The organism is Lederbergia wuyishanensis (genome assembly GCF_022900255.1).
GTDB classification, from domain to species: domain Bacteria; phylum Bacillota; class Bacilli; order Bacillales; family Bacillaceae_C; genus Lederbergia; species Lederbergia wuyishanensis.
On the sequence record NZ_JALIRM010000006.1, the window covers coordinates 115,344 to 173,014 of the forward strand.

Annotated in this window: 40 protein-coding genes (2 of these 40 cut by a window edge); 39 read left to right on the forward strand and 1 reads right to left on the reverse strand. The window is 32.9% G+C overall.

The features are described 5' to 3' along the window. The 38 genes from MT489_RS10830 to MT489_RS11010 form a co-directional block, all read left to right on the forward strand. Positions 1–652, forward strand: the 3' portion of a protein-coding gene (locus tag MT489_RS10830; RefSeq protein WP_244681568.1) for an IspD/TarI family cytidylyltransferase. 62 nt of this gene lie to the left of the window's left edge; 652 of the gene's 714 nt are visible here — the last part of the coding sequence; its start codon lies off the left edge, out of view; its stop codon occupies positions 650–652. After that, on the forward strand, positions 649–1,674 hold the full coding sequence (locus MT489_RS10835; protein ID WP_244681569.1) for a ribitol-5-phosphate dehydrogenase: 1,026 nt from the start codon (positions 649–651) through the stop codon (positions 1,672–1,674). Before MT489_RS10830 ends, MT489_RS10835 begins: the two co-directional genes overlap by 4 nt. Positions 1,675–1,712: 38 nt before the next feature. Next, complete coding sequence (locus MT489_RS10840; RefSeq protein WP_244681570.1) at positions 1,713–2,900, forward strand: CDP-glycerol glycerophosphotransferase family protein; 1,188 nt, start codon at positions 1,713–1,715, stop codon at positions 2,898–2,900. A 70-nt stretch (positions 2,901–2,970) separates the two neighbouring features. After that, entirely contained in the window at positions 2,971–4,815 is a 1,845-nt protein-coding gene (locus MT489_RS10845; protein ID WP_244681571.1) for a CDP-glycerol glycerophosphotransferase family protein, read from the forward strand. Between the two features lie 61 nt (positions 4,816–4,876). Further along, complete coding sequence (locus MT489_RS10850; RefSeq protein WP_244681572.1) at positions 4,877–6,445, forward strand: glycosyltransferase; 1,569 nt, start codon at positions 4,877–4,879, stop codon at positions 6,443–6,445. 38 nt (positions 6,446–6,483) lie between these two features. Then, positions 6,484–6,882 (forward strand): glycerol-3-phosphate cytidylyltransferase, encoded by a 399-nt coding sequence (tagD, locus tag MT489_RS10855; protein ID WP_244681573.1) that lies wholly within the window; start codon positions 6,484–6,486, stop codon positions 6,880–6,882. Further along, a complete protein-coding gene (locus tag MT489_RS10860; protein WP_244681574.1) occupies positions 6,875–8,053 on the forward strand; it encodes a CDP-glycerol glycerophosphotransferase family protein in 1,179 nt (392 codons plus the stop codon). Before tagD ends, MT489_RS10860 begins: the two co-directional genes overlap by 8 nt. Positions 8,054–8,180: 127 nt before the next feature. Continuing rightward, positions 8,181–8,999, forward strand: a complete 819-nt coding sequence (locus tag MT489_RS10865; RefSeq protein WP_244681575.1) for an ABC transporter permease — start codon at positions 8,181–8,183, stop codon at positions 8,997–8,999. A gap of 13 nt (positions 9,000–9,012) precedes the next feature. Then, the gene (gene tagH, locus MT489_RS10870) at positions 9,013–9,822 is read left to right on the forward strand and encodes a teichoic acids export ABC transporter ATP-binding subunit TagH (RefSeq protein WP_244681576.1); all 810 of its coding nucleotides are present in this window, start codon (positions 9,013–9,015) and stop codon (positions 9,820–9,822) included. Between the two features lie 96 nt (positions 9,823–9,918). Beyond that, positions 9,919–11,817: a glycosyltransferase family 2 protein gene (locus MT489_RS10875; RefSeq protein ID WP_244681577.1), complete on the forward strand. Its 1,899-nt coding sequence runs from the start codon at positions 9,919–9,921 to the stop codon at positions 11,815–11,817. Positions 11,818–11,969: 152 nt separating this feature from the next. Then, complete coding sequence (locus MT489_RS10880; protein WP_244681578.1) at positions 11,970–13,565, forward strand: glycosyltransferase; 1,596 nt, start codon at positions 11,970–11,972, stop codon at positions 13,563–13,565. Positions 13,566–13,580: 15 nt separating this feature from the next. Further along, positions 13,581–13,790 (forward strand): hypothetical protein, encoded by a 210-nt coding sequence (locus MT489_RS10885; RefSeq protein WP_244681579.1) that lies wholly within the window; start codon positions 13,581–13,583, stop codon positions 13,788–13,790. A 68-nt stretch (positions 13,791–13,858) separates the two neighbouring features. Then, complete coding sequence (gene rfbA / locus MT489_RS10890; protein ID WP_244681580.1) at positions 13,859–14,740, forward strand: glucose-1-phosphate thymidylyltransferase RfbA; 882 nt, start codon at positions 13,859–13,861, stop codon at positions 14,738–14,740. Further along, on the forward strand, positions 14,741–15,301 hold the full coding sequence (gene rfbC / locus MT489_RS10895; protein WP_244681581.1) for a dTDP-4-dehydrorhamnose 3,5-epimerase: 561 nt from the start codon (positions 14,741–14,743) through the stop codon (positions 15,299–15,301). Continuing rightward, positions 15,302–16,288 (forward strand): dTDP-glucose 4,6-dehydratase, encoded by a 987-nt coding sequence (rfbB, locus tag MT489_RS10900; RefSeq protein ID WP_244681582.1) that lies wholly within the window; start codon positions 15,302–15,304, stop codon positions 16,286–16,288. A 2-nt stretch (positions 16,289–16,290) separates the two neighbouring features. Then, a complete protein-coding gene (rfbD, locus tag MT489_RS10905; RefSeq protein ID WP_244681583.1) occupies positions 16,291–17,142 on the forward strand; it encodes a dTDP-4-dehydrorhamnose reductase in 852 nt (283 codons plus the stop codon). Between the two features lie 606 nt (positions 17,143–17,748). Beyond that, a complete protein-coding gene (locus tag MT489_RS10910; RefSeq protein WP_244681584.1) occupies positions 17,749–18,777 on the forward strand; it encodes an acyltransferase in 1,029 nt (342 codons plus the stop codon). A gap of 2,580 nt (positions 18,778–21,357) precedes the next feature. Continuing rightward, positions 21,358–23,199: a polysaccharide biosynthesis protein gene (locus MT489_RS10915; protein ID WP_280518578.1), complete on the forward strand. Its 1,842-nt coding sequence runs from the start codon at positions 21,358–21,360 to the stop codon at positions 23,197–23,199. Next, positions 23,186–24,061, forward strand: a complete 876-nt coding sequence (gene galU / locus MT489_RS10920; RefSeq protein WP_244681585.1) for a UTP--glucose-1-phosphate uridylyltransferase GalU — start codon at positions 23,186–23,188, stop codon at positions 24,059–24,061. The genes MT489_RS10915 and galU overlap by 14 nt, the downstream gene beginning before the upstream one ends. A gap of 352 nt (positions 24,062–24,413) precedes the next feature. Then, positions 24,414–25,043, forward strand: a complete 630-nt coding sequence (locus MT489_RS10925) for a sugar transferase (RefSeq protein ID WP_244681586.1) — start codon at positions 24,414–24,416, stop codon at positions 25,041–25,043. A gap of 23 nt (positions 25,044–25,066) precedes the next feature. Continuing rightward, the gene (locus tag MT489_RS10930; protein WP_244681587.1) at positions 25,067–25,963 is read left to right on the forward strand and encodes an SDR family oxidoreductase; all 897 of its coding nucleotides are present in this window, start codon (positions 25,067–25,069) and stop codon (positions 25,961–25,963) included. A 20-nt stretch (positions 25,964–25,983) separates the two neighbouring features. Next, entirely contained in the window at positions 25,984–27,090 is a 1,107-nt protein-coding gene (locus MT489_RS10935) for a glycosyltransferase family 4 protein (protein ID WP_244681588.1), read from the forward strand. Between the two features lie 18 nt (positions 27,091–27,108). Further along, on the forward strand, positions 27,109–28,491 hold the full coding sequence (locus MT489_RS10940) for a nucleotide sugar dehydrogenase (RefSeq protein WP_244681589.1): 1,383 nt from the start codon (positions 27,109–27,111) through the stop codon (positions 28,489–28,491). Between the two features lies 1 nt (position 28,492). Then, positions 28,493–29,467 (forward strand): SDR family oxidoreductase, encoded by a 975-nt coding sequence (locus tag MT489_RS10945; protein ID WP_244681590.1) that lies wholly within the window; start codon positions 28,493–28,495, stop codon positions 29,465–29,467. Between the two features lie 43 nt (positions 29,468–29,510). Further along, a complete protein-coding gene (locus tag MT489_RS10950; protein WP_244681591.1) occupies positions 29,511–30,671 on the forward strand; it encodes a glycosyltransferase family 4 protein in 1,161 nt (386 codons plus the stop codon). Then, positions 30,668–31,798: a glycosyltransferase family 1 protein gene (locus MT489_RS10955; RefSeq protein ID WP_244681592.1), complete on the forward strand. Its 1,131-nt coding sequence runs from the start codon at positions 30,668–30,670 to the stop codon at positions 31,796–31,798. Before MT489_RS10950 ends, MT489_RS10955 begins: the two co-directional genes overlap by 4 nt. 69 nt (positions 31,799–31,867) lie before the next feature. Beyond that, positions 31,868–33,007 carry a glycosyltransferase family 1 protein gene (locus MT489_RS10960; protein WP_244681593.1) on the forward strand — a complete coding sequence of 380 codons (1,140 nt, stop codon included), beginning with the start codon at positions 31,868–31,870 and terminating at the stop codon, positions 33,005–33,007. 31 nt (positions 33,008–33,038) lie between these two features. Further along, on the forward strand, positions 33,039–34,307 hold the full coding sequence (locus MT489_RS10965) for an oligosaccharide flippase family protein (protein WP_244681594.1): 1,269 nt from the start codon (positions 33,039–33,041) through the stop codon (positions 34,305–34,307). A gap of 105 nt (positions 34,308–34,412) precedes the next feature. After that, positions 34,413–35,531 carry an O-antigen ligase family protein gene (locus MT489_RS10970; RefSeq protein ID WP_244681595.1) on the forward strand — a complete coding sequence of 373 codons (1,119 nt, stop codon included), beginning with the start codon at positions 34,413–34,415 and terminating at the stop codon, positions 35,529–35,531. Between the two features lie 976 nt (positions 35,532–36,507). Next, positions 36,508–38,355, forward strand: coding sequence for a CDP-glycerol glycerophosphotransferase family protein (locus MT489_RS10975; RefSeq protein WP_244681596.1), 1,848 nt, complete (start codon positions 36,508–36,510; stop codon positions 38,353–38,355). A 339-nt stretch (positions 38,356–38,694) separates the two neighbouring features. Then, complete coding sequence (locus MT489_RS10980) at positions 38,695–42,291, forward strand: CDP-glycerol glycerophosphotransferase family protein (protein WP_244681597.1); 3,597 nt, start codon at positions 38,695–38,697, stop codon at positions 42,289–42,291. A 273-nt stretch (positions 42,292–42,564) separates the two neighbouring features. Next, a complete protein-coding gene (locus tag MT489_RS10985) occupies positions 42,565–45,153 on the forward strand; it encodes an SH3 domain-containing protein (protein ID WP_244681598.1) in 2,589 nt (862 codons plus the stop codon). 126 nt (positions 45,154–45,279) lie between these two features. Next, complete coding sequence (locus MT489_RS10990; RefSeq protein ID WP_244681599.1) at positions 45,280–48,795, forward strand: CDP-glycerol glycerophosphotransferase family protein; 3,516 nt, start codon at positions 45,280–45,282, stop codon at positions 48,793–48,795. A 201-nt stretch (positions 48,796–48,996) separates the two neighbouring features. Then, positions 48,997–50,094, forward strand: a complete 1,098-nt coding sequence (locus tag MT489_RS10995; RefSeq protein ID WP_244681600.1) for a hypothetical protein — start codon at positions 48,997–48,999, stop codon at positions 50,092–50,094. A 181-nt stretch (positions 50,095–50,275) separates the two neighbouring features. Continuing rightward, positions 50,276–51,970 (forward strand): methyl-accepting chemotaxis protein, encoded by a 1,695-nt coding sequence (locus MT489_RS11000; protein WP_244681601.1) that lies wholly within the window; start codon positions 50,276–50,278, stop codon positions 51,968–51,970. Between the two features lie 188 nt (positions 51,971–52,158). After that, on the forward strand, positions 52,159–52,326 hold the full coding sequence (locus MT489_RS22440) for an SH3 domain-containing protein (protein WP_370876381.1): 168 nt from the start codon (positions 52,159–52,161) through the stop codon (positions 52,324–52,326). A gap of 110 nt (positions 52,327–52,436) precedes the next feature. Further along, positions 52,437–52,616, forward strand: coding sequence for a hypothetical protein (locus MT489_RS11005; RefSeq protein WP_244681602.1), 180 nt, complete (start codon positions 52,437–52,439; stop codon positions 52,614–52,616). Between the two features lie 419 nt (positions 52,617–53,035). Beyond that, a complete protein-coding gene (locus MT489_RS11010) occupies positions 53,036–54,004 on the forward strand; it encodes a D-2-hydroxyacid dehydrogenase (RefSeq protein WP_244681603.1) in 969 nt (322 codons plus the stop codon). Positions 54,005–54,059: 55 nt separating this feature from the next. On the opposite strand, the gene MT489_RS11015 is transcribed toward MT489_RS11010, so the two are convergent. Further along, positions 54,060–54,923, reverse strand: a complete 864-nt coding sequence (locus MT489_RS11015; RefSeq protein ID WP_244681604.1) for an AraC family transcriptional regulator — start codon at positions 54,921–54,923, stop codon at positions 54,060–54,062. Positions 54,924–55,332: 409 nt separating this feature from the next. Between MT489_RS11015 and MT489_RS11020 the strand changes: the two genes are divergently transcribed. Beyond that, positions 55,333–57,671, forward strand: partial view of a type 2 periplasmic-binding domain-containing protein gene (locus tag MT489_RS11020; protein WP_244681605.1) — the 5' portion only. It continues 1,354 nt past the right edge of the window; the window shows 2,339 of its 3,693 coding nt (coding positions 1–2,339); it begins with the start codon at positions 55,333–55,335; the stop codon falls past the right edge of the window.

Below are 57,671 nucleotides of genomic sequence, written 5' to 3' on the forward strand. Positions count from 1 at the left end.
TAAACAATTCTTGTCCCTTAATAATCGACCAATTATTATTCACACAATTGAAAAATTCTTATTGAATAATCGTTTTGAAAAAATAATAGTAGTCTCTCCTAAAGATTGGATCAACCATACAAATAACATCATTAAAAAACATATTGGTAATAATGATCGTCTTGTCGTTGTAGAAGGCGGTAAAGATCGTAATGGCTCTATAATAAGTGGAATTAATTATATTAGAGACCATTTTGGGATTAATAAAGAAGATATTATTGTAACTCATGATTCTGTACGTCCATTTTTAACCCATCGGATTATAGAGGAAAATATTGATGCTGCACTTGAATGCGGTGCTGTTGATACCGTTATTGACGCAATTGATACGATTATTACATCTGAAGATGGAGTAGTAATTTCAGATATTCCTGTTCGTGATACGATGTTTCAAGGTCAAACTCCACAAAGCTTTAACATACAAAAATTAGTCGAATTATATAATTCGTTAGATAATGAACAAAAGACTATATTGACGGATGCTTGTAAAATTTTCACTCTTCATGGAGAGAAAGTTAAGCTTGTTAAAGGGGAAGTATTCAATATAAAAGTAACTACGCCATATGACTTAAAGGTTGCAAATGCCATAATTCAGGAGAGTATTACAAAATGATTAATCAAGTATATCGTTTAGTTTCCCCTCGTCAATTTGAGGTTACTTATAAAGATCGCTCTCTCCAGTCCGATTATGTAGTAATCCGCCCGACACATCTTTCTATTTGTGCAGCTGATCAACGCTACTATACAGGTAGACGTGATAAGGAAGCAATGGCGAAGAAACTTCCGATGGCTTTAATTCATGAAGGCATTGGTAATGTTGTTTATGATCCATTAAACGAGATACAAACTGGCACAAAAGTTGTAATGATTCCGAACACGCCTTGTGAAGAAGATGATTACTGTGCAGAGAATTATCTAAAGTCCAGTAAATTTAGGTCCAGTGGATTTGATGGATTTATGCAGGATTATGTATTTATGAATCGTGACAGAATTGTAGTACTTCCAGACGACCTAGATTCTAATGTATCGGCATTTATTGAATTAATTACGATTGCCATGCACTCCCTCGTTCGTTTTGAAGCAAGATCGCACAATAGACGTAACGTATTTGGGGTGTGGGGTGACGGAAACCTTGGATATATTACATCTTTGATTCTTAAAAGAAGATATCCAGAAAGTAAGGTAATTGTATTTGGAAAAAACCAATACAAATTAGATCACTTCTCTTTTGTTGATGAAACATTTCAAATTGATGAAATTCCTGGAAACCTATCTATTGATCATGCTTTTGAAGCTGTAGGAGGGACCGGAAGTCAATATGCTATCAATCAAATCATTGACTATATTTATCCTGAAGGATCCATTTCCATTATGGGGGTTTCAGAGTACCCTGTTGAAATCAATACTAGAATGATTTTGGAAAAAGGGATTACACTTATCGGAAGTAGTCGAAGTGGGCGTAGTGATTTTGTTAATACAGTGGAATTTATGAAAGCTCATCCTGAGTTTGTTGATTATTTAGGAACGCTCGTTGGAGAAGTTCACGAAGTTCGAAATATAAACGATATTATCGATGCATTTGAAAAAGATATTACCTCTTCCTGGGGTAAAACAGTCATTGAGTGGAAAATATAATTGCAATGTAAGGCATTAAAAAAGGACGGCTCTTAAATTTGGATACAAAGTTAATCCCTACACTCTTAGTAAAAGGTGTAATTAATTTAGCCTATAATATATGTAGATTTCTTTTCCCAATAAACGAGAAAAAAGTAACCTTTGCATCTTATCGTTCAACAGGATTAGAGGGAAATTTATTATTTCTTTACAAAGCAATGAAAAGTGAATACAAAGGATATCATTATAAGTTTCTAATTAAAAAGTTTAATGGTAGTACTTTAGGCAAGGCTAACTACTTTATTCACATGCTTAAAGCTAGTTATGCACTTGCCACATCTCGTTATTTTATAATTGATGATTATTACTTCCCAATCTACGTGGTAAAACCACGTAATGGAACAGAAGTTATTCAATTGTGGCATGCGGCTGGAGCTTTTAAAAAGTTTGGCTTAAGTACAATGAATAAATCATTTGGTCCAAAATCTGAGTACTTGAATCATGTGAAAATACACTCAAACTATTCAAGAGTTTATGTAAGTTCTAGTTCTGTTAAATCTTATTATGCTGAAGCATTCGGAATGCCTAAGGAAAGTATATATCCTTTAGGATTACCGAGGACTGACTTCTTTTTTAATCACTTGGAAAAAGAAAAAGCATTTAATAAATTTCATCAAGAATTTCCAGAACTTAAAAATAAGAAGGTTATCCTTTATGCTCCTACCTTTCGCGGGAGTAGTCATAGGCAAACTGAATTTAATTGTCCAATAGATCTTACATTGTTAAGGAAAATAATTGGAGATAATTTTGTTTTACTTATTAATCTTCATCCATATATGAAAAAAAACTCGAAATATGATGAAAAAGAAAAGCAATTCGCTTATTATATTGATAATGAATTAAATATAGAAGAATTACTAGCCATATCTGATATATTAATTACCGACTATTCTTCAGTTATATTTGACTATAGCTTATTATTGAAGCCAATAGCATTTTTTGCTACAGATTTAGATGAATACATCAAAGAAAGAGATTTTTATTTTGATTACAAATCGTTCATACCTGGTCCGTTGTTTACTGATACAGAATCTTTGAGCAATTGGATCATCCAAAGTAATTATGACTTAGGTTCAATCGAAAACTTTCGAAATCTTTTTTTTGATTATGTAGATGGAAATGCAAGTAAGCGAATAGCGGAACATCTGCTTGCAGAAAATGACCATAAAGTACAGATAGGGGATTAATATACAATTTAATCCCCTGTTCGTATTTCAACACAGGTGCAGACCTTCATTATAGATAGGAGTAGAAATAATGATTTCCAGGATAAAAAGGAAGTTAAAAAGATCAATACGAAAAGTATTCCCTAAAAAGAATCACTTTGATGTTGAATCTGCAATAGATAAACATTTTATTATTGATGATGATCGTATCATTATAGAAAACAGTTCAAGTGAAGATGAGCTACTAATTCCTAGAAGGAAGATTACTGCTCTACGTTGGAATGGCCCGATAATATCAATTCAGGGGTATTATTATTTAGAAAGCTTACCAATGGTAGATGAAGATTGGGTAAAGAAAAGATTGGTATTGATTGATAAATCAGGAAGGAAATTTTTTATTCCTTTAATTGATGTACCAGTAGATAGCATTAACTCCGGGGAAACAATTGACTCTTTATATACCTGGTCTGGATTTAAAGCAGAAATTAATTTTGCGACAATAATTCCTAATAACAGGCCATTACCTGAATCGGATTATAAAGTATATATTGAAGTAGAAGTTTATGTTATTGGTGATAGAAGATATAGGAAAGTATTTCCTCTAGGAAATATTGAATCATTCTTAGAAAAAGGATTCCACTCCGCAAAAATGGAATACTTTACAGCTAAAAGAGAAATGAAATTTAACTTAATGGTTACGTATGACCAAGCTGCAAAAACGATGAAAATCGTATCTACAAAATTAAAGGACTTTGATCCGAAAGAAATGGGCTTGGAAGCATATAAGTATAAGAAAAGTTTTATGAGCCGCTTTGCACATACTTATGGCTTTAGATTTCTCTATAAGTTATATTCACTTCGTCCGATTATTAAAAATAAAGTTCTATTTGCCTCAGACAGTAGAACTGAATTAGAAGGCAATTTCTTATACGTTTATGAAGAAATGCAAAAAAGGAATTTAGATTTAGACTATCATTTCATGTTAAAGAGTGAAACTGGTGAAAATAAAAGCTTTAAAGAAATTAGAAAACTTGCATATCACTTAGCAACGTCTAAATTTATACTTTTAGATGATTTTTACCCAATGGTGTATCCATTGAAAATTAGAAAAAATGCTGAATTAATACAGCTTTGGCATGCAGTAGGCGCATTTAAAACATTTGGATTTAGCCGAATTGGAAGACCCGGTGGTCCATCACCAAAATCATTGAACCATAGAAATTATACTAAAGCGATCGTTAGCTCAAAACATGTAGCAAAATATTATGCTGAAGGATTCGGGATTGATGAAGAAAAGGTTGTAGCTACTGGAATCCCACGTACTGATATATTTTTTGATGAAACTTATAAAGAGAATATCAAAAAAGAAATATATGCAGAGTTTCCTTTTTTGAAAGGAAAGAAAGTTATTACATTTGCTCCCACTTTCCGCGGAAATGGCCAGCAATCAGCATATTATCCAATGGAAGTATTAAATTTGGACAAACTATATCACGAATTAAAAGATGAATATATTTTCTTATTTAAAATTCATCCATTCGTTAAAAATGATTTTAATATTCCATATCAATACAAAGATTTCTTTTATAATTTTTCAACTTATCGGGAAATCAACGATTTATTATTTGTTACTGATATTCTTATTACAGATTACTCTTCGGTTTGCTTCGAATTTGCACTTCTAAATAAACCTATGCTTTTCTTCGCGTATGATGTGGAGGAGTATGTTCAGAAGAGAGACTTTTATTATGATTATAGTTCCTTTATACCGGGGCCACTTGTGCGTTCAACCAATGAGATAATTCAAACTATTAAAGAAGAAGATTTTAATATGAACAAGATACAGCCTTTTAAGGAATATTTCTTTGATCATCATGATGGAAAATCAAGCTCTCGGGTAGTAGAGGATTTAATACTTGCTAATTTAGAAAAATAAAGTTTACGTTGTTAGCAATGGATGCAAAGAGTTCCAGCCTAGTGAACAAGGAGTGTCTTATTTGAGTAGGAAAGTGTTTATGTTACTTTATGACATTGATGTCAATAAAGGTGGAATCACAAGCGTAATACTTAGTAGATCTGCTGAATTAACGAATCTTTACGGATTTAGTGTAGATTTAGTTAGCTTGGATTATAAAAAGAATTATAACGAAATACGCGAAAAATTCATTCGTGTTGGAAGATTATCCCCGAATGTAAATATATTAAATGTGCATGATTATTATAAAAGTAATAATTGTTCGGGGATTATACAGGATGAACAACTTAATTATTACAAGCAAGAGTCACAACTTGATGAATCTGGTTACCATGTACAAGTCAACGAATATAAAGATAAGCATTATGCAAGGTACTTTAGAAATGGACAATATATAAAATATAAAAAATGGTCCAAGGATGGTAACTTAATCTTTATTGATCATTTCAATGAAAATCGCAGTAGAGTTTCCCGTGAAGAATTTGACGATTCTGGATACATTACAAGGAAAATTTATTTTGATCTGTATTCAAACAAACCAAAACAGGAATTGCTTTATACAAAAGATGGATTTTGCTACTTAAACAAATGGTATAACCATAGTAATGGAAATATACAAAAAATATTTTTGTTTAATAAGAATACAAATAAGGTAATTGAATTCAATAGCAATAAGGAATTCCATGTGTTTTGGTTAAATGAACTTTGCGGCGCACAAAAAGAAAAACCATATTTAATATGTGATGGAGTAGGTTCTGCTTCAAAGGTATTAAGTATGGACCCAGATTCAGCCTACAGAATCTATACTATTCATACAAATCATTTTGATGAACCCTATGTTTATGGCAGTAATATTAAGGAAGATCATATTACATTATTGGATAATCTAAATAATGTTGAGGCATTAGTTGTATTAACTGAATCTCAGAAAAAGGATATCATTAAACAATTTGGAGATTATAATAACGTACACGTAATTCCGAACTTTATAACACCTATTAAAGATTATGAATATAATCGTGATCCTAATCTTGTGACAATGATATCTAGATACCATCCTGAAAAAAGAATAGATGAGACTATCCTAGCGTTTAAAAAGGTAATAAAAGAACTTCCTAATGCAGTTTTAGAAATATATGGACACGGTGAAGATGAGGATCGACTAAAAAATATAATAAAGAAATCACATTTAGAGAATAATGTATTTTTAAGGGGGTATACCACTAAAATTGGTGAAGTTTTAGGCAAATCCAATTTAAGTATTATTACCTCTAAATTTGAAGGGCTTAACGTAGCTAGTTTGGAATCTATGTCATGCAAAGTGCCCGTATTAAGTTATGATGTGAATTATGGAATGAGTGACATTATAAAAGATGGCGTGACTGGATTTCTAGTTCCAAATGGGGATAGAAATGCATTAGCAAATCGAATCATTGAAGTGCTTAGTAATCCAGGTAAAATGAACTTAATGGGTGCTGTAGCGCAAGAATTTGTTAATAGCCGTTATTCAAAAGAACGGGTTTGTCGATTATGGAACATTTTATTTGATAAATTGGATAGCGATAGGGGAAAAAAAGATAATCGAATTTAAATTACCTAGTTAATAACTCGGTAAGGGGTTGATTTAATGTGAAGAAGATTTTAACTTATGGAACTTTCGATTTAATTCATATTGGCCATATTAATCTTTTGAGAAGAGCGAAAGGCTTAGGTGACTATTTAGTCGTTGGACTATCCACAGATCATTTCAATAATGAAAAGAAAAAGGAATCCTACCATAGCTTCGAAAACAGAAAGATTATTCTCGAATCGATCCGTTTTGTAGATGAGGTAATACCTGAAAACAGTTGGGAACAAAAAATACAAGATGTTAAAGATCATAATATAGACATATTTGTCATGGGTGACGATTGGAAAGGTCATTTTGATTTTTTAAAGCCATATTGTGAGGTATTATATTTACCACGAACAATTGGAGTCTCAACTACGAAAATAAAATCAGATATTAGCAGTGTAAATAATGGTTAAAGATATTATAATATCGCTTTATTTACTCCTTTTTAAGATCTTTTTTAACTTATTTAAACTCTTCCCGCTAAAAAATAAATTAACCTTTGTTATTTCCTTCGGTGACAATAGTAAATATGTTTACGATGAAATTCAAAGACAAAAAATCCCTGTAGAAATTGTAGTTCTATATAAAGGGTCAGCTAACAAGTATTTTAAAGAAGAAAAAAAGGATATTACTATCATTCCTTTTGAATCAGTTAATATTATTTTTATTTTAAAATCTATATTTCATCTAGCTACATCAAAACATATATTAATTGATAACTATTTTGGGTTCCTAGCTGCAACCAACTTTAAATCAAGTGTTAAATGTATTCAATTATGGCATGCTTCAGGTGCGTTGAAAAAATTTGGTTTAGAAGATATGTCTGTTCAGAAACGCAGTACTATTGCCCAAAAACGATTTTTAAATGTATATAGCAAATTTCAAAAGGTTATAGTTGGATCAGATATAATGGCTGATATATTTATTAAATCCTTTAATCTTACAAATGAAAATATATTAAAAACGGGCATACCTCGTTCTGATTTTTTTTATAACGTAACACTTCAACAGGAGATCATTAAACGACTTTATAAGGAAAATGATTTGTTAAGATATAAAAAGAAAATCTTATATGCTCCAACTTATCGTGATGGTCAACTTAATCACTTTGAAATGCAATTAGATATAAAAAAAATGCAGGAAGAGTTGGGGAAGGATCATATTTTAATCTTACGAATACATCCCTCGATTAAAAATAGAGAGGATTATTCTTCGATTTATCCAGGGTTTGTATTTGAATATTCTTCTATAAAATATGATATAAATGAAATTTTGTTAATAGCAGATTACTTAATTACTGATTATTCCTCAATTCCTTATGAATTTTCGCTATTAAAAAGGCCAATGATTTTTTTTACTTATGATTTGGAAAAATATAAAGTAGAACGAGGACTTACGGAGAATTTTGAAAGTATGGTTCCGGGCCCAGTTGTTAAGCAAACCTCTGATGTTATCAATCTTATAAGAGAAAAACAGTTTAACCCCAAGCTCATTGATCAATATGCAACAGTATGGAATAAATACTCAACAGGTAATTCTAGTACAAAGCTAGTGAATTATTTATTTTACAATCAGAATATATAATTGGATGACTATGGTTAGAATAAGTGAGTCATCCTTTTGAGTTTATTGTTATTTCTGTTTGTTACTTGTATAATTTAATAATGCATTAAAAACTCAATTTTTTGTAAAGAATTGAAAGGAAATTTTTATGAAATCTGCAATTAGCGTAATCAAAGAGCAAATAGAAAATTTCTATCTTATAAGACGACTTTCGTTTTATGAGTTAAAAAGTACGAACCAAAGCAATTATTTAGGTATGGCGTGGGAAATTATTAATCCGGTCATTCAAATACTTATTTATTGGTTTGTTTTTGGAAGCATACGTCAACGGGGAGATATTCAAGTTGCTGATGGCGTTGAGGTACCATTTATATTATGGCTACTAGCAGGATTCATTATTTGGAATTTTTTTTACCAAGCAACTATTCAAGGTTCCAGATCAATTTATACTAGACTCCGAATGCTTTCGAAAATGAATTTTCCAATGAGTGTTATACCTAACATCGTAATCTTTTCACAATTTTATATCCATTTGATCATGTTATTGATAACTATTATCATCTTTCAGTTTGCTGGTTATTATATAAACATTTATTTTTTACAACTTTTATATTTCATTTTTGCCACTTTCTGCTTAACTTTTGCAATCTCACTTATCACCTCAACTTTTTCGACAATTATTAGAGATGTTCATATGTTTTTAAATGCTACTTTAAGGATGGTATTATACTTGTCTCCAATCCTATGGCAGGTAACAATCTTAAAGGAGCCATTACCAACCCTTATGAAACTAAATCCCTTATACTATTTGATTGAAGGGTATCGATCAGCATTGTTTGGATTAGACTGGTATTTTATAGACCATTGGAAATATACCTTATACTTTTGGGGAGTAGTAGCGTTGTTGTTATTATTCGGTTCTGTAGTACATGTGAAGTTTAGAAGACATTTTATCGATTACTTATAAACGGTGTGATTATGTGGAAAAAGCAATTATTACAAAAAATGTAACGAAAAAATATAAACTATATAACGGGACAAAAGAACGAATCTTAGATTTAATATCCCCTAAGAGTTATGGAGAAGATTTCTATGCCCTTGCAGATGTGAGTTTCGAAGCTGAAAAAGGGGATGTTATTGGGTTTATGGGGATTAACGGTTCAGGGAAATCAACTTTGTCCAATATTATTGCCGGGATCGTTCCAGAGACATCGGGAACAATAAAAGTAAATGGTCAAGCATCTTTAATTGCAGTTGCCTCCGGTTTAAAGGCAGATTTATCCGGTAGAGACAACATTGAGCTAAAGTTATTAATGTTGGGGTTTAACAAAGCTCAAATAAAAGAATTAGAGCCGGATATTATCGAGTTCTCTGAAATAGGTAAGTTTATTGACCAACCGGTAAAATCTTACTCAAGTGGAATGAAATCAAGATTAGGTTTTGCGATATCAGTAAATGTGGACCCTGATATTTTAATCATTGATGAGGCATTATCAGTCGGTGATAAGGCCTTTGCAGAAAAAAGCTTAAATAAGATGAAGGAATTTAAAGAAAGAGGAAAAACGATGATTTTTGTCAGCCATTCCATTGGTCAAATGAAGGAATTTTGCGATAAAATATTATGGCTGGAATATGGAATGGTCAAAGATTTTGGTACGGTAAAAGAAGTGATTCCAAAGTATGAGGAATTTTTGAAACAATATCAAAAAATGTCAAAGAGCGAAAAAGAGGCTTATAAACAGGCTGGTTTGGATCGCCAAAAAGAAGCATTGAAATTGGTACATTCTTAACACATCATATATAGAAAAAAGAAAGAGAGTGCCGACAAATAGTTGCCTCTCTTCTTTTTTTCTATGCATAATAACATTGCTAGGAGAACAATTAATATGGTAAATATTTTAATGAAATTGAAAAGGAAGATGTTAGCTTTATTTAAATCTACTACCAGCGAAAGCTTTACGAAAATAAGTGTCGTCATACCAACCTTCAATACAAAAGGGGAATCACTTAAAACGATTATAAATTCACTTGATCACCAAACAATGCGTCAAGAAGAGTTCGAGGTAATTTTTATAGATGATGGGTCAACAACGGACATTATACATAAGTTAAAAGAACTATCTTTAACTCGACCTAATGTAATTGTAAAGCAAATCCCGAATTCTGGTTGGCCAAGTAAACCAAGAAACGTCGGAACGAATATTGCTAAAGGGGTTTATATATTATATTTAGACCACGATGACTATCTTTTTCCAGAAACGTTTGAGCGTGTTTACCAATACGGGATAGAGAATAATGCGGATGTTGTAAATGGTAAAGAGGTTAGGACAAAAGGATGGTCATGGGGCTGGGATCAATTTAAAAAGAATAACCCTGAGGCCCATAAATTGGGGATTCAATCTTTATTACCTATGACACCACATAAATTTTATCGACGAGAATTTCTTTTAAATAATAATATTACGTTTTATGAAGGAGCAAGGGTTCTGTGGGAGGATGTGTATTTTAATACGAAAGTATATACGGCAGGTGCAACTGTTGCTATACTTTCCGATTATCCTACCTACTACTGGATCGAAACTGGTGAAAATAATTCAGGGACGTTTGAAGATGATCCTCATGAAAAATGGCAGCAAATAAGGAATTTATTTCAGTTTTTCAAAGATACGATTCCGGAAGGTAACGATTTAACCTTTATGCTAGCGCACTGGTATCAGACTCGTATCCTTGGAATGTTAGGGCCTTGGTTGATTGATAAGCCAATTGAAAGAATATCCTTGGAGTTTGAATACGCTCGTAAGGTAACTTCCGATTTGATTCCGGAATCTATAGATAATCATGTGACTCATATAAATAAAGCTAGGGCATATTTATTGAGAAAAGGAAAAGTCAAGGAATTTATTCAACTCGTTAAGCATGATAAAACAGTAACTGCCAGAAGTTATGCTACCGATATACAGTGGGTAAATAGTGGGTTGAAAATTGATGTAACAGCTGAGATGACTTGCAACAACATCGAACCTTATATCTTATATTCTACTACAGAAGGAAAAATTTTTAGAAGTGTTCCTAAACAATTAAAAAATGCCATACCTGATGAACTGCTAGAAATAACGGATGAAATTGATAAATGTAAGTATGAAATAAGTATTAAAGGAAGAAATTCACGTGTTACATGGGAAATTCCCGTGGAAAGTAGTGAAGTGAAAACAAGAAATATTAATTCTAAAGAGCTAGGACTTTTGGGTAAAGCACAAGTTTTGATTGATATACAAAAGACAGGGGAAATTCTCGAAAAACAACCATGGGATATCGCTTCTAGATTTACTGCAATAGGATATTCATTTCATAGAGGTATTGTAGGGCTTACAGGATTTGGAGCATCAGCACTGATAAATGGTTATACGGCTGTTGCATATCGTAATCAATCGGAGTTATTGACCATTGATACTGGTAGTAAGGTGCGCAGTGTTGTAGGAACTGCAAAACCAAAGCAATCCGATTTATCAGTTTTAAACAAAAGAGAATCGATTGAAATCAATTTATCTTTACCAAATACGTATGTTTACGGTAAAACGAAAATAGAAGGTTCTATAGAACTAACTTCAGAGAATGATGATAGTGTTCTGTTTTCAGCACCAGCTTACCTAATTGGTGATGAGCTTGGTGCTCGTGTTACTGCAAATGTAAAAATACCAAGTGGTAGATATCGTTTATCAACAATATTTGAAGGAAGAAAATCTAAGACGGGTCTGTTAATTACTATTAGTGATTCTGAAAAATAGATAAAAATATAATTATGTGTATTAGGTGATATTAAGGGGAAGACAGTGAATAGATGTCTCCCCTTTTTTGTTGACTTGAAGTTTAAAATACTGTATTTTTTACCATGTGCAAGAAAAGAAATTAAGCTCCAAGGATATGGAGGAATAAAATAATGAAAGTGACTGTAGCAATTCCTGTTTATAATGCTGAAAGGCACTTAAATGTGACGTTGGATTCCCTAGTAAATCAAACAATGGATCCTAATGATTTTGAAGTGATTTGTGTAAATGATAAGTCAAATGATAATAGTGTTGAAGTAATAAAAAGCTATATGAAAAACTATAGCAATATAAAATTAATCAATCGGGATACAAATGCAGGCGGACCTATGATTCCGCGAAATGATGCAATTGAAGCCGCAAGAGGAGAATATATATTATTCCTTGACAATGACGATTTTCTAGGCGAAGAAACATTGGAGCGCTTTTTTACTGCAGCATCAACTCATAAATCGGATGTGATATATGGGAAATACATAGGTGTTAACGGACGTGTTGTGCCCCAATCTATGTTTAAGTTTGGCAATTTACCAAATGCGGACATCATAGAACATAATCTAGTATTTTCTTTAGCCCCCCATAAAATGTTTAGATTATCTTTAATAAGGGAGCATCAAATTCGCTTTCATCCAGAAGCTGTTATCGGAGAAGATCAGTTATTTGTGATGGACTGTTATGTTAGGGCAAAGGTGATAACAGTACTAGCGGATTATAATTATTATTATGTTGTTAAAAGAGGAGAAGAAAATCTGAGCGTTAAATATTTTCCGGCTAAAAATTTCTATTACTCTTTTACTAACATAATGAAGAATATTGAGGAATCTAATCTACATCCACTTTATAAAAAACAACTAAAAGCAGCATTTTTAAATAGATTTTTTCAAGCAAGTCGTTTGAGAGGTTATATTTTAACAAGGTTGCCTTCAATTAGTCAAAAAGAAGAATGGTTAAATGAAACGAAAAAGTTTATTGATGAATACATAGATGACGAACTATTGTATATGCTTCCCTCAAAATATCATTATTTTATTTTAGCAGCCAGGGATAATGATTTACAAAAATTATTATTGCTGCATAAACAGATGGAATCAGTAAATGCCAACGACGTGACGAGGGTTGAAGATGGTTGGATTTATGCCAAATTTAGATTATTACAAAAGCAGCAAGCTTATGAAGAAGAACATACAGTAAATCATTTAAATGACTCCGATATTTTTGTAGATGAAATATTAATAACAGATAAACAATGTCAAATTAGAGGTCAATTTTATCAAAGTTTATTAATAAATATGGATGTTAAAAATGAATTGGTCCTTGTTCATAGAAATAGCGGACTCGAAAAAAGAATAAAGGAAAATCGAGCTGATAAAACTGGGGAATTCAATTTTTCAATTGATTTTCGCGAATTTGTCCTTAATGAAAAATTGGTTGGCCCATGGGATGTCTTTATAGAAGGGACGATAAATGGATATAAAAAGAGAAGGCGATTAGGTCAAGCAAGAAATGGTAACCTACTTCAAACTAAACCTACAGCAGAAAAGAAAACAATACTGAATATTCTAGACCGGAGGACTGAGCCAAAGGTTCAGACAGCATCCAAAAAAGAAATTACCGTTAAAGTCACTTCATTTGGGAAAAAATACAAAGTCAAAGTCTACTTCACCCAAAATTTTGATAACCTTTCATTTGATGTAAAATTGAATAACTAGATAGGAGGCTTAAAAATGAAGAAAAAGGCAACGATTGTTCGAGATAATGTTTCAACATTTGCAAGGCCTTCAGTTAATTCTATCGTTGTAAATAAATATGACAAAAAAGGAAAAGAATTAACATTATATCCAATTGAAGAAGGATGGTATGAACTTCGCCCAGTAGACCATGATGGTGTTATGAATACTGAATTTATTCAAGCTAAGCATATTAAGATTATTTAAATGCAATTAATTAAGTAAAATAAATCCTGAAACACGTTTTAGAGTAGGGAGATAAGGAGGAATATATTATGAAAGGTATTATATTATCAGGTGGGAGCGGTACACGCCTATATCCTTTAACAAAGGCTATTTCAAAACAAATGCTGCCAATTTATGATAAACCAATGATATATTACCCTTTATCAGTCTTAATGTTGGCAGGAATAAAAGATATTCTTATTATTTCTACACCAGAAGATACGCCGCGATTCGAGCAATTATTAGGTGATGGGAAGGAATTAGGAATTTCGTTAACATATGCTGTACAAGAAAAACCAGAAGGATTGGCACAAGCGTTTATTATTGGTGAAGACTTTATTGGTAAAGACTCTGTCTCACTAATCCTAGGAGATAATATATTTTATGGACAAGGATTATCCAAAATGCTCCAAAGAGCTGCAAAGAAAGAAAAAGGTGCAACTGTATTTGGTTACCATGTCCATGATCCAGAAAGATTTGGTGTAGTTGAGTTCGATAACAATATGAAAGCTATCTCTATCGAGGAAAAACCAACACACCCAAAAAGTAATTATGCCGTGACAGGTCTGTATTTTTACGATAATCGGGTAGTAGAGATTGCGAAAAATATACAACCATCCCAGAGGGGAGAATTGGAAATATCTGATGTAAATAGTCAGTATTTGCAATTAGGAGATTTAGATGTGGAAATTATGGGCCGTGGTTTTTCATGGTTAGATACAGGAACTCATGAATCCCTCTTAGAAGCGTCAATGTTTATTGAAACCATTGAGAAGCGTCAAAGACTTAAAATAGCGTGCTTGGAAGAAATCTCGTATAGAATGGGTTATATAGATGAAGAGCAAGTAAGAAAATTAGCAACGCCGCTAGAAAAAAACGAATACGGTCAATATTTATTACGTCTAATTGATCAAGAAGGGAAGGAAAATTAAGTGAAAGTAATTGAGAGTAGACTTTCGGGTGTCAAGTTAATTGAACCTAAGTCCTTTGGGGATCATCGTGGCTTTTTTATGGAAAGCTACAATGAAAAGCTATTTAATGAGTTCAATATTAATGAGGTTTTTATTCAAGATAACCATTCCTTATCTAAGGAAGCAGGTGTCCTCCGAGGGCTTCATTATCAGTTAGAATCTAAAGCGCAAACGAAGTTAATTCGTGTTGTGACTGGCGCAATTTATGATGTAATAGTTGATGTACGTAAAGGTTCCCCTACATATGGTGAATGGGAAGGGTATATCTTAAGTGAACATAATAAGCGCCAACTTCTTGTACCTAAAGGGTTTGCTCATGGATTTTGTACCATTACGGAAAATGTAAATGTTCTATATAAAGTTGATGAGCTGTATTCTCCTGAACACGATAGGGGAATAGCTTGGGACGATGATGACTTACGAATAGATTGGCCAATTCGTAATCCAATTCTTTCCGAGAAAGACATGAAACATCCGAAGTTGAAAGATGCTGATAATAACTTTATTTGGGAGAGGAAATAAATGAATATACTTGTAACAGGTGGAGCTGGATTTATTGGGAGTAACTTTGTAAGGTACATGTTACAAAAATATCCGAATTATAAAATTGTAAATTTAGATCTATTAACATATGCAGGAAATATACATAATCTAGACGATTTAAAAGATAATAAAAATCATGTATTTGTAAAGGGAAGTATAACAGATCGTGAATTAATTTTGGATTTGATTGAAACCCATGAAATTAATACTATTGTAAACTTTGCCGCGGAATCACATGTGGATCGAAGTATATTAAATCCTGGAGTATTTATAGAGACAAACGTTCAAGGTACACTCGCTCTATTGGATGCTGCACGAGCTAAAAAAATAGAGAAGTTTTTGCAAGTTTCTACAGATGAAGTTTACGGTTCCTTAGGTGAAACAGGTTACTTTACTGAAAATACACCGATTGCACCTAATAGTCCATATTCAGCTAGTAAAGCTTCTGCAGATATGTTGGTAAGAGCCTATCATGAAACGTATGGAATGAATGTAAATATTACGAGATGTTCGAATAACTATGGTCCATATCATTTCCCGGAAAAATTAATTCCTTTAATGATTACGAACGCCGTTGATGGAGAAGATCTTCCAATATATGGTGATGGGAAAAATGTTCGTGATTGGTTACACGTAACAGATCATTGTTCCGCAATTGATTTGGTTCTGCATAACGGGCAATCTGGTGAGGTGTATAACGTAGGAGGCCATAATGAACGTACGAACAATGAGATTGTAGATTTAATTGTTAACCAGCTGAAAGTTCCTCGTGAACGGATTACATATGTAGAAGATCGATTAGGACATGATCGTAGATACGCCATCGATCCAAAAAAACTAGAAACAGAGCTTGGTTGGAAACCAAAATATACGTTTGATACCGGTATTATTGAAACAATTAATTGGTATTTAGAAAACGAAGATTGGTGGCGTCCTTTAAAAGAGCGTGCAAAATTGGAGGCATAACAATGAAAATTCTAGTTACTGGCTCTAAAGGACAATTAGGACAAGCAGTGGTAGAGCAGTTAAAAACAAAGAAACAATATGAAATCTATAGTTTTGGAAAAGATGATTTTGATATTACAAACGAAACAATGGTGAATAATATTATCACCTCTGTAAAACCCGATTGGATTCTCCACTGTGCAGCCTATACAAACGTAGAAGCTGCCGAAGATGAAGGGAAGGAATTAAATTGGGAAATAAACGTTGTGGGATCAGCAAATATTGCAAAGTTGGCTAAAGCAAACGGGGCTAAATTAATTTATATTAGCACTGATTACGTTTTTGATGGAACAAATGATAAACATTACGAAGTGGAAGATTCCACAAACCCTATTAATGAATATGGTCGTGCAAAATTGGCAGGGGAAAAGGAAGTATTACAACACTGTCCTAATGCTTATATTATAAGAACATCGTGGGTATTTGGTGAAAATGGGCATAATTTCGTATATACAATGCTAAAACTATCCAAGAAAATGGATAAATTAAAAGTTGTTAATGATCAATACGGACGCCCTACTTATGCCCCTGATTTAGCTGCATTTATGATTTACTTAGTCGATAATAATAGTATTTCACCGGGAATATACCATTTCTCCAATGAAAATGAGTGCACATGGTATGAGTTTGCCACAGAAATATTAAAAGATAAAAATGTTGTAGTGGAGCCATGTACTTCAGACGAATTTCCTCAAAAGGCGGCTCGTCCAAAGCATTCTGTTCTGAGTCTTGAAAAAGTTAAATCTGTAGGATTTGAAATTCCGACATGGCAAAATGCTTTGTCTAGGTTTTTACAGAACGTAGAACAATACTAATAGTATAATAAAGTGGATAAAGGTCACCTTTAATTGAGGCTTCTTTATCCATTTTTTTATAATGAGCAAATTTTATATGATGAATTATGCAACAACGCAAGTTTCCCTCTATTAATGATTTTTAAAGGATGAACTGAGTAAGGAGCTTAAAAGATTGAATTAAATTCATTTGGATTTGATAAGAAATGAAAATTATTCTGTTATTTTGTATATAATTTAAAAAAGATGACAATGTCTATTAATTGTTGTACAAAAAATTCAAGTGGATAGAAAACAAATTGAAGAAGTAGAGATTTTTCCCCCGGATTTAATGAAGCACTACACGAAAGGGGAGAAAAATTCTTAATTGGGTAAAATTGACTTAGAATTATTATGTTCATAGTGAGATTGAGCACCATGGACAAAAAGTGGCGTGAGGTTTCTTTCCTAGATATAAGGTATGGAGTCCCATGTATCTGTAGTTCATAAAAATCTTCTTAAATTATTCGGTCAATCGAATATTATATTAACATTTCATAAATTTTAGATATTAAGTATATATAAAATGCTAAACTATTTTTGTTAGTTATTATATACTAGAATAAGTTGACAATAGAGAGGTAGAATATGGAACGTAATACAACACTAGATTTAATAAAATTCTTCGCTATAGTAGGGGTTGTCATAATCCACACAAAACCATTTTACGGAAATGAAATTGGTATTATCTTAAATAGTATTTCTCGTTCTGCTGTGCCTTTCTTTTTTATTGTATCTGGTTATTTATTTACAAAAAAGTTTAATAAAGATATATCCCGATATGGCAAACAAATAGTTAAATTAAGCAAACTTTACCTTAGTTGGTATATGGTGTATATGGTTTACGATATTTACATGCTAGTTACAAGAAATACCGACAAGACTATGTTTGAAAATATATATCAATATGCGCATGATAATTTAAACGTTATAAATATTATTTATTATGCATCTGGAACTAGTGGATATCAATTATGGTATTTACCTACACTTATTTTAAGCATAATAATTTTAACTGTATTCCTTTCTGTGAATAGACTTACGCATTTACTCATTGGCAGTTTGATTCTTCATTTATTTGGAATAATAGGGGAATCGTATACTTTCATTTTTGAGTTTTGGTTTCAAATACGAGAGGTTATGTTTTTTGGACTTTTTTATACAACACTAGGGGCGTTCATAGCAAAAAAAGAAAAGACTTTCTATACTTTCCTTAAAGCAAAACATTATTTGAAACTTTCATTAGTGTTTTTATTGATTCAAGTAGTTGAACGTTCTATCTTAATAAGTAAATTTGGAGAGTCTATTTCTGATGACTATGTGTTTTCAACTATATTTTCCAGCCTTTTTCTTTTTTTGTTTGCCTTGTTATCCCCAGGGATAGGGAAAAATTCAATACTTACTAAAGTAGGTGAAAACGCAGTAGGGATTTTTGTGATTCATATCCTTGTAATGAGAATTGGCGATAGTATCTTCAAAGACATTGAGGATATTGTTGGTTATATTACTTGGAATTTGTTATACACACCTATTATTGTAATTATTTCGTATTTATTATATCTACTTATTCAAAAATCTAAGAAACAAATATATGTCTTGAGGCAATATAGGAAATAAAAGATACACGCAATATAATTCGAACTACAATGTAATAGATGAATAGAAAGATTGTAAATGATACATTCTGTCATAAAAAGCTAAAGAAGTCAGACTTGTAATATATGCAGTAATGATCGTTACATTAAATATTTTGAAGCAAGGAAAGCATAAGTCATCGTCGAGAACTATTGGATGTAGAATTAGCATTAGAGCTTGTAGTGTTCTTTTTTAGGCTAAAATTTTTTAATGACTTATTCTAGTTGGGTAAAGGGATCTCAATGAGGTATCTACTCGATGGCCTAACCAGAGGTAAACTTTATCGAATCATCCATGAATTCTGCTTTTTTCTGTAAAAACATTTAAATTTAAAAAATAAGAGATGGGGATGAGTAGGAAACGTATTATGAACTGGATTCATTAAGAGACCTTGCAGCGTTAACTGTAGTATTAAATCATTATTTAAACATCTTCCCTGTAATTAAAGACCAAGGAGTTATTTCAAATAATTTTATAAATGAATTAAAATATAGTCCCTTGCATATAACCTGGGCGGGCCATGAAGCAGTTGTTTTATTTTTTTTTGTTAAGTGGTTTTGTTCTGGCACTCCCTTTTTATAATAAAGGGAAAGAATTTTATTATTTTCCTTATATAATAAAAAGAACGTTTAAATTTTCCCTACCTTTTTACTTTTTCAACTGCAGCGATTCTATCGTATTTTCTATCAAAAGGGGGAATAAGTTCACTTAGTCAGGTTTAATGGTGTGTGGGAAAAGCCTTTTAAAAAAGAATAATTTGTTTTTAGGAAAATATGAAAATGGCAAATTTGCTCCTGTTTTTTGGTCTTTAATACAAGAAATGCTAATTTCAATCATTTTTCCTTTTTTAATGTTTTTTGTATTACGCAAACACTGGTTTAATAATCTGTTATTTTTTGCAGTAATATCTTTTCTGTCTATGGATAATATATTAAGAAAATATCTTGCTATAGATCACTTGCTGCTAACGCTACACTATAGTTTTGTTTTTGTGATAGGAACAATTTTAGCTAAGAACAAAAATATACTTGTTAATCTTTTTCAAAAAAAACCAGTATGATTATATACTTAACCGTGGTAGTTTTTACTACAATATCAAGAATACACAAACCTTCTATTAAATATTTAATGACATCAATTGGGGGAAGCGTCTTTATTGTTGTGGCACTATCAGGTGTAATTTCCAAGTTTCTATTATTAAAACCACTTAAGTTTTTAGGGAAGATTTCTTACAGTATATATCTTTATCATACTGTTCCCGTGTTCTCGTTTATTTATTTATTTATTTTATGGGGAAATATTAATTCTAATAATACTATTAATAGCTTTTTTGCAACTTTAGTTTCAGCTATCTTATCATACTATTTTATTGAAAAACCCTTTACTGCTGTTATTTTGATTTTAGTAGATTTGAAGCTTTTTGTGTAAAAACTTCAGTAGTAAATTCTTTATTAGCAAAAAAATGTAGAAATTGTTATGTAATAATATTATTTTTTTCAAATTTATTAGTTAAGAACTAACCCTATAATTATTTGCTTTAGCAGAAGTTAGAATAATTCAATCGTTTTATGAGTAATTTCAACTTCTGTTACCACTAATATAACATATTGTTCTATCTATTTTAGGAAATGGAAGAAAGTAACTGGTCTTCTTTTTTCTTAGAAGAATATCAAAATGCAAAAAAGAGAAAGCTAAGAAATGTTGTACGAGCTATAATACATCTCTTCAATTACTAACACTTATATTACAACCGTTTATCATATTTTAAAAAATATGTAATATTATAGTTAAAAAGTAGTAAATAACAATTCAAATAAAAAAAATACTATGATATAATCTTCTAGAAATGTACCATGATATATAGATCATTTCTGTTTTAATATTCAAATCAAAGGTTAATACTTGTAAGTATACATTTGATAACAAACTCAAAGTTAATTTATCATCCTGCTAAATAAAAAAAACGGTACTCAACCCAAAATATAACTAATGGTTTATTGGTTATTTCTGATATGAGAGAAGACTCACTTTAGCAGTTGATGCAAATAGTACGGATGCACGAGACTTTAAAGTTTCTGAGGCTTTTATGTTACTAATGTATTACTTTACATAATGCAGTGCAAATTGCATCGGAAAAAGATTAATACAAGGAAATTCCAAAATAAATAAAGAGAGAAGATATTCGAATTATTTTAGAATAAAGATATTTCGATTATTTTTTTATCTATAATGTTATTTCGAAATGCTCTATTTAATTGCATGTGTTTCATGAAATAACAAGTATCGGTAATGTCTCCTATCCGATATCATTGGAGGCACTCGGTCATGCTGTGGGTGGAAAACTACCTTAGACACGATTTGTTGTCGATAGTATGGTGAGAGGGGGGGTTAGATGCCCTATCTGAAAAATTTTATATTAAACAAACAATCTATTATTCTAAACATAAAGGATAAAAGGATTTTGCAAATTACCTATATAAATGTCTAATGAAAGTATATATTCCTATATACTTTCATTAGACATTTATTGACATTTTATTAATTGAAAAGAAGGGAAAACATTTGACTTATCAAAAGCGCGTTCCGTTGTTGATGTTATTAGACTCAATCATTGTATTATTTTCCATCTATTTAGGATACTTCATCTTGCATCCTTATTCTGCCTTTTATACATCAAAATTGTTACTTATTAGCTCTATTATCTTGCTTATTAGTCACCATACTTTTGCTTTTATATATCGCCTTTATAATAAAGTATGGGAATATGCAAGTGTTGGAGAAGTAGTTACAATTGCAAAAGCCGTTACGCTATCGATTTTAACGGCTGCCTTCGCCCAAAAGATTGGAACTGGACATATATATGTAAGTGTATTATTCATCACTTGGATGCTTCATATTTTGTTAATCGGCGGATCTCGATTCTCATGGAGGATGTACAGAGATCGTTATATAAAGTCAAATCATGAAAAAAGAAGGACATTAATTGTCGGAGCAGGTTCAGCTGGTACAACCGTTGCAAGGCAGCTTCTTCATAATAATGATATTGATATAGAGCCAGTTGCATTTGTTGATGATGATATAACAAAGTATAAGCTAGAAATTTACGGTATTTCCGTATGCGGTGATATAGAGCATATTCCGGAAATTGTTAAAAATGAAAATATAAAAGACATTATTATCGCGATTCCTTCATTAACAAAAGCTGAAATAAGGAGAATTTATGAAATATGTGCAAAAACAGATGCAATGATTAAAATCATGCCGATGATTGAAGACATTATGACAGGAAAACTATCTGTGAATGCGATTCGTAACGTAGAGGTAGAAGACTTATTAGGACGTGATCCTGTTGAACTCGATATTAGTAGCATTTCTGAATCAATCATGGGTACGACTGTTCTTGTAACAGGTGCTGGAGGTTCCATTGGCTCAGAAATATGTAGGCAAATTTGTAAATTTAACCCCAAAAAACTCATCCTTCTTGGACATGGAGAGTTTAGTATATATAACATTGACATGGAATTGCGCAACATATATGGGAAACAAATAGAAATCATTCCTATCATAGCTGACGTACAAGACCGAGCTTGTATGTTTGAAGTGATGGAAAAATATCTACCAGATGTCGTATATCATGCTGCGGCCCATAAGCATGTTCCGTTGATGGAGTATAATCCGAGAGAAGCTGTGAAAAACAATATATATGGAACAAAAAATGTAGCGGAGGCGTCAGAAACGTTTGGGGTTCACACGTTTGTCCTTATTTCAACTGATAAAGCTGTTAACCCACCAAATGTCATGGGAGCAACAAAGCGAATAGCAGAAATGATCATTCAAAACTTAGCAAAAGAAAGCAATACAAAATTTGTTGCCGTGAGATTCGGAAATGTACTCGGAAGTCGAGGAAGTGTTATCCCTTTATTTAAAAAACAAATTGAAAAAGGTGGACCTGTTACAGTTACTCATCCAGATATGACAAGATACTTCATGACTATTCCAGAAGCATCAAAACTTGTTATCCAGGCAGGGACATTAGCCCGTGGTGGAGAAGTTTTCGTGCTTGATATGGGCGAACCTGTGAAAATATCAGACCTTGCTAAAAACTTAATCACCCTTTCTGGATATTCAATAGAAGAAATCGGAATTGAGTACAGTGGAATTCGACCAGGTGAGAAGATGTACGAGGAATTATTAAATGAAAATGAAATTCAGGAGAAGCAAATCTTCCCGAAAATTCACATTGGAAAAGCAGAACCGCTTGAAAAAAAGGAATTATTCAATCTGATTAGTAGTTTTAATGAAATGACTACTGACCAATTAAAAGAAACAGTTATTTCTGTAGCAAACAATAAAGAAGTAGTAAAAGGCAGTAAAACACGGAGGGTATTAATTGAACACAGTTAAAAAAGCTATCATACCTGCAGCGGGACTAGGAACTAGATTTTTACCCGCTACAAAGGCAATGCCGAAAGAAATGCTTCCGATTGTTGATAAACCAACAATCCAATATATCGTTGAAGAAGCTATTGATTCGGGTATTGAAGATATCATTATAGTTACCGGTAAAGGGAAACGTGCGATTGAGGATCATTTCGATAATAATTTTGAGCTTGAAGACAATCTTGTGAAAAAAGAAAAATATGACTTACTTAAAAAGGTAAGACAATCATCAAATGTAGATATTCATTATATTAGACAAAAAGAACCAAAGGGTTTAGGACATGCTGTTTGGTGTGCAAGGAAATTTATTGGGGATGAGCCGTTCGCAGTACTTTTGGGTGATGATATTGTACAAGCAGAAAAACCTAGTTTAAAGCAATTAATCCAGCAATTCGAAGGGAAACAGCGTTCGGTAGTTGGTGTACAGCAAGTCCCGGAGGAAGAAACACACCGATATGGTATAGTGAATCCCAGCTCGAATCAAGGAAGGCTCTATGAAGTAAATACATTTGTTGAAAAGCCAAAACAAGGCACTGCACCATCAAATCTTGCAATCATTGGTAGGTATGTATTCACTCCAGAAATATTTACTTTCTTAGATAAACAAGAAATTGGGGCAGGCGGTGAAATTCAGCTTACAGATGCAATTCAAAAATTGAATGAATCACAAAAAGTATACGCATATGAATTCGAAGGAAAACGATATGATGTTGGAGATAAATTAGGGTTTATTAAGACGTCGATTGAGATGGCGTTACAGGATAGTGAATTAAGGGAACAGTTACTTGTATATCTTGACGGATTGTTGGTGAAGATTGAACAATAGGGTAAAAAGCCCTGTCCATATTATTTACTGTGGTAATATATGGACAGGGCTTTTTTAGGTTGAATTTAACTTTCAAATTGAAAGTGGAATGCAGGTTGTAGTTGTAGAGTTATCACTAATTATATGTTCCATAAATATTATAGGGGAAAAAAATAAATATGTTTTATTTGTGGTATTTTTGTAAGAATAAAGTAAAAAAATATTCGGGGCAGAATTTATGTTATAGGAGCATCAAGCTTGAGAATTTTCAGTGAAACATAAATGAAATTTTAGTTGGTAGTAGTTAGTTGAAAATAATAGGATCTTATTTAAGTGTTATTTACTAAATAACTTTAGAAGGAGTGTTTATGATATGTATTTAATAGTTAAAAGACTAATAGATATTATAGTTTCATTAGTAGGGCTAGTATTGCTATCACCATTATTTTTAATACTAATAATTGCTATCAAACTAGATTCAAAAGGATCCTGTCTATTTAAACAAAAACGTGTAGGTAGATACAAAACTCATTTTAATATTTTAAAATTCCGTACAATGAAAATAGACGCACCAAAGGAGACTCCTACCCACTTATTAAAGGATCCAGATCAATATATTACCAAGGTTGGTAAGTTCCTTAGAAAAACCTCACTTGATGAATTACCTCAAATTTGGAATATTTTTGTTGGAGATATGAGTATGATAGGGCCAAGACCTGCCTTATGGAATCAGTATGATTTGATTGTTGAACGGGATAAATATGGTGCAAATGAAGTATTACCTGGACTAACCGGATGGGCGCAGATTAATGGAAGAGATGAACTGCCTATTGAGGTTAAAGCGAAACTAGATGGGGTGTATGTGAAAAATATTAGTTTTTGGATGGATATTAAGTGCTTCTTTCTGACCATAGTTAGCGTAATGAAAAACGATGGAGTCGTGGAAGGTGGCACTGGAGCTATAAAGAAAGTTTCAAATATTGAGAACAACAGCTCATCTTAAAAGTAAAAAAAGAGGTGCACAAATTGTTATTAGTAACGGGAATAACTGGACATACAGGAAGATACTTTTTACAGGAACTCATTAATAACAAATATGACGGTCCAATTCGCTGTATTGTTAGAGAAACATCCGACACTTCCTTATTGGAAAATAGTGAGCTATTTATAGAAAAAGTTGTTGGAGATTTAGATAATCCAAAATTTATTAATGCTGTGATGAGTGGTATTGAAGCAGTAATGCATATATATAATATTCATCATTCAATTAATATAGTAGAAGCTGCTATCAGGAATAAGGTCAAAAGAGTAATTCTAGTACACACTACAGGGATATACTCGAAATATAAAAATGCTTCAGATGGATATAAGACAATAGAACAAGAACTTGAGAAAATAAAAAATGACCCTGAATGTTCAACAAGTATTACAATTCTGAGACCTTCAATGATCTATGGAGATCTTTGTGATAGAAATATGAGTAAGTTTATTAAGATGGTAGATAAGCTTAGAATTATACCAGTTATAAACGGGGGAAATAGTTTGATCCAACCAGTAAATGCTAGAGATTTAGGTAAGGCATTTTATACTGTTTTAATGAGTCCAGATGAAACTGATGGGAATACTTACGATTTAACCGGTGAAAGACCAATTAAAATTATAGATGTGTTTAAACTAATAAGTAAAGAACTAAATAAAAATACAATTTTTATTAGTGTCCCATTAAGTTTAGGGGTATGGATGGCAAGAGTTCTTAAAACAATAACATCAGGTAAAATTGATTTTATTGAGAGAGTTCAAAGAATGGGGGAAGACAGAAGTTATTCCCATGATAAAGCCTCTAATAATTTTGGATATCATCCAATGAGTTTTGAAAAAGGCATTCGCATTGAGGTTCAGCAGCACTTAGGAAAAAGGGTTTAAATAATCATAGGAGCGTTTTTATGAAAATTGTAGTTCTTTCAAGTCATACATCGTCATTGTATTGGTTTCGAATGGATATGATGAAAGACTTTATAAAAAGAGGACATTCAGTTATTGCTTTAGGATCTGAACCTGAAGTGGATTGGAAAGAAAAGTTTAATAAGCACAATATAGATTATAGACAGTTATACGTTGAACGCAATGGTATAAATCCATTTAAAGATCTAAAAACTTTAAAATATCTGTATCAATTAATGAGAGAGGACAAGCCTGATAAAGTATTCGCCTATCAAGCCAAAACAGTTGTTTATGGGAGTATAGCTGCAAAGTTAAATGGCATATCTGATTTCTATCCTTTAATAGCTGGACTAGGCTCAATATTCAGGGGAAGGGGTTTTAAGAATACTATAATAAAAACAATAATGAAAACTGAATATTGGATTGCTTGTAAATTCAGCAAAAAAATTTTCTTTCAGAATAATGATGATAAAAATGAATTTATTCAAAACAGATTAATAAAAGAGGGAGAATCCATTATAATAAATGGTTCCGGAGTAAATATTGAGAAATTTAAACCAACTCCATTGCCACAGGAACCAACCTTTCTATTTATCGGCAGACTTATTAAAGATAAAGGGATAATCGAATACCTAGAGGCTTGTAAAAAAATTAAATGGAAATATCCGCAGATTCGTTGTTTACTAGTCGGTCCCTTCGATTCTAATCCTTCTGCATTAAAACCAGAAGAACTGAAACCTTATCTAGAAAATGAAGTTATCGAATATTTTGGAGAACAAACTGATGTCAGGCCATTTATAGCTCAATGTAGTACTTTTGTTTTGCCTTCTTATCATGAGGGAACACCTAAAACAGTACTAGAAGCAATGGCAATGGGTAGACCTATAATTACAAGTGATGCTCCAGGTTGTAGAGAAACTGTTATTGATGGTGTAAATGGCTATCTAGTAAAAGTTAAAGATGTCCAGAGCTTAATTAATAAGATGGAATTTTTAATAAATAATAAGAATACATGCAAAAGCATGGGACAAGAGAGCAGAAAAATTGCCAAGAATAAGTATGACGTCAAAATTATTAATCAATCAATTATGAAAATAATGGGATTATGATTTAAAGGAGAGTTCAACATGAGCTTATATGAGAGAATTGTTAATAGAGAAGAGAAAATTTCGTTGGTAGGACTTGGTTATGTTGGAATGCCAATTGCAGTTGCTTTTGCTAAAAAAGTAGATGTGATTGGATTTGACGTTAGTAAGAAAAAAATAGATTCTTACAAAAACGGTCTGGATCCTACTAAAGAAGTTGGAAATGAAGTAATAAAAAAAACAACAGTAGAATTTACATCAGATGAAGCAAGATTAAGAGAGGCTAAATTTCATATTGTTGCAGTACCAACACCCGTAAAAAACGATCATACACCTGATTTAACCCCGGTAGAGTCTGCCAGTAGGACACTTGGAAGGAATCTAACAAAAGGATCTATTGTAGTCTTTGAATCTACTGTTTATCCTGGAGTTACTGAGGAAATATGTGTACCTATTTTAGAGAAGGAATCAGGGTTGAAAAGTGGTGTTGATTTTAAAGTTGGTTATTCACCAGAGCGTATAAATCCGGGAGATAAAGTTCATCGTTTAGAAACTATCGTAAAAGTTGTATCTGGAATGGATGAAGAAACACTTGATACTGTAGCTAAAGTCTATGAATTGGTAGTTGAGGCTGGGGTTTATAAAGCCGAAAGTATTAAGGTTGCCGAAGCAGCCAAGGTTATTGAGAATTCACAGCGTGATATAAACATTGCTTTTATGAATGAACTGTCAATAATCTTTAATAAAATGGGAATTGATACAAAAGCAGTACTCGAAGCTGCAGGAACGAAATGGAACTTTCTCAAATTTACTCCTGGGTTAGTAGGAGGGCATTGTATAGGTGTTGACCCATACTATTTAACATACAGAGCTGAGCAAATGGGTTACCATTCACAGATCATTCTGTCAGGAAGAAAAATAAATGATGACATGGGTAAGTATGTAGCAGAAAGTACATTAAAGCAAATGATTAAAGCAAATAAACAGATAAATGGAGCGAAAGTTGCAATTTTTGGTGTTACATTTAAAGAAAACTGCCCGGATGTTAGGAATACAAAAGTTGTAGATGTTATTAGAGAATTAGAAGAGTATGGGATAGAAGTAAAGGTTGTTGATCCTGTTGCAGATAAAGAAGATTTGTGGCGTGAATATAGAATAAACCCTTATCGAGTAGAAGAAATTAAAGAAGTAGATGCAGTAATATTTGCAGTACCTCATGATGATTTTAAATCAATTTGTTTAGAAGATATTAAAAAAATGTTTAGAACAACGGGTTACTTCAATATAGAAGCTATGAAAGAGACTGCTGTTACATCTGAGTTTGTTGAAGAGGATGATAAAAATAATTATGTCCTAATTGACATAAGAGGTTTATTTGATCGACAAGATGCAGAAACTGCAGGTATTTCATATTGGAGGTTATAAAATGGGATATGAAAATATTAAATTTCCAGTGGGTACAAAATTTTTAGTAACTGGATCCGCTGGTTTCATTGGATCAAATCTAGTTGAAGCAATTCTTAGGTTAGGATTTCAAGTCAGGGGGCTTGATAATTTTTCGACTGGAAAAAGAGAAAACGTTGAAGAATTCATAGATAACCCCAATTATGAATTCATTAATGGAGATATTCGGGATTTGGAGACTTGCATGACTGCTTGTGAAGGGGTTGATTTTGTCTTGCATCAAGCAGCTTGGGGAAGCGTACCAAGAAGTATTGAGATGCCCTTATTGTACGAAGAAATTAATATAAAAGGCACTTTGAATATGTTAGAGGCTGCTAGACAAAAAGACATAAAGAAATTTGTCTATGCGTCTAGTTCATCAGTATATGGTGATGAACCCCATCTTCCCAAAAAAGAAGGAAGGGAAGGAAACTTACTGTCACCTTATGCCCTTACTAAAAGGGTAGATGAGGAATATGCGAAACTGTATACAAAACTGTATGGTGTTGATACTTATGGCCTACGTTATTTCAATGTATTTGGTAGAAGGCAAAATCCTGAGGGGGCATATGCAGCAGTTATTCCGAAATTTATCAAACAACTACTTCACGATGAAAGACCAACAATTAATGGTGATGGAAAACAAAGTAGGGACTTTACCTATATCGAAAATGTAATAGAAGCTAATTTGAGGGCTTGCACTGCATCACATGAAGCAGCAGGACAGGCTTATAACGTAGCTTATGGTGGCCAAGAGATTTTAATTGATATTTATATGCACTTATTGAATGCATTGGAGAAAGATATTCAGCCTATTTTTGGACCTGATCGAAAAGGAGATATAAAGCACAGTAACGCTGATATCAATAATGCTAAAGAAATGTTAGGTTATAATCCTGACTGGAGTTTTGAACGAGGAATTATTGAGGCAATCGAATGGTATAAAAAAAATCTATAAAGCAGAATCTTATAGATTATCATTTTTTTTGGAGTGGAATTTTATGGATTTATGCCTTGTTATGATAGGCAGATTTGAAGAAAGAAACGGCGATTATTATGGAGATAAAAAAAATATAAATGCAATTGAGCGGTACCTTAGATATTTTGATACCATTTATGTTGTTGCAAGACAAACTGATAGTAATTCTAGTATATATCCAAGACAAAAGATTGACTGTAAAAATGGAAGAATTTCATTTTCTCTTTACAAAGAAATGAAAGGATTAAAGGATTTTTCGCGATATCTTTCAGATTTTAAAAATAAATTATCGAGTAGTGTTATTAAATGTGATATGGTTTTATGTTGGGCGGAGACCAAAACAAAGTTAATTTTAAAATTAGCAAAAAAACACAAAAAGCCTGTTATGGTTTATGTTGGTGGTTGTAATAGAGATATATTATTTAGTAGTAAATCCTTAATTAGAAAAATGGCTGGAATATGGGTTTATTATGATAATAAATGCGCTATAAAAAATGCAGACTATGTTCATTATGTAACTAACAGTGTTTTGCAAAAAAGATATCCTACTAATGGAAAATATATTGGAGCTTCATATGTTAAGATTAATACTGCAATTAGCGAAAAATATTTAGAAAATAGGATAGGTAGATATGATAAACTCGAAAAATTCACTTTAGGAATTATCGGATATTTAAATGAAGTAAAAGGGATTGATACTGCAATCTATGCTCTTTCACATTTAGATTCTAGGTTTTGCTTAAGAATTCTTGGAGGAGGAGATCCCTCGTACTATAAAAGTATGGCAAGGAAGTTAGGGATAGAAGAAAGGGTTATTTTTGAAGGTACGATTTTACCAGGAGAGCCTGTATTAAACTGGTTAGATAAAATAGACTTGTATCTTCAACCAAGTAGAACAGAAGGATTACCGAGAGCGACTATTGAAGCGATGAGTACAGGTTGTCCAATTATTTCAACTAATGTTATGGGCTTAAAAGAATTAACAGAAAGAGAGTGGATTCATAGGCCAGGTGACTGGAAAGAATTAGCTAGATTAATTATAGATTTATCAAGTAATCCTGATGAACTAAAAAAACAGTCAAAGAGAAGTTTTCAAGTTGCAAAAAGATACAATCGTGATTTACTAGATGAACGAATTGACAGTTTCTTCAAGGGAATTATTCAAAAGGTGGAAAAAAAATGAGTAAAGAACCGTATCGTATTCTTCATGTTTTTGCAACTTTGAACTGTGGCGGAGCAGAAACTCGGATTATGGATATTTACAAACAAATTGATCGTAATAAAATCCAATTTGACTTTGTTGCTTTTACAGATGGGCCTTACTATTATGAAAAGGAAATAAAAGAGTTAGGTGGAAGAATATTTATAGTTAGAAATCCTAGAAAGTCATTAATTGGACATGTGTTAGACCTATACAAAATTATGAAAAAGGAAGGTCCTTTTCAAGCTGTTCATGCTCACACATCATATCATGGTGGAATAGTAATGATAGCTGCCCGATTTGCAGGTATAAGATTTCGGATTTGTCATGCTCGGACTACGTCTTCAATAAGTACGTCCAGCCCCATAAGAAAACTTATACTATCACTAGGTAGAAAACTCATTTCTACTAATGCAACGAGTTTTTTAGCTGTTAGTAAATCAGCAGGGATTTTTTTATTCGGTAAAAAAAATGTTGCAAACAACAGAGTTAAAATAGTACCGAATTCTATAAATATAGAAAAATATATGTGTATAAATGAGCTGGATAGTGAAAAATTGCGATCCCATTTAGGAATACCTAAAACTTCTATTGTTATTGGACACGTCGGTAGGTTTGAAAAAATGAAAAATCATAACTTTATTATAGATATTTTTAAAGAGATAATTAATACTGGAATTGAAGCCAAGCTAGTACTTGTAGGTGAAGGGTCTCTTGTGCACGATATTAAAGAAAAGGTTGCAAGACAAAATATCGAAGACCACGTAATCTTTACAGGTTTAAGAAATGATGTACCAAATATAATGAAAATGTTAGATATTCTTGTTATGCCATCTTTATATGAAGGACTACCTGGAACAGTATTAGAAGCCCAAGCAGCTGGAACCCCGTGTGTTTTATCAGAAAATATTACTAAAGAGGTAGATATGGGCCTTGGATTAGTTACTTTTCTAAATTTATCATTATCGTCAAAAGAATGGGGAAAAAGTATTCTAGATTTTTCTTCACATAAAAAATTAAAAAAACAAGAAATTTATTTGGCGTTTCAGCAAAAAAGATTTACTTTAGAATATACTGTAAATAGTTTTAAAAACGTGTATGGCTTATAGGGTGAATTTTCCTAAAAATGGTCTCATTCTGTTAGAAAAATTAAAGTTTAGCTAAAAGGAAGAGATAAAATGAATAGAATATTACAAATTGTGGGTGCTATGAATCGAGGTGGGATTGAGACCTTTATTATGAACGTATACAGAAATATTGATAGAAGCAAACTTCAATTTGATTTTTTAGTTCATACTAGTGAAGAGTGCGCCTATGATGAAGAAATTAAGGAACTCGGAGGAAATATTTTTTCCGTTATTCCTCGGAGACAGGGTATATACAAGAATAAACGGTCTTTAGAAGACTTTTTTAAAGTCCATAATGATTATAGCATTGCACATCAACATTTAAGTTCGTTGACATATGTACAACCATTAAGAATTGCAAAGAATTATGGTATCCCTAATAGAATTGTGCATGGACATAATATAAGACAAGGCGGTAGTTCTTTGCATAAATATATTCATGGAATAAACCAATTTTTAATCGAAACCTATGCAACCGACTATTTTGCTTGTTCAGAGCCATCTGCTAGATGGACCTTTCCCAAAAGAATTTTAGAAAGAAAGGAATATGGCGTAATTAATAATGCAATTGAAAGTGAAAGGTTTAAATTTAACGAACAGATTAGAAATAAAATTAGAAAAGAATTGGGTATTGAAGATAAGTTTGTAATAGGTCATATTGGGAGGTTCCATCCCCAAAAAAACCACACTTATTTGATAGATATATTTAAACAAATTCATATTAAAAGTGGCGAAAGTGTATTATTATTAGTTGGAGATGGTAATCTTAGACCAGATATAGAAAGAAGAATTCAAGAATTAGGACTAACAGATAGCGTTATTTTTACAGGTATACGCAAAGATGTTGCCGAGATACTACAAGCTATGGATATATTTTTGTTTCCTTCACTTTACGAAGGATTAGGAATTGTTTTAGTAGAGGCTCAAGCAACAGGTTTAAAGTGCTTTACTTCTAATAAGGTAGTACCAGAAAGTGTTAATGTTACTGGTTTAGTGGAATTTATAGACTTGGAAAAATCACCAGAACATTGGGCAGGAGAAATTTTCAGAAAGAAAGATTATCAACGAAAAAATACAATCAATGATATAAAAAAATCAGGATACGATATTACTCAAGTAGCTAATGAAATTCAAGTATGGTACGAATCAAAGATAAATAATACTATACTCCTTGATAATCGGAAATTATAGTAAACATATTGAAGAGTTAAGAAGGAAGAATATGACTAATAAGATAAAAATTGAAAATAAACAAAAATATAATGTAGAGTCATTATCCTTAAAAACGAATTTCTCTTGGACTCTTATAAGTAATATTATTTACGCTGGATGTCAATGGGGAATCCTAGTTGTTTTGGCTAAATTGGGGTCTCCGGAAATGATTGGGAGATTTACATTAGCCCTAGCAATAACTGCACCAATTTTATTGCTTACAAATTTGCAATTACGCTCAGTCCAAGCAACAGATACTCAAGATAACTACGTTTTTGGTGATTATTTAGGTCTTAGGTATATTGCATCCATAGCTACATTTACAATAACAATTTTTGTGATTTTTTTTGCTGGATATCCAGTTGAGACTGCCATTATTATAATAATAATGTGTTTGGCAAAAATTATTGAATCTATTAGTGATGTTGTTTTTGGTTTGTTGCAAAAAAAAGAACTGATGGACCAAATAGCTATCTCAAAGATCCTTAAAGGATTATTGTCTGTTATTGTGCTTGGATTAGTTGTTTGGATTACAGGTAGTTTAATTCTTGGAACTATGGGCTTGGCCATAAGTTGGATGATAACTCTTTTATTTTATGATATAAAAAGTATAAGGCCATTTATTAGGTTTAAACCTAGATTTAACCTTACAACCATTTTAGGTTTAGTAAAGCTTTCCTTACCTTTGGGATTAATAATGATGATGAGTTCACTCAATACCAATATTCCACGTTATTTTTTAGAATATTATATTGATGAAAAGACCTTAGGTTTTTTTGCTGCCATTGCTTATTTAATTGTTGCAGGGAATACTGTTATTAGTGCTCTAGGTCAATCTGCTACTCCTCGCTTAGCTAAGTACTATGCAAACGGAAAAAGGAAAGATTTCTTAATACTTATTTTAAAACTAGCAGGTATAGGAGCGTTCCTCGGATTATTAGGAGTAATAATTTCAATATTTTTTGGGGAAGAGTTATTAACAATAATATATAACAAGGATTATGCTAGTTATTCCGATGTTTTCTTAATTATTATGATCGCAGGTGCAATTAATTATACAGGATCATTTTTGGGATATGGTATGACTGCAGCACGATCTTTTAAAATTCAACCATATTTGGGTATTATTTGGGTTATATCTAGTTTGATAGGCTCATATTTTTTAATACCTAGTTATGGTATTACAGGAGCGGCTTATGTATTAATATTGGGAGCAAGTATTCAATTTGTAACCAAGACGTTAGTGTTATATTATATAATTAATTATAAGAAAACTTAATGCAAAAAACTAAATATATGGAGGTGAATTTTTATTAAAAATAGAAGGATAGACAGCACTAGTATATTTCTTTTCCTTAGTGTTATTACATTAGACAATAAATATTTGGCACTATATAGAAACATTAATTTAAGTGATTTATTTTTTATATTATTTGCATTTTCTTTTATAGTAATAAGTAAAAATAAGATAAATGTGTTAAAACCGTTAAAGTATTGGGGATTCTTGTTAATATTTATAACAATTATAATTGGTATAATCACAGCCACTGGTGAAAGAGCATTAATTAGGTCTATTCAATATTTATACATTTTTTACTTGTTTATACCAACGATTTTGAAATATTTGGAGGAGAATAAATTAAAGTTCATTTTGAATACTATTAAATTTACAGCTTTGGCTAAAGCTTTATTTTTTCTTGTAAATGAACTCTTTCATATAAATCTTGGATATCTAACTCTAATAGCTTCTGGTATACCTTCGTATATCTTTATATCAGGTTTTATTATTTTTGTTTGGGATTTTTTTGACAAAGATAGGTCTACAGCAGATAAATTACTTACCTTGTTAATAGTTTTATTATTGTTTTTTTACACCTATATTGGTGATGCTAGAAAGTTCCTAATTATTGAACTTGCAATGATGTTTGGAATATATGTGATAAATTTTAAGAATATGAAAAGATATCAAATTATTACTGCCCCTATATTATTATTGGTATCTTTAGCTTGGCTGTATATTAACTATTCGGAGGCATTTTTAAAGTATGTTCAATTATTCAAAGGACAAGCTGAAACGGTAGTTTTAAGGAAACAATTGTTTGAAGTTGCATTTCAGGAAATTTTGAAAAATCCTTGGATTGGCAAAGGAATTGATTCTGGTATTAATGTAGTTACATTTCATGGAAGAACTGTAGAACAAAGTGTGCACAATGTTTTTATTAATTATTGGTATACACAAGGATTTTTTGGGTTTCTTATAATAACTATTATCCTTTTAATACCTTTTTTTGTTAAGGTTAAACATACTAGTGACATGATCTTTTTTAAATATACATCAAATTTTGGAATTCTTTTGTGGTTAGGTTGTATTGGAGTGTTATTTAATACACCTGGTGCAATATACAGGTCTATTTATTTGATTTTTATTATTAGTTATTTTATTAAACAATATAGATACTCATCGAATTTATGTAGTACTGATAGTATTGTTAACAATACGTGAATAATTAAAGAAAAGTTGGAATGCTTATCAATTTAAGATTAATTAAAAAAATAACTACCAGCCAAGCTGTGTTATTTGGCCTCATTGGCGGGTACCCTTTTAGCGTTTTTTCTAGTTATATTAATTTAGTTATTTCAATCGTTTATAACATCTTAACATTAGTAGCACAGACCAGGGTAATGGTTGTGCTGCTATTTTTTAGTAGAAAGAAAAAAGTTGAACAGCTTTTAAAACCACCACAGAGTCTGTTTTATAAACCAATCAAATTCACACCCTTACGTGACTCCGTGTAGTATCTTATTAAAATGCAATTGATTTTTAGCCCTTCGAACTCGGAGGAAAATCTGTTTTTACCTTTTAATTTTAAACAATTCTCCTACAATCTTGATTGGATCACTATCATTTTGGAAAGGAACACGAGATCTATAGAGTAGCAAAACTATAAATCTTCCCTTATCTTGGTTGTAATCCCTCTTTTTCAACAAAGACCATTTGTAATAAATCTTTTATTCTAAGTTCTATCTGGAGTTCTGCTGCAGATGCTACTAAAAAAATAATAAGCTAAGATTGCGATGCAATTATTCAAAGTCTAACCTTGTAAACGTCCTAACTTCAAATACAACTCCAACTCTCAACCTACTTTTTATGTTAATCTCTTTTATCTTTAAATACTACAAATTAAGACAAACTTTAAAAATAAGGTATTTTTCTGTCGTACACATGCCAATTTTCGCGTATTTCCAAGTGATATAATAATATTATTCTTTAATCTCTTAATCTTCGATAAATAGAACTGTTCTAGAATAAATGAAATCACGATTAACTGTAGGATGTTCCTTTACCGTTTTACCAAGTTAGTTTATAAAAGAGAAATAGAGTGGTATCGTCTTGGAATATTTAACAACTGCATAATTAGCATAATTTGGCATCAGTTGTGACGAATTGAAATAACTCATATTTTAAGGAGAATAGTAAGATGGAAGAAACGATTAAACAAAGTATGTCCCATGATAATAATTCAGATAATTGTACCTCATTAATTCAATTACCTAAAGCTGAGCAGAAAAAATACTTCGAAGACATTGATTTTGAAATAACTTCATTAAACTGGAATGGATCAATACTAAAAATTAAAGGATACAGTTATATCCAAGGGATTTCTTTAACCAGCTATTCAAATATAAGAAAAAAACTCTTATTGATAAATGAAGATGGTGAATGTTTAAAGTTTGTACTTGAAGATATTCGAGTATCTGAAGTAGAAACAACTAAAAAAGTTGATGGTACTTATCAATGGGCAGGGTTTACTGGTATCATTAATTTTTCAAAAGCGCAAGAAAATAAGCCTTTGCTACCTGGTAAATATCAAACGTATATTGAATTAGAGTATTTAAAAAATAATCAGACTTTAATCACTAGAAGAACACCTCTTGGCGATATTCGCAAGTTTTTAAAAAATAATTTCCATAGTACTCAAATGGAGTTTTTCTCCTCAAAAAATCAAATTGTTGACAATTTAATGGTAACATACGATGTAAATTCCAAAAGTATGTTGTTGGAATCAATTAAAATAAGAGATATTAACCCCAGTTTGATTTATGGCGATATAAAAAACAAAACGAGAAAACCTGGGTTAATATACCGTATCTTTAGATCAATGGTATTTCAACTTTTGTATTACTTATTCCACGTATTTCCGGTTAAAACTAGGAGAATCTTATTTGCTTCTGACAGTCGTGAGGAAATTGGAGGAAACCTAAAATTTGTGTATGAGGAAATGGTTAATAGGGAAATTGATTTTGACTATAAATTTATGTTTAAAGAAAATAGCTTTGTCAAAAAAAGTTTAATTGAAATTGTAAAATTAGCATACTATTGTGCAACATCGAAAAATATTCTGTTAGAAGAGAACTATCCTATGATCTCTCCTTTGAAAATTAGAAAAAAGGCTGATTTAATTCAACTTTGGCACGGGGCTGGAGCTTTTAAAAAGTTTGGTTATTCTCGATTAGGACAACCAGGAGGTCCAAAAATAAATTCTAAAGACCATCGAAATTACACGAAAGCAGTTGTTAGTACAAAGAATGTGGCTACACACTATGCTGAGAGTTTTGACATTGAGAAGGATAGGATTTATCCATTGGGTGTTCCACGTACTGATATCTTTTTTGACGAAGAGTATAAAGAACAAAAAAAAATTGAGTTATATGAAAAATATCCTTTTTTAAAAGATAAAAAAGTGATTTTATTTGCCCCTACTTTTAGAGGAAGAGGTAGAAAAGAAGCACATTATCCAATGGAATACCTGAATTTTGAAAAGCTATATAACAATTTAAAAGATGAATATGTTTTTCTTTTTAAATTACATTTCATTATTTTAAATAAGATTACCATCCCTTACCAGTATTCCGATTTTTTTTATGATTTCTCGGAATATAGAGAGGTCAATGATTTATTATTAATAACGGATCTACTCATTACAGATTATTCATCGATTTGCTTTGAATTCTCTTTATTAGATAAACCGATGCTCTTCTTTGCCTATGATGTTGAAGAATATATTAGTAAAAGAGGATTTTATTACGAGTATCAATCATTTATACCTGGAAATCTTGTAAAAACTACTAATGAATTGGTCGAGAAAATAGTAAATAAAGACTTTGCTGAGGAAAAAATTAAGCCCTTTCGAGATTACTTTTTTGATCACAAAGACGGTAAAGCGAGCCAACGTGTAGTGGATGAATTAATCTTGTCGGAAAGCCAAAGTTTTATTCGAATATTAGATAAGGATGATTCGATTAAAGAAATCAGTGGAGGCTTATAAATCTCTCCCCAATGGAGTTTCAAATAATCAGAGAAATAATAGACGATTAGGGATCTACTCCGATTATTTGCAATGATGGTAGAAATTGAGATGTGATATCGGTATTATAGATTTACATAAAAATAGACATACACTCAGAGGATCCTGCTAATCCACCTCATGTTTATGTTAGATGAATAAAAATGAATGAAATAACAGCAGAGAGGATTGTTGATTTGGATCATAGCCCTAATAGGGGGCTTTTTCTTTTGCGCGAAAGTCATGCTGTACGCCTAATAATTTCAGTTTTTTAGGAAATACTTACTCTTAAAAATGATGAATTAAAAGGGGAAGCAAAAAGTGAAAAAGGAAGACTTATTTAAGAGAATGGGTATTTTGTTGAATCCTGTAATAAATTACTTGCTAAGAGAAAATAAACGGCGTGTATATCAGTATGCGAGATATTATGAAAAATCAAATGTAAGGAAATGTACAATTCTTTATGAAAGTAGAGAAGGGAAAAGTATTACTGATAACCCATATGCTATGTTTAAATACATGCTTAATAATCCAAAGTTTAAACAATATACACATATTTGGTCAGTTCAAGAGCTTGAACCACTTAAAACTGTCATTTCAAAATACAAAGACTATCCAAATGTAAAATTTGTTCAACGAAATTCAAAAGCATACATTAAATATTTGGCAACTTGCCAATATCTTATTAACAATTCGACATTCCCTTCTTATTTTATACCCAAAACAGAACAGACATATATCAATACTTGGCATGGCACCCCTTTGAAGAAAATGGGCTATGATATTCCTGGAAATCCAATACAAACACATAATGTAGTAAGAAATTTTTTAAGCTCTGATTTTATATTAAGCCCTAATATGCATACGACGGATATTTTTAGAAAAAGTTATAAATTAGATGGGGTTTATCATGGTACCATTATTGAAGAGGGATACCCTAGAATTGATTTAACATTTAATACAAATCGTGAAACTGTTATTGGATATCTAAAAGGTATAGGTGTAGAAATTAATAATCGTAAAAAAAATATACTATATGCACCGACATGGAAAGGTACAAGTACAACAAAAATAGACGATGATATTAACCAAATTAATGCAGTAATTCAAGATTTAGATGAAAAAGTGGGAGATACATATAATATTTTCATTAAAGTTCACCCTTTTCTTTATAAAGTTGCAGTTAATCATCCGGAATTGATTGGTCGACTCATACCGGATTATGTTGATACCAATGAGTTACTTGCCACTATAGACCTTTTGATTACGGATTATTCTAGCATCTTCTTTGATTTTCTTTTAACGAATAAGCCAATACTTTTTTATGCATGGGATATGGATGAATATCGAGTGAATAGAGGTCTATATTTGGAACTCGAAGAACTTCCCGGACCTATTCTTTTCAATATAGAGGAACTTTCCAGTGCAATAAATAATTTAGAAAATGTACAGAAACAATATAGAGAATCATATAATAAGATGAAAGAAAGATTTACCAACTATGACGATGGCAAAGTAACGGATAGAATCGTTAACTATATTTTTAAGAATTCTGGTGAGCGGTTGAATATCATTAGGGACATGGATAAATCCAAGAAAAAATTATTGTTTTTTCCTGGAGGAATGAAGAATAATGGGATTACTAATTCCTTTATTAATTTAATGAATAATATCGATTATAAGAAGTATGATGTTACTTGTTTCCTTCCCAATGTATTAGATGGAGAAATGACAAAAAACATCGACAAAATCAATAAAAATGTCAGATTATTATATAAAACACATTTGCCTGTTTATCAATTTTTTGAGGAGTATAAGGACAAATACACTCATTTTAAAGGAGAAAATGGTTACTTGGGAAAGAGAGTGTTCCCAGAACGTGCATTTATAAGAGAACATAAATGTATATTCGGTAGAACACAGTTCGACTATTGTATTGATTTTAGTGGCTATAGTTTATATTGGGCAAAATATATAATCTTTACAGAAGCCAAAAAGAAAATATGTTTCATGCATAGTGATATGTTATCCGAATATAAAAAAATAAAAGATGGAAGAAGGCTTCATTTACTTAATTTAAGAGGACTCTTTTCTATATATCATCGATTTGATAAGTTGGTTAGTGTTTCAGAAGGAACCATGAATTTAAATAGGGATAATTTATCCAAATATGTTGATTCTGATAAGTTTGATTTTGTGTTAAATTCCATTGACCCAAGTCGTGTTCTTCAAGCAGATACGCCACTACCAAAAGAAAAATTCCCGCAATTAAAAATTGAAAATGTTAAATCAATAGCAATACTTAAATATATTGATAAAGTATGGAGATTTCTTCCCATTAATAAAGATTCAAAACCATTCTCATTAGATGAATCTTTACAAGATACCGAAATCGATATTATAAGAAAGGCTGCCGAGGAGTATAACATTTACTATAAGATTAGTATTAATCATCATGTGATTGGTTGGATTCGTGCAGAGTCGATTGAGCTGCTTCCTGATAGTATCCTTGAAGAAAAAGATGTCAATAAGATTGGGAAAATCATTAATCCTAAAGGAAAACAAATTTGGTCAAAACCTTATAAAGCACCAGGGTGCAAGAAGATTTCTGGTAGTGTGGATTATCAAGATTTGTTTGTAGATATTGATAAAGAGGTCGAAACCAATTGTGGAATATATAACCGAATTCTCTTGAACGGAACATTGTTGGGATGGATTAATCAAAAAGCACTTCAAATTTATGAAAGTCTAACCATAAAGGAAAACCAAAGTAAACTTGAAAAGTCCAATATTCATATGAAAAAGCGCATTTTAAAATCTAATAATTATATTATGAAAAAGGAGGTTCTAAAAAAAATCAACTACAGGGCAATGGAAGAAGTAAAAATCCTAGTGCCTGTTTACGCTAAAATTAACAAACCAGGTAACTATATGATTTGGACTCATGCTTATCCACATTGGAATGCAAAGCAGATTGCGCCAGCAAAATGGATTCAAGGTGAGATAGTTTCCATCAAAGCAATGATAAAAACGATTCAGGGACATTACTTCTTATTTTATAAAGATAATTATAAAATTGGTTGGCTCGATTCTAGGGCATTTGAAATGGTTACGGAACCTACCTTAATCAAAGAAGTGGAGGTTTCCAAGATAGCATGGCTAGAATTAAATGGAAAATATTCAATTTGGACATCGCCATTTGGTTTAAAGAACATAAAGAAAATAGAAGATGGAAATCAATATGACGGAAGTACTGTATATATTGATCGTGAAGCAATTACCCAAAAGGGAACTTATTCACATATTTTAAAAGATAATATTCCTATTGGTTGGGTTAATAACAAAGCTTTAAAAATAAAAAAGGTACATGGCTTTGAAGTAGACGGACAGTATATCCCTGAGCCTAATAAACAGTTTATTAACTTTGTGACTATGGGGAGACTATCGCCAGAGAAAGGGCAGGATAACTTAATTAAGGCATTTGAAAGATTTCACAAAAAATATCCAAACAGTAAGCTCTATATTTTAGGCGATGGTTCTTTAAAAAAACAGTTAAAATCTTTAATTCATAATCTAAATTTAAATGACTCAGTTTACCTTTGTGGACAAGTAGAAAACCCATTTCCATTGTTGAAGAAATGCGATTGTTTTGTATTATCATCCCATTACGAAGGTCAACCAATGGTTTTGCTAGAAGCAATGACACTTGGAATGAAAATAATTGCGACAGATATCGTCGCCAACCGAAATGTTTTAGAAGATGGAAAATATGGTTTACTTGTGGAAAATAGTATTGAAGGCTTGGAAAATGGATTACTCCAAATAGTAAATGATAATAACGTATCCAACAGTGAACAGTTTAATTTTAAATATTATAATGAAATGGCGATGGAGTCTTTTTATAGACCATTATTTTAGAAGGGCGTATATATATTACGTCCTTTTTTTGTTTCCAAAAATTAATATAGAAAACTTCGAGGGAAATTTACTTGGTGATTTGTTTTTTATTTACGTTAATCAAAGCTCTTGTCTCTTATAAGAAGAATAAAAAAATTAGAGGTCTTTGTAAAAAAAGTGAATAATATGTTGTCAATTTGTACAAAAAAATGTATTTTTATGGTTCGAATGTCACTATTAATCTATTAAATTCTGATTGTATACTATAGGTATAACTATTGTGGAGAGTGAACTATGAAGCTGATTAATAGGCTTTTTATACTGACAGCAATTTTACTACTATTTTCCTATTTGACAATGTCTCCATTTAATAGCTTGGTTGTTGAAGCGGCAACTAGCATAAAAAAAGTCCCAAAGACTGCCTTTCAAACGACAGCTAACTTGAATTTACGGAGCGGCCCTGGCGCAAATGATCGGATTATCTTTACGATTCCTAAGGGGAAAAATGTTACTGCCACCTCAATTAAAGGTGATCGGTATAATGTTTCTTATACATATAAATTGAAAGGGAAAAATGTAACGAAATCGGGTTGGGTGCACAAAAATTATTTGAAAGAATATTATCAGTATACGAATACGAGCAAAACTTATTATGAAACTAGCAAGAATACAGATCTTCGTTCTACTCCTGATACAAAGAATATAGTAGTCAGCAAAATTGATAAAGGAAATATCCTCGACTCAACACAAAAAGTAGTAAATAGTATTGGGCAAACGTGGTATAGAGTCTCCGTTGCTGGAAAGAACTACTATGTTCCAAGTAGTGATGTAAAAAAAGTTACATTCAAGTCTTTTTCACAAACTAAGTACTTAGCAAATAATGAGACTTATGTGTATTCTGCTTACAACACTACTTCTACGAAACTTACAAAAATCCCTAAAGGCACTTTAGTTACATCGAACCAGCAAATTGGTAATTGGTTTAAAGTAACCTTTAATGGAAAAACAGGTTATGTAACTATCGGAAATTTCGTGAAGTTTGTAAATCCATCTGATGAAAAAATCAGTCAGGTAACCTACACTACTACATCCAAAGTAGACTTAAAGCAATATGCCAATAATTTATCTTTGACGCTTGCCTCTGTGCCGCAAGGAATTAATGTTATTCCAACTCACAAAACGTCTAATGGATATATGAAAGTTCAATACAGTGGAAAAACAGGGTATATTCTAAGTTCTAAAATAAAAATTGTGGTTGATACTAAGCCAACTCCAGATCAATCTGATAAGCCGAATGAATATATTAAAGAGGTAAAGATTGAAGGAATTAAGTTTAAAGTAACTGAAAATCTACGTTTAAGAGATAAAGCAAGTACCAACTCCACAACTCTGGATACTATTCAAAAAGGAGAAGTTGTTGCGCCTACTCATAAAACGAGCAATAACTGGTATAAGGTAGAATATAAAGGAAAAATAGGATATGTTTCTGGAGACTTTTTAGAACAAATCAAAACTAATGAACCACCAAGATTAGAACTACCAAAGGAAGAACCTGTAAAAGAAGAACCACCTAAAGTAGAGGCACCAAAGGACGAACCATCAAAAGAAAAGCCTCCTGCTGAAATAATTACAGAAATGGAAATACCTGAGAAAACATATTGGGTGAAAGCAGACTTAAACTTAAGAAAAAATGCTGATACTTCTTACGATTCTCTATTAATAATCCCGAAAAATATAATTGTAATCCCAACTAATAAGACATCAAATAATTGGTACAAAGTTAAATATAATGGGAAAATAGGATATATTTCAGGGGCCTATTTACAAGAAGTAAAGACAGGAGATCCTCTTACCAATAGGGATGGTTATCAATTCATTGATTTACGAACACAATCACCTGTGACAGCAGCGCAAATAAATAATTATATTGCCAATTATGAACAATCTACTAAAAAGAAAAGTGTTTTAAGTGGAAAAGGACAAGTATTCATCGATTCAGGTAAGAAATACGGAGTTAATTCCTTGTACCTGGCAGCCCACGCCATTCACGAAAGTGCTTTTGGAACATCTAGCCTTTCGTATGGCAAATATAATTTTTTCGGATTTGGTGCGTTTGATGCAACGCCATATGTAGGTGCATATCGTTTTCCAGATATCGATTCTAGTATTGACTTTATTGCGCGTGAAATGAAATCGACTTACCTTAATTCAAACAATTGGAAATTTGAAGGTGCGTATTTGGGATTTAGCACCAAAACTCTTAGTAATGCAAGAGTTGACGCACTTAGTGAAGGAATGAATTTTTGGTACGCTAGTGATCAGAACTGGGGACAAAAAATTGCTGGCCACATGCAGAAAATCTTGCCGTACGATAAAGCTTATTATGATAAAGCTTCGATTGATACTACGGTTCCATCTCGCCCAAGTACACCTTCAGGCAGTGACATATTTCCAGCTGATATTATAGCGAACGCAAATACCACCATGTATCTCCAAAGCAAAAAGGGTGTAACAGATAATATTAGTAGTATAGGAAAAGGTAAAGCATTTACTATTCTTGAAAAAACAAATGACTATTGGGTAAGAGTGAAATACGATAGCAAAGAATACTGGACAAATAGTATCAAATTTGATGTATATAAAAGCTATATTTCTGTCCAAAATTTAGGAAGAGTAAATGTGGATGGATTAAATATTCGTCCTGAGGCAAATACGAACAAGGATCCAATCGGCTCGTTAAAACTAAATGACTTTGTTTCGATCGTATTGAAAAAAGATGGAACACCGAATATGGATAGTGGAAATATGTGGTGCCAAATCAAATTAGCAAATGGAAAAACGGGCTGGGTAAGTAGCCAATATATTACAAGGGAACTTAAATAAAGAAGTTATTATACTTCTAAAGCTTGCTAAGTTGTAGCAGGCTTTTTTTCATTCATCTAACATATTTCCCCTTTTTTCGGAAATACTTCCTACTATATTCAAGCATCAAAAGGGGTTGCAACGAAGATGAATCGGAAGGTTTTGAAGCGGAGGATTAAATTCGTGATGGATCCGATCACGAATTATGTATTTCGAGAAAGTCAGCGACGGGTCCAACAGTATGCACGCTTCTATAAAAATTGCAGTGTAAAGAAGAAGACGATTCTTTATGAAACTCGGGATGGGAACAGCATGACGGACAGTCCATACGCGATGTTTAAATACATGGTCGGAAATCCGGATTTCAAGGACTACACGCATATTTGGTCTATAAAGGATTTTGCAGCTCTCTCTAATGTTATTTCTAAATATCGAAATTACTATAATGTAAAATTTGTTAAGCGAAATTCCACGGAATATCTTAAATATCTGGCTACATGCGAATATCTCATCAATAACTCAACATTTCAAAACTTCGTCATTCCAAAAAGTGACCAAATTTATATTAATACGTGGCACGGGACTCCATTAAAATTAATGGGATTTGATATCCCTGGAAACCCTGTCCAATCACAGAATGTTGTACGGAATTTTTTGAGCACAGATTATCTAATCAGTCCAAACTCACATACAACCAACATGTTTACAAATAGTTATAAACTAAATGGGATTTACTCAGGAACTATTATAGAAGAAGGATATCCGCGGATTGACTTAACGTTTAATACGAATTCGAATGAAATGAAGCAATCCTTACGTTCCTATGATTTGACTATAGAAGATGAGAAGCAAATAATATTGTACGCACCAACATGGAAAGGAACGAATGTAGCGAAGGTCAATAATGACGTCCATCACATCATTGCGGATATGAACGATTTGGAGCGGAAGATTGGGGAGAAATACAATATTTTAGTGAAGGTGCATCCTTATTTGTACAAGGAGGCGTCTAGGCACGCAGACTTACAGAAAAGACTTGTTCCAGATTTCGTTGATACCAACGAACTTCTCTCCATCGTTGACCTGCTTATCACCGACTACTCCAGTATCTTTTTTGATTTCCTCGTTACGAATAAACCGATTCTGTTTTATACGTGGGATCTGGATGTGTATAACGAGGAACGAGGACAATATTTAAAAAATGACGAGCTTCCAGGGCCTCTTCTTTTTAACGCTATTGAACTTGTTAAGGCAATTCGGGACATTGATAACGTGCAAGTGTCCTATCATGAAAAATACCAAACCATGAAAAAGCGATTCACAAACCATGATGATGGTCGCGTGACGGAAAGAATCGTAAACTATATTTTTAAAAACTCGGCTGAAAAACTCAAACCGATTACTAACCTTGATTCTTCTAAAGAAAAAATTCTGATTTATCCTGGTGGAATGAAGAATAATGGGATTACATCCTCGTTCATCAACTTAACGAATAATATTGATTATGATACATATGATGTTAGTTGTTTTCTGCCAGCTTCCAGTGACGATGAATTTTTAAGGAACATTGAGAAAATCAATAAGAATGTTCGCTTAATTTTTAAAGGAGGTTCTCCAGTCTACAATATTGTTGAGCATTACCGGGATAAATTTATTCATAATCGGGGCAGAAATGGGAGTTTGGCGAAAAAACTATATCCGGAGCATATTTTCGTGAGGGAGCATCAGAGACTATTCGGTAAGTCCAAGTTTGATTACTGCATTGATTTTAGCGGCTATAGTCTTTATTGGGCAAAATATCTACTGGTGGCTGATGCGCAAAAGAAGTTATGCTTTATGCATTCCGATATGCTTTCAGATAGTGAAAAGATAGTCAATGGGAAAAGACCTCATCTAATAAATCTTCGTGGACTTTTTTCTGTTTATGATCAATTTGATAAGCTTGTCAGTGTTTCAAAGGGAACGATGGAAGTGAATAAGACGAATTTGTCCCGTTATGCAACTGAAGACAAATTTGACTATGTGATGAATTCCATTAACCCTGAAAGGATTTTACATAATGAAGTGGAGGAAAAAATAGAGCGAAAGACAATTCAAGTCGAACATCTTCGCGCGAGAGCGGTAATAAAAGATGCAGAAACAGCTTGGAATCTTCCTCCTTTTTATAAAGGTGCTAAAGAGTTTAATTTGAGGCCAGACTTTAAAAACGCTGAAATTCTGATTTTAAGAAAAGCAGATTCTTATTATAAATTTAGCCATAACAACCAAGTGATTGGATGGATTAGTGCTGATTCCGTGGAATTGCTTCCGGATTGTATTTTACTAGAAAAAGACGTTAAAAAAATAGCAAAACTGGCGAATCCAAAAGGAAACCAAATATGGTCCAAACCTTATAAAATCCCAGGAGCAGAGAAAATTTCCGGAAGTGCGGACTATAAGAATGTAATCGTGGACATCGATAAAGAGGTTGAAACTCCGAGGGGGATGTACAGCCGAATTTCCATTAATGGCACTGTTCTTGGCTGGATTAGCAATTCTGCGCTGCAAGTATTAGATGCTGGTACAATAAAAAGAAAGTTATTGAAAACGAGGAATTATCGTTGGAAGAAGAATGTGATTCAAAATATTGAGAATCGAACGTTGAGCGAAGCAAAAGTAATCAAGCCCATTTATGCAAAAATTGCACATCCTAAAAACCACCTTATATACACTCACGCCCGTCCCAATTGGAATGCCAAGGAAATGGCGCCTGCAAAATGGTTGGATGGAGAGATTGTCACAATAAAAGCAGCAATCAAAACGAAATATGGCGATAGCTTTTTGTTTTATCATGATGGCAAAAAAATTGGTTGGCTAGATTCAAGTGCTTTTGAAATGTTAAATGAACAAACATTAATCAAAGAGGTTAAGGTATCAAGAAAGGCAGAGTTAAATTTAGGTGGAAAGTATTTCGTTTGGACAAAGCCTTATGGGCTTGAAGGTGCAGAGAAAGTTGAAAACGTGGAGCTAGATGGTCGTACAGTTCAAATCGATTGCGAAGCTACAACATTAAAAGGAACATATTCTCATATAGTGTCTCACGGCTGGGTGAACAACCAAGCATTGCAAGTTCTTTGCATTGAAGTGAACGGCATTTACATTCCAGAACCTAGTAAAGAAGATATTAACTTTGTCACGATGGGAAGACTGTCGCCAGAAAAAGGGCAGGATAACCTAATCAGAGCATTTGCTCGTTTTTATCAAAATCACCCTAATAGCAAGCTTTACCTATTAGGAGAAGGAGCGTTAAAAAAGCAGCTCCAAAGTTTAATCAACGAACTTAATTTAAATAATGCCGTTTTTCTTCTAGGGCAAGTCGAAAATCCTTTTTCGTTTTTAAAAAAATGCGATTGCTTTGTCCTATCGTCCCATTATGAAGGTCAGCCAATGGTCTTACTAGAAGCGATGACGCTTGGAATGAAAATAATCGCGACAGACATTATCGCCAACCGAACAGTTTTGGAAGATGGGAAATATGGCTTGCTGGTGGAAAACAGTATTGAGGGCCTTGAGAAAGGCATGGAATACATCGAAGCAGAAAGAGAAACGTACAAGCCTGCTCCATTCGATTACAAATACTATAACGAAATGGCGATGGAGTCTTTTTATAAGCCATTTAAGTAAGGTATCGAGCCTGAATGTTTATGTTCAGGCTCTTATTTGTTTAGAAATTTGGATTTTCACTTAAGGAAAAATTGATGACATTTGAATTGAAAGTGATGAATATATAACTACTTTTTTTTGTCTCAGTAGGATGTTGTATCTTATACTGCCACTAAAGTTTATGATAATTATAGACATATAGATTATAGGAGTGACAATGTGTTGGTAAAAGACTTTTTTGACTCTATTGGAAGAGAACTATTTACTGCAATAATAGGTGGGATAGTTGGTCTTCTCATTAGTGTGATTTTTGATGATAGTATCAGAAATATAAAGAGGAAGATCGTTCGAAAATACAAACGCCTTTTTAGTGAAAAAAATGATTTTAAGTCTCATCTTTTTACGATTGGTGATACATCTACTAGTTTTTTTGTCATAGATGGGGATGGTCAGTTTGATTTTAAACGGGAAAATATTGAATGTCGTTTAACTCATGAAAAGATTGCTTTACCAAAAGAACTTGAAGCAATAAGAAATGAAATCGCAACGACAGAAGCAGATAAAGAGTCAAAAGGGTTGGACCATAAATGGAACGGACCGTTATATGGACTAGCTAAGTATAGACATAGCCGAACAAGTGATAAAGAGGATATGACGGTATTATTTAATTTTTATGAGACGGATTATTTCACATTTCTTGCTAGTAACCTTCAATTAAATCGAAAATTAGATACTGGTAAAACAGTTGCGGAAACATACATACCATATGAACAATTGGAGAATGTTGTCCCGTTTTTGGCTAATGGGTTCGGAGTAGGACTTGTTATCATCACATCCGATGAAAATATCATATTCTCTCAACGCACGGGCAGCAGTGGTGCAAGAGGGAATCAAATGGATATAAGTGTAGTTGAAGGAGTTCATCCTATACTAGACAGACATAGTGTAAATGATGGCCCAGATCTTTTTAAAACAGCAGTTCGTGGAGCGAACGAAGAGTTAGGTCTAATTATTAATCCAGATATTATAAAATTCCTTGGTTATGGAATTGATGTAGACTATTATCAATGGAATATGCTTGGCTATGCCCATGTCCCTCATACAGCTATGGAAATTCAAAATATTAGAAGTCGTGGAACTTCAGGTAAGTGGGAAAACTCCTTACTACTATTTGAAAATTTCACACCAAAAAATGTAGCAGAATTAATCGTTACCAAAGATATGTGGTCCACTGCTAAAGTAGCATTATATTGGACGGCGGTTAGGGAACTTGGAAAAAATAATATTGATCGTGCCTTAAAAAGTGTTTCAAAAAGGTGAAATTCTTTAAAATTTATAATATTAATTAGTTGGTGCTAGCTTGATCTACGACCAACTTTTTTCTATTTCAACTTAAAAATATTAATTGTTTGTCGATAATACAAATATATAATCTTATATAATTCGGGACACGAAGGATTAGGTTAAATTTGCAACAATTTTTAAGGAAAGAGGTAGAGAAGTGGGGAAATTATTTAATTTTAAGAGCTTGAAAACGAAAATATTGTTAGGATTTTCGCTCGTTATTTTATTGTTTATGGCTTTTGGACTATATAATTTTATTACTGTTAAGAGTGTAAATAAAAATACAAATGAGATTATGGAAAAAGAACTCCAACTTTTAATTTTAGATCAGGAATTGGCTGCAAATATAGCAAATAGAGTTTCGCTTTTGCGAGGATTTTTATTATTTGAAGACAATGATTATCGTGATCAATTTTATGCCCTAACAGACAAGGCAATTTTAGATGAAAAAAGGGCGATAGATTTAGGAGCTTCGGAGGAATTTAAACAGCTTGTTGACCGTACAATTGCATGGCAAAACGATATAGAGGAAAATGTTTTTGCCATGTACGATAAAGGTCAAAAAATACTAGCGAACAGAAATCATGCGGTTACTACAAAAGAAGCTGAACAAATCATTGAAGATTACGAAAAAATTGCGATAAATCGAGAACATGTTATCAAGCAAAAAGGCCAGAACATTATATCTGATGGAGAAAAGGCATTATATATCTTATCTTTTTTTATTCTATTAGCAATCGTTGTGAGCATAGCAGCTGCTCTGATTACTTCAACTTTTATTACAAGACCAATCAAAAAGGTAATGGAGCGAATGAAGTTAATCGCGGGTGGTGATCTTAGCCAGGAATTATTAACTATGAAATCACGTGACGAATTTGCACAATTAGTTGTTGCAACAAATGAAATGAATGGAAGAATACGAGAATTAGTAAGTGAAATCAATACAGTTTCTGAAAGAATCACGGGTCAAAGTGAGGAATTGATGCAATCCGCAAATGAGGTTAATTCTGGTTCTCAACAAATTGCGGCGACGATGGAAGAACTTGCGACAGGGACAGAGCTCCAGGCTTCAAATGCAACTGAATTGGCTCAAATCATGGTGTCATTCTCAGAAACAGTTCAAGAAGCCAATGAAAATGGCGAAAAAATTCAACGTGCTTCAACGGATGTTTTAGGGATGACAAATGAGGGCAGCCGATTAATGGAAACGTCAAGCCAGCAAATGGAAAAGATTGATCAAATCGTGCAGGATGCGGTTGAAAAGGTAAAGGGCTTAGACACAAAATCACAGGAAATTTCTAAGTTGGTTTCCGTTATCCAGGAGATTGCAGATCAAACAAACTTACTAGCGTTAAATGCGGCAATTGAAGCTGCTAGAGCGGGTGAGCAAGGAAGAGGATTTGCAGTAGTTGCAGATGAAGTGCGTAAGTTGGCCGAACAGGTCTCCAAATCTGTAACAGATATAACAGGAATCGTAGAAGGAATCCAAAATGAATCTAGCGTCGTGACAAGTTCGTTAGAGGCTGGATACGAGGAGGTAGCCGAAGGTACAAACAAAATAGAATCAACGAAACAAACATTTGAAAAAATCAGCTCAGCCGTTTCCGATATGGCGAATAACATCAAAAGCGTATCTGATAATATCATGCATATTTCCTCCAGTAGCGAAAAAATGCAAAAATCTATCACGGAAATCGCTGCAATATCGGAAGAATCGGCTGCAGGAACTGAAGAAACGTCTGCTTCATCCGAGCAAATCAGTAGTTCGATGGAAGAAGTGGCGAATAATTCAGCTGATTTAGCGAAATTAGCCGAGCGTCTAAATGGGTTGATTAATAGGTTTAAGTTATAAGATGTTGGATCCATTCCTTTAGGGGAGTGGGTCTTTTTTGTGTATAACCATTTGTGTTTTTTGTCATTTTTGAATTATAGATAAACATCATTAAATTAGAAGAAAATGTTTATATTGACCTAATATAATAGTGCTGATCATAAGGGGAAGAGGATGAGTGTTTTACCTCTATCAGTGTATACGCCTAAATTCGCTTTAATGTAAGAGATTCTGGAAACGTTAAAGCTAAAAAAATCGGATCACTAAAGAAAAACTCTAAGGTTGAAATCCTAGAAAACAAAAAGGATTGGTTTAAAATCAAGTTCGAAAAAAGTTATGGATGGGTATTCGAAAAATATATAAAAATACAAAAATAATATATGCTTATCTAACCTATACCTTGGAGAGCGGACACTAAAAAAAGTGCCTTAATTGAAACCTTCTTCGGCCACTGATTATTCTAAGACCTAAAAAGCTGTACACTCTTGTGAAAAATGGGGCAGCAACACAAATGACAGCTGCAAGTTTTTCTAGAGACTTCGACGAAAATATTCAGAATTTTACGTTCGATTTGGCCGAATCTAATTTGACACATTTCATTGCATCGGATGCGTATAACACAACAACATGTAGATTTAAAATGTCCGAGGCATATGACCTGTTATAAAGTAAATTTGGGCTTGACACAGTGTATATTATTACATGGAAAATTCGGAAGTGATTGTACAAGGAAAAGACATTTACAGAGAAGCTCCTGAAGAAATAAAGAAAAAGAATATATTCGGATTGTTTTAGAAAGTAAGAAAAATTGTTAATTTTATTAAAAAGACATATTAATGCTATTTAGTGAAATAAATGATAAAGGTATATAGTTTTGTAGAATATTTGAAAGCTGCCAGAATGGTAAATACTATGGGCAGCTCATTTTTTTTTACTCTTTTTCTAACACACATCAATATTTCTTTCAATTTCCTTTTTCAAATAGGAAAATGGAATCCCTATCCATAAAAATACACAAGTTAGCCATCTAGCCATGTTGTATAATATAAAAAGAGAAATGGACTACATAATGCCGGAGGAGATAAAATGTTAAACATAGTTGTATTAGATGGTTATACATTAAATCCAGGGGATTTGGACTGGACAGGTTTAGAAAGATTGGGAAATGTAACCATCTATGATCGAACGAAAGCAGATGAGATTATTCCTAGAGCAGCCGATGCGCAGATCGTGCTGACGAATAAAACTCCAATGACGAGAGAGACCATATCTGCATTGCCAAATTTGCAATATATCGGTGTACTAGCGACGGGCTATAATATTATTGATACCGAGACTGCGAAAGAACGAGGAATCATCGTTACGAATGTGCCAACCTATAGTACGCAATCAGTGGCTCAATTAGTATTTGCTTTGCTTTTGGAGCTATGTCACCATGTTGGACGGCATAGCGATGCTGTCCATGAAGGAGAATGGACTCGTAGTATTGATTTTTCTTTTACAAAAGCCCCGCTGATCGAGCTAGCTGACAAAACGATTGGTTTGATTGGTTTAGGAAGGATTGGCAGGCAGACAGCACAGATAGCACAAGCCTTTGGAATGCGTGTATTAGCTGTTGGAAGCGGACGTCGTAATCCTCCTGAGGTGGCTGGGGTAGAGTGGGTAGAACTTGAGGAGTTAATGGAAAGGTCAGATGTTGTTAGCCTTCACTGTCCTTTGACGCCGGATACAGAAAAATTAATCAACGCCGAAAGAATTGCTTTAATGAAAAAATCCGCATTTTTGATCAACACATCTCGGGGACCTTTAATTGATGAACAAGCTTTGGCAAAGGCATTGAATGGAGGACGAATTGCTGGGGCGGCCGTAGATGTCTTGTCTACTGAACCACCCGCTGCTGACAATCCACTTTTATCAACAAGCAATTGTATAATTACTCCACATATTGCGTGGGCGACAAAGGAAGCACGTGAACGTTTGATGGAAATTGCAGTGAGTAATGTGCAGAATTTTATTAATGGAAAAGCTGTAAATATAGTTAATCTTAGGAAATAAACCTCCCTGCTATCTGGGAGGTTTTTGGTTTTAACTTGCCCAAGATTTTGACCCCCTACACCACACTTCTCTCTTTCATATATATAGTTGGTGCTTCTCCAAAGTATTTCTTAAACGCCCTGCTGAAGGAATAGGCATCGGAGTATCCGACAGATAAGGCGATTTCCGTAATACTATAGTTATTGTGTTGCATCATGTCGTAGGATTTTTCCATTTTTAGTTTTTGAATATAGTTTCTTGGTGTGCAATCCAAAATCTCTGTGAATATTTTAGAAAAATAGGAACGGTGTAGCCCGACGTGATGAGCGACTTCTTCTACTGTAATAGACTCGTCATAGTGAACACGGATAAAGTCCAAGCTTTTTTGTATTAAATATTCTGGTGTTTGATTGGATGGGAGACTTCTTTGATCAGCAAGTCCATAAAATATCTGATAGAGTAATTGATAGAGTCTGAAATATTCATTTGAGGCGATCTCTTGGTTTCTCAATAACTGTTGCATATTTTCCAAGGTCGCTTTCAGAACGTAACTCATCCTTTTCTTTAAAAAGGGCTTTTCCGGATGCATTCCTATTTTCTTTAATGCTGTTACGCATGTTGGACCATTAAACGCAAGCCAGTGCATCTCTAATAAAGAATTGGAATCAAAACTTAATGTTTGATATTGATGGGGCATATGTGGAAAGATGGCGAAAATATCTCCGGCTTCTAAAACAGTCTCTTGATTCTTATATGTATATAAAACTTTGCCTTTGACAACAAAATGAATACTAAAATGTTCAATCACGCGTGGTCCGATATGATAATTTGGTTTTGCGATATTATTTCCTACTTTTAATGGCCAAACCCCGCCCAAAAGGTCAAATTCTGACGGAAAATAAAACTGGCAATCTATTAGTTCATGCTTCGTTTCTCGCATGTTTTCCTCCTGATAGTGTTGTGACATATCTTTTATATTTCAAATTCTTTTTTTTACAAAAACCTCCAAATTCCCTTTAAAGCTGCCAACATAATTTCTCATCTTTTTCTAACAAGTTACAAATGGATATGAAAAAATGACATATTGTCATTTTGGGTAAAAACGCTTTCAAATACACTTAACGTTAGGAGAATTCTAGAAAAAAATAGGGAGGGACTTTCATTCTATAACGTACTATAAAAATCTGTTAGATGGCATCCTGCAAAAGGTAGATTCATAAGTGTGCAGATAGTCATTTATTTAAGGCTTTGCAGGATATTTTGGAGAGCATTGAAAAAGTCGGGTTCATTGAACTAGTCTTTTCGCATTACAACCAAACTGAATATTTTTACAAAAGGAGGATTTGCTAATGAGACAAACGATTGGAAGTAAAATGGTAATAATCACCTTTATTTTGCTTGTCTTTTCGCTATTCGGAAATTTAAATGGCGTGGGACAAACCGCCTCAGCCCAAAGCGAAGATATTGCTTATGTTTTAAACGAGGGATTTGATTCAGGGGACGATTCTATTACTACAAATTTAGAAGCAATAAACCAATTTGTAAGTGAGAAAGGGAATTATCAAGTGGAAAGCATAGTTGGTGACTCTGCCTTAAAGTTAGGAAAGTCATCTTCTTCTGGGGAAACAATTCATTATCATCATACGAAGTTGAAACCTTCAACCAAGTATCGGATTCAATATAGGGCAAAGGTTGGGGCTGCGAATCAAAATCTTGCCTATCAAATCTCGGGATATAAAAATAACGTCCCTAAAGATGTGAAACTAGCACTCAACTATATTGAGCATAATAGTATGAAAAATACAGATTGGTCTACTTTCTATTATGATTTTGAAACGAGTGAGGAAGGCACAAGTGCTTGGATTCAATTCCAAACACAGGCCGGAAGCACTGCGTGGATTGACGATATCACCATTGAGGAAAAAGGGCAGGCAGATCCTCTTTTAACCAAACCTACTCTTTCTCGTGCTAGTAAAAGATTTATCGAAAATGGTTTGCAAATTCAAACGTGGGTTACAACAGATGAAGATAACAAAATAAGAGCATGGAAAAAACCACCTACTCCTGAAGATATCGTGGACCTAGGCATAACAGCTGTTCAATATAACGATGCACCCAATTACAGTAAAGGGTTGCATGAACGTTATGCTAAGCTCCAAGAGACGACACCAGGCTTACCAGATTTAAAATGGGGAATGGCTTTTGCGCCAAACGCAAATCACCTTTCTTCCAATTATTTTGATAGTGACACCATTGCAAAGCATGAACCCAATAGAACCGGAGCACCAACGAAAGAGCAAAAAGAAAATGGGTTTTTAACAAAAAATCAGTTGGAGAATGTTGAAAACTTAATCAATATCGGATTTGGGGATGAAGAAAATTACTCAGATACACTGACACAGATTTTAAAAGATTGGTTCGATGTTACAAAGAAATTCTATCCGAATGTTTTAGTGCATCACAATGAGGTCGGCAATACACCTCCAGCCAATATCACATCAATTTCTACATTTAATGAAGAGATGTTGAGAAAATACGTCCGTACGGCAAAACCGGACTTTATCACGTATGATATGTATTACTTTAGAGAGAACAGGCAAAGCCAAGAAGTCGGCGGAACGGTTATTCCGTTCTATGATGATATAAATCGTTACCGAAAAATTGCCGCTGAAGGGTATGATGGTACAGGTCTATCACCTATTCCTTTCGGTAATTATATGCAAGGCTGGAGAACTGGACCGGGTGCCGCCACTCATGAAAAAAGAGGCGACGGTTGGTATGAAATGACGGAATCTCAAACATATTTAAGTGGATTTGCTAACTGGACATTCGGAGGAAAATGGTTGAGCATTTTCCGCTGGATTAAAGACAGCCCAATTTATTTGTTCACTGATTCTAGAGTTGATGAAAATGGAAATCCGATTCCGTACCATATATACGATCAGACGAAAGAATTGATTAGACAAAGTCGAAACATCGGAGATCATCTGACTCGACTCAATAGCACAGAAGTATCTATTCTTCCAGGACAACATATGGAAGGTGAAAAGGCAGTCAAAAATAGTCGTCCAAAAGATAACCCGGAATGGAATAAATCGCTAGATCAAGCTTTTATCGACAACATCGATGTGAAAAATCTTGGACCAACGAATGACGGATTAGATGGTGATGTATTCATCGGATACTTCGACCCACTTCCGGGTTTCGATACAACAGAATTTTTCACATCCACTTCTCCTAAATACTTTATGATTCTTAACGGATTGACACATGGGAATGGATTGCCAGCTGAAGAACAAATGGGATCCAGCTATGAAACTCGCCAAGAAATCCATGTAACATTTGATCTAAGCGAAGGCATCAATCCAACCAAATTAAGAAAGGTAAGCCGCCTGACAGGAGAAATAGAAGCTGTTCCTTTAAAAGTCAAAGAAAACGGAAAATATGAAATGACGTTGACCATTGGCGGCGGTATGGCAGATTTATATTTCTGGGAACTCGGTTCAATCAATAAAGATAATGTAAAACAAATCAAAGAAGAAACAACTGAAGACATTCGATTAACAGGCGATCCAAAGTATGCCAAGGATCGAGAAATTCGTGACTTAGGTGGCAGGACTGTAACGATTGGGTGGATCAATGGAACAGAAAGTCCGATTCCACAACCATTAAATCATTTCGATTTCAC

Excerpts from the sequence above, each read along its gene's own strand:
- MT489_RS10960 (WP_244681593.1), top strand. The coding sequence starts at position 31,868 with ATGAATAGAATATTACAAATTGTGGGTGCTATGAATCGAGGTGGGATT.
- MT489_RS10845 (WP_244681571.1), top strand. The coding sequence starts at position 2,971 with ATGATTTCCAGGATAAAAAGGAAGTTAAAAAGATCAATACGAAAAGTA.
- rfbA (WP_244681580.1), top strand. The coding sequence starts at position 13,859 with ATGAAAGGTATTATATTATCAGGTGGGAGCGGTACACGCCTATATCCT.
- MT489_RS10940 (WP_244681589.1), top strand. The coding sequence starts at position 27,109 with ATGAGCTTATATGAGAGAATTGTTAATAGAGAAGAGAAAATTTCGTTG.
- rfbB (WP_244681582.1), top strand. The coding sequence starts at position 15,302 with ATGAATATACTTGTAACAGGTGGAGCTGGATTTATTGGGAGTAACTTT.
- MT489_RS11015 (WP_244681604.1), bottom strand. The coding sequence starts at position 54,923 with ATGCGAGAAACGAAGCATGAACTAATAGATTGCCAGTTTTATTTTCCG.
- MT489_RS10925 (WP_244681586.1), top strand. The coding sequence starts at position 24,414 with ATGTATTTAATAGTTAAAAGACTAATAGATATTATAGTTTCATTAGTA.
- MT489_RS10990 (WP_244681599.1), top strand. The coding sequence starts at position 45,280 with ATGAATCGGAAGGTTTTGAAGCGGAGGATTAAATTCGTGATGGATCCG.
- MT489_RS10880 (WP_244681578.1), top strand. The coding sequence starts at position 11,970 with ATGAAAGTGACTGTAGCAATTCCTGTTTATAATGCTGAAAGGCACTTA.
- MT489_RS10835 (WP_244681569.1), top strand. The coding sequence starts at position 649 with ATGATTAATCAAGTATATCGTTTAGTTTCCCCTCGTCAATTTGAGGTT.
- MT489_RS10985 (WP_244681598.1), top strand. The coding sequence starts at position 42,565 with ATGAAGCTGATTAATAGGCTTTTTATACTGACAGCAATTTTACTACTA.
- MT489_RS10965 (WP_244681594.1), top strand. The coding sequence starts at position 33,039 with ATGACTAATAAGATAAAAATTGAAAATAAACAAAAATATAATGTAGAG.
- MT489_RS10950 (WP_244681591.1), top strand. The coding sequence starts at position 29,511 with ATGGATTTATGCCTTGTTATGATAGGCAGATTTGAAGAAAGAAACGGC.
- rfbD (WP_244681583.1), top strand. The coding sequence starts at position 16,291 with ATGAAAATTCTAGTTACTGGCTCTAAAGGACAATTAGGACAAGCAGTG.
- MT489_RS10955 (WP_244681592.1), top strand. The coding sequence starts at position 30,668 with ATGAGTAAAGAACCGTATCGTATTCTTCATGTTTTTGCAACTTTGAAC.
- MT489_RS11010 (WP_244681603.1), top strand. The coding sequence starts at position 53,036 with ATGTTAAACATAGTTGTATTAGATGGTTATACATTAAATCCAGGGGAT.
- MT489_RS10910 (WP_244681584.1), top strand. The coding sequence starts at position 17,749 with ATGGAACGTAATACAACACTAGATTTAATAAAATTCTTCGCTATAGTA.
- MT489_RS10975 (WP_244681596.1), top strand. The coding sequence starts at position 36,508 with ATGGAAGAAACGATTAAACAAAGTATGTCCCATGATAATAATTCAGAT.
- MT489_RS10885 (WP_244681579.1), top strand. The coding sequence starts at position 13,581 with ATGAAGAAAAAGGCAACGATTGTTCGAGATAATGTTTCAACATTTGCA.
- MT489_RS10865 (WP_244681575.1), top strand. The coding sequence starts at position 8,181 with ATGAAATCTGCAATTAGCGTAATCAAAGAGCAAATAGAAAATTTCTAT.
- MT489_RS10860 (WP_244681574.1), top strand. The coding sequence starts at position 6,875 with ATGGTTAAAGATATTATAATATCGCTTTATTTACTCCTTTTTAAGATC.
- MT489_RS10935 (WP_244681588.1), top strand. The coding sequence starts at position 25,984 with ATGAAAATTGTAGTTCTTTCAAGTCATACATCGTCATTGTATTGGTTT.
- MT489_RS10945 (WP_244681590.1), top strand. The coding sequence starts at position 28,493 with ATGGGATATGAAAATATTAAATTTCCAGTGGGTACAAAATTTTTAGTA.
- MT489_RS10875 (WP_244681577.1), top strand. The coding sequence starts at position 9,919 with ATGGTAAATATTTTAATGAAATTGAAAAGGAAGATGTTAGCTTTATTT.